The sequence below is a fragment of the Micromonospora sp. NPDC047762 genome (assembly GCF_043204655.1).
Taxonomy (GTDB): domain Bacteria; phylum Actinomycetota; class Actinomycetes; order Mycobacteriales; family Micromonosporaceae; genus Micromonospora.
Map to the genome: position 1 here is coordinate 338,466 of NZ_JBIDCQ010000002.1, position 56,022 is coordinate 394,487.

A 56,022-nucleotide genomic window follows, 5' to 3' on the forward strand; every position below is an offset into this window, starting at 1 on the left:
CGGCTCGACGATCCGGGCCACGTGCTCGCGGACGTCGTCCGGGTAGCCGCCGGCCAACAGCGGGTCGAGGAAGATCCGGTTGTGCAGGCCGTCGACCAGGCGGACCGCTGCGGCGTCGGCCGCGCTCTGCGGGTCTGCCGGGCGTACGTCGGCCGGGTTGACGGTGACGCCCACGCTGCGCGCGCCGGCCGCCCGCAACGCCCGCGCCGCCAGGCCGTGCCCCAACAGCAGATGGTGTACGGCGGTGAAGGCCGCCGCCGGATCCTGCTCGCCGGGAGCGTGCAGGCCGTTGGCGTAACCGAGGTAGGCCGAGCACCACGGCTCGTTGAGCGTGGTCCACACGTCGATCCGGTCGCCGAGGCGGGCGTACACCGCTGTGGCGTAGGTGGCGAAGTGTTCGGCGGTGTCCCGGTTGGTCCAGCCACCCCGGTCGCCCAGGGCCTGCGGCAGGTCCCAGTGGTAGAGGGTGACGATCGGGTCGATTCCCCGGTCCAGCAGCGTGTCGGTGAGTCGGTCGTAGAAGTCCAGTCCACGGGGGTTGGCGGGGCCGGTGCCGTCGGGCTGTATCCGCGGCCAGGCCACCGAGAACCGGTACGCCCGCAGGCCCAGCTCGGCCATCAGCGCCACGTCGTCGGCGTACCGGTGGTAGTGGTCGCAGGCGACGTCGCCGGTGTGACCCTGGTACACCTTGCCCGGCGTACGGCTGAAGGTGTCCCAGATGGACGGACCGCGACCGTCGTCGCGGGCCGCACCCTCGATCTGGTACGCGGCGGTGGCCGTCCCCCAGAGGAAGTGTTCGGGAAACCGGATCTCGTTGCCGGGCCGGTTGGTTGAGTCGCTCCGCTCGTTCACGCCTTGACCGCACCTTCCATGATTCCGCCGATGATCTGCCGGCCGAACAACACGAAGACCAGTAGCAGGGGCAGCGTCGCGATGGCCGTTCCGGTGAACACCTGCGACATGTCCTGGTAATACCCGTCCGACAGTGCGCGTAGGGACAGTTGCACAGTTGGATTCGTCGGGTCGTTCAGTACAGCGTACGGCCAGAGGAAGTCGTTCCAGGTGGTCATGAAGGTGAGCAGACCGAGGACGGCGGCGGCGGGACGCAGGGCGGGCACCACGACGTGCCACCAGATCCGGGCGGTGCCGCAGCCGTCCATCCGGGCGGCCTCGATCAGTTCGTCGCTGATGGCCTGGCCGGCGTACTGCCTCATCATGAACACCCCGAACCCGGTGACCAGCACCGGGACGATGACCGCGGGCAGCCGGTCGTTCCAGTGCAGCTTGCTCATGAGCAGGTATAGCGGGATCACGCCGAGCTGCGTCGGCACCATCATGGTCGCGATGATCACCAGCAGCATGGCGTTACGGCCGCGGAACCTGAGCTTGGCGAAGGCGAACCCGGCCAGGCTGGAGAAGAACACCACGGAGACGGTCACCGTGATCGCCACGATCGCCGAGTTGATCAGGCCGGTCAAAAAGTACGCGTCGGTGTTGTCGAACAGGCGGGCGATGTTCGCGCCCAGGTTGCCGCCGGGGGTGACCGGGGGTGGGAGTTGGCCCATCGCGTCGTTGCTGCGGCTGGCGACGACGAACATCCACCAGATCGGAAACACCGACAGGCCGGCGGCGACGACCAGGGCGAGGTAGGTGAGCGGGCTGGCCCGCCAGAGTCGGCTCATCGCGCCGCTCCCTTCTGCGATCGGTCCCCGCCACCGAGGCGACGCAGGATGAGCACGTTGACCGCCGCGACGATCGCGATGAGCGCGAAGAGCAGCCAGGCCACTGCCGAGCCGTACCCGAAGTTGTAGTGCGGGGCGAAGGCGTTCTCGAACATGTACATGGTCAGCGTCTGCGACTCGCGCAGCGGCCCGCCGCGGATCGGGTTGGTGCCGGAGTTGAACATCCGGGGCTCGGTGAAGAGTTGCAGACCGCCGATGGTGGCGATGATGGTGCAGAAGATGATCGTCGGCTTGAGCAGCGGCACGGTGACCGACCAGAACTGTCGGGCCCGGCTGGCGCCGTCGATCGCCGCCGCCTCGTACAGGTCGCGGGGGATCGCCTGCATCGCGGCCAGCAGGATCAGCGCGTTGTAGCCGGTCCACCGCCAGTCGACCATGGCGGAGATGGCCACCCAGGACGCCAGCCGGTTGGACTTCCACTCGATCGCGTCCAGCCCGACCAGGTCGAGCATCCAGTTGATCATGCCGAACTCGCGGCCGAAGAGCACCCCGAAGACGATCGCCACCGCGGCCGTGGACGTGACGTTGGGGACGAGCACCGCCATCCGCCAACCGGTACGCGCCCGCAGGCCGCGGTTGAGCAGGTTGGCCAGCCAGAGCGCGGCGAGCAGTTGCGGGACGGTCGAGATCACGAAGATCCCCAGCGTGTTGACCAGCGCGTGCCAGAAGTCGGCGTCGGCCAGCAGCCGGGTGTAGTTCTCCGCCCCGACAAAGGGGTGGTCGACTCCGAGCAGGTCCCAGTCGTGCAGCGAGACCCAGAAGGTGTACGCCAGCGGGTACGCCCCGAAGACGCCGAAGATCAGGAAGAACGGGGCGATGTAGAGGTACGGCGAGAAGCGGGTGTCGAACCGGCTGAGCCGACCCGAGGATTGGCGGTGGTTGCCGGTTGCCGGTGCGGCCGGCGGACGGGCGTCGAGCTGGACGGTCATGCCCGAGAACTCCTTTCCGTCGCGCGGGCGGGACCCCGGCTGCCGAGGCCCGCCCGCACGCTCGCTCGGGCTACTTGGCGGCGGCCTTCTTGGCGTTGTTCACCGCGTCCGTCCAGCCCTGGCCGGGGTTACGCTGGCCCAGCTCCACGGTCCGTACGGCGTTCTCCACCTCGGTACGGACGGCCTGGTTCTTCGGGCCCATGTAGACCGGCTTGAGGCTCTTCGCGCCGGTGCCGAAGATCGAGCCGACGGGTGCCCCGGAGAAGTACGCGTTCGTCGACTGGGCGATCGCCGGGTCGTCGAGCGCCTGCGGCGACGACGGCAGCGGGCCCTTGGCCTTGAACGCCCCGATCTGACCCTTGGCGCTGGTCAGGAACTTGGCCAGCGCGATCGCCTCGGCCTGGTGCTTGCTCTGCTTCGGCACGGCGAGGTGCGACCCACCCCAGTTGCCGCCGTTGCCGGGCACCTGGGCGATGTCCCACTTGCCCTGGGCGCTCGGTCCGGAGTTCTGCTCGATGACACCGGTCATCCAGGCGGGGCAGGCGATGGTGGCGAACTTCGACTGCTTGAAGGCGGACACCCACTCCTCGGACCAGGAGCCGTACTTGCCGGAGAGGCCCGAGTCGATGATGTCCATGGTGGTGTCCCAGGCCTGCCGCACGGCCGGGTTGCTGTCGACGACCAGTTTCTCGCTGGTGTCGTAGTAGCTGTAGCCGCTGCTGTTGCCGGCGGTCTGGAGCAGGATGGTGTTGAAGGTGTTGGTGGCCGCGTCGAGGAAGGACGCCCCGGTCTTGGCGGCGACGAACTTCTCGCCGGTGGCGATGTAGTCCTGCCAGGTGGGCCAGAGCTTCGACACCTCGTCCCGCTCGGTGGGCAGGCCGGCCTTTTCGAAGAGGTCCTTGCGGTAGCACATGGCGATGCCGCCGACGTCGGTGCCGAGGCCGATGAGCTGCTTGCCGTCGGCGGTCAGGCCGGCGTTCCACTTCCACTCGAGGAAGTTGCCCTTGAGGTCGGCGGCGCCGTGGTCCAGCAGGTTGACGAAGTTGCCGGGGTTGGCCTTGTACTCGACAAGAAGACCCTCCTCGATGGCCACCACGTCGCCGGCGCCGCGTCCGGCGGCGAGCCACTGGGTCAGCTTCGGCGAGTACTCGTCGAGGTTGGTGCCGGTGCCACGCTCGACGATCTTCACGCCGGGGTTCGCGGCCATGTACTCCTGGTAGAGCTGCTCGTAGCCGAACTGGCCGAAGACGTCGACGGTCAGGGTGACTGATCCGTCGCCCGGCTCGTCGCTGCCGCCGCAGCCAGCGGTGACGAGCAGGGCGGTGGCGGCGGCGAGGGCCACCGCAGCGAGGCGGCGGCGCGGGAAGACAGCCATGGGTTATCGACCTCTCTCAAGGCGGGCGGGTGGTGGCAGATGGCTAAGAGAGCGCTCTCACGACAGGGTGGTGGGTCGCCAGCCCACTGTCAAGAGAGCGCTCTCTCAGCGTTGTGGTCCCGTGATGAACGCTCACCGTCGGTGCGGCGTCCGGCAGACGAGGCAACCCCCGACATCGACGAAGGGCGCCACCCCCAATGGGGTGACGCCCTCGCTCGTGGTGGGTCGCTCAGCCGGTGCGCAGACCGTCCAACAGCCTGCGGTCACCGACGACGTCCAGCGTCTCGAAGCTCACCCGCCCCCAGAGCGCCAGCAACAGATCGCTCGCGGTGCCGCTGACCTGGGCGCGGGCATGATGATCGTCGTGGTCGAAGATGGTCGCGGTGTCGAGCAGCGCCACCCCCTCGCCGCGCAACCGCAGATACCACTCCTGGTCCGCATCGGTCGCGCGGAGCTGCACCACCCCGTGCCAGTCACCCGGCACCTGCCGCCGGCCCGCCGGCAACCAGGTGTCCAGCACCTCACTCACCCCGTCGGCCGCTAGCTTCGCCTCCACCGGGTCGCCGGCGCCGATGGCGAGCTGGGCATCCCAGCGGTGCACAGCCGTCTCGTGCGCCGTCCGTCGCGGCCAGAAACCGGCCTTCTTCGGCTGCGGGGCCCAGTTCCACGCCGGCGCCTCGGGGTCGAGCCCGTCGAAGAGGGTCATCACCCGGTCGTAACCCTGCTGCCACAGCTGAAGCGCGTTCACGCCCGGGTCGACCTCGACCTTCTCCCACCGAGGCGGTTGGCTGGTCTGGCCGGAACCAGCGAACGACGACACCCAGTGGTAGAAGCCGGCCAGGTGCAGTGTGAGGTCGTTGACCGTCCAGCCCGGACAGGACAGCACCGGTGTCTCCGGCGGCGCCTCGGCCACCGCTGCCGCGAAAGCCGGACCCTCCGTCCGGAGCGCCCCGATCCAGAAATCCTTGCTGCCCTGCAGTCTGCTCATCGCCATCCTCCCGGGGGTGCCGGGCGACCAGTGGGTGCCACGGCTACTTGTCAGCCTAAGGTGAAGGGCGTGCCAGACGCCTCCGCCCAGCCGACAACCGACGCCGATCGTGCCATCCCCGGTCCACTCGCCGGCTACACCACCCTGCGAACGGGTGGACCCGCCAAGCGGATCGTGGCCGCCGGCAGCGCCGACGAGCTCGTCCACGCGGTACGCGCCGCGACGGAGCCGGTCCTGATCCTGGCCGGCGGCAGCAACGTGGTGATCGGCGACGCCGGCTTCCCCGGCACCGTCGTGCTGGTGCGCTCCCGTGGCATGCGGGTCATCGCCGAGGACGCCACCTCGGTCACCGTACGAGTCGACGCCGGCGAGCCGTGGGACGACCTCGTCGCCGCCACTGTCGCCAACGGCTGGGCCGGGCTGGAGTGCCTGTCCGGCATCCCCGGCTCGACCGGTGCCACCCCGATCCAGAACGTCGGCGCGTACGGCCAGGAGGTCGCCGAAACCATCACCGGCGTCGAGGTGTACGACCGCGTCGAGGGCACCCGCCAGGTCATCCCCGCAGCCCAGTGCGGCTTCGCCTACCGGGGCAGCATCTTCAAGTACGTGGACCGGTGGGTGGTGCTCTCGGTCGACTTCCGACTCACCAGGTCTCCGCTCTCCGGGCCGGTGCGCTACGCCGAGCTGGCCCGAGCCCTCGGTGTCGAGGTGGGCGAGCAGGTGCCGCTGGCCGACGCCCGGACGGTGGTGCTGCGGCTGCGGGCGGGCAAGGGAATGGTGCTCGACGCCAACGACCCGGACACTCGCTCGGTCGGCTCCTTCTTCACCAACCCGGTGCTCGACCGCGCGACGTACGAACAGCTCCTGGAACGCTCCACCGAGCTGGGCGACCCGCCCGCCTGGCCCGGGGCGGACGGCCTGGTCAAGGTGAGCGCCGCCTGGCTGATCGACAAGGCCGGCTTCACCAAGGGCCATCCCGGCGAGGGTGGAGTGGCCATCTCCAGCAAGCACACCCTGGCGTTGACCAACCGCAGCGGCACCGCCCACACCAGCGACCTGCTCACCCTGGCCCGCACCATCCGCGACCAGGTCCACGCCCGCTTCGGCGTAACCCTGCACCCCGAACCAGTCCTCATCAACTGCACCCTCTAACCCACCCCACCAACCCCGGCGTGCCACGGCCGTACCCCGGCCTCGCCCTGCCCCGCCCCGGCCTCACCGCACCTCACCTCACCCCGCGCGTCTCCCGCCACCCCGGCCCCGCCCCCGGTCGCCCGGGCCCGCCCGCCCGGGCCTCGTTCCGGCCCCGCCCGGTCCCAGCCCGGCCCCGCCCGGTCCCAGCCCGGCCCCGCCCGGTCCCGCCCGGGCCCCATTCCGGCCCGCCCAGCCCCGCCCGCACGGGCCCCGCCCCGCCCAGCCCCGGCGATCTTGCAGTTTCTGCTGGGACATAGGGGCTCTAAGGGAACGAATCGTCGACCGAAAGCGCAAGATCGGCGTGTGGCGTGTGGCGTGTGGGGTGTGGGGTGTGGGTGCCCTGTGCCGCAGCGACAGCCCCGCCCGCCCGACCGCGTCGATCATGGAGTTGTGGTGGGGGACAATTGCCTTCTAGGGGGTTAAAGTGCCCACCACAACTCCATGATCGACAGGTGGAGGGCGGGGGTGGGGCAGGGCGGAGTGAGGCGAGGTGGGGCAGGGCGGAGTGAGGCGAGGCGGGGGCGGTTAGGGGAGGGGCCAGGGGAGGGTTAGTTCGCCTTGGCGCCAGCGGGTGGGGTTGTCGAGGATGGGCCAGCCGGTTTCGCGGAGGCGGGTCACCGCGTGCAGCCAACGTTGGCGGGGGCCGAAGGTGGCGTACGGGGCGGCGGCCTGCCAGGCGTCGTCCAGGGCGCGGATCAGCGCGTGCACCGGCTCACCGGGAACGTTGCGGTGGATCAGCGCCTTGGGTAGCCGCTCGGCCAGGTCGGCAGGGCTGCCCAGCGTGGTGAGCTTCGCGGCCAGGGTCAGCGTCCGCGGGCCGTCGGCGTCGATCAGCAGCCAACTGGCGAGCCGCCCCAGCTCGTCACACGTGCCCTCGACGAGCGCTCCGCCGGGAGCGAGCGCGGCGGTCATCGTCTGCCAGGCTTCGGCGACCTCGCTCTCGTCGTACTGTCGCAGCACGTTGAACGCGCGGACCAGCACCGGCCGGAGCCCGGCCAACTCGAACCCACCCCGGGCGAATGTCAGCCCGGGTGGGTCGGCGGCCGGCGCCGCGGCCGCCACCCGGGCCGCGTCGATCTCCAACCCGACCAGCCGTACGTCCGGGCGGACCCCGGCCGCCAGTCGAGCGCGCAACTCCACAGCGGTCACCGGGGTGGCGCCGTAGCCGAGGTCGACCACCAGGGGGTCGTCCGCCGTCAACAACCGGTCGGCGCAGGTGGCGACGATCCAGTTGTCGACCCGACGGAGCCGGTTCGGGTTCGTCGTGCCGCGCGTCACCACGCCGACCGGCCGGCGCCGCGCCGCAGGGCTCATGTCGACCTCAAGGTCAATCTCCATTCGCGACTGCGGGGCGCGCACACCCGGCTCACCGCTCGCGAACCGGGCTCACCCCTCACGCAGCATTGTTAGATCCGGTGCACCTTGTGCTGGGCGGCCTGGGCCCGAGGCCGGACCACCAGCCGGTCGATGTTGACGTGTTCGGGACGCGTGGCGCACCAGGCGATGCAGTCGGCGACGTCCTCGGCGACCAGCGGCCCCGGCACCCCGGCGTAGACGGCTGCGGCCCGTTCCGCGTCGCCCTCGAAGCGGACCAGCCCGAACTCGTCGGTCTTCACCATGCCCGGGTCGATCTCGATGACCCGTAGCGGCCGGCCGCACAGCTCCAGGCGGAGCGTTCCGGCGATGGCGGTCTGCGCGTGCTTCGCGGCGGTGTAGCCGCCCCCGCCCTCGTACACGGTCAGGCCGGCGGTGGAGGAGACCACCACGATGGTGCCGGAGCCGGAGGCTTCCAGCGCCGGCAGCAGCGCCTGGGTGACCCGCAGGGTGCCGAGGACGTTCACGTCGTACATCCACTGCCAGTCGGCGACCGAGCCGGACTCCACCGGGTCCAGCCCGCGTGCTCCGCCGGCGTTGTTGACCAGCAGGGTGACCGGCCCGGGTGCCTGGGCGGCGGCTTCGGCCAGCCGGGCCACCGACTCGTCCGAGGTGACGTCGCAGGTCACGGCGGTGGCCTGTCCGCCGGCGGCGGTGATGTCGGCGACCAGCTCGGTGAGCCGTTCGGCGCGGCGGGCGGCGGCGAGCACGTGGAAGCCCTCGGCGGCGAGCCGGCGGGCGGTGGCCGCGCCGATCCCGCTGGACGCTCCGGTGACGATGGCGACTGAGGTCATCCCGACATTGTCACAGCGGGCGTACGACCCGCCCCGACCGGGCGTGCGGCAGTCATGGGCGCGTGTTCGGTGATGAGGTCCGTCACGCCGAGGGGCCGCGCCGGGGAATTTCCGGAGCCCGATGGGGAAGATGACGTCCGGCGTACAGGTTGACCGAGAAGCGCCGGTCGTGCGAGACGGCATCAACCGTGAAGAAGGAGCGGATGTGGCGGAAATGCACACCGGTGTCGGGCGTCAGCGAGGTGCCCAACCGTGGCCCCGGCCTCGCCGCATCGCGACCCTGTCGGTACACACCTCCCCCCTGCATCAGCCCGGCACGGGTGATGCAGGGGGGATGAACGTCTACATCCTCGAAGTCGCCCGGCGTCTCGCCGAGGCCAACGTGGAGGTGGAGATCTTCACCCGGGCCACCTCCGGTGACCTCCCCCCGGTGGTCGAGATGGCGCCCGGCGTGCAGGTTCGACACATCACCTCCGGCCCCCTGGAGGGCCTCACCAAGGAGGAGCTGCCCGGCCAGCTCTGCGCCTTCACCGCCGGGGTGCTGCGCGCCGAGGCGTCCCGTCCGCCCGGCCACTACGACCTGATCCACTCCCACTACTGGCTCTCCGGCCAGGTCGGTTGGCTGGCCAAGGAGCGCTGGGGGGTGCCGCTGGTGCACACCGCGCACACCCTCGCGAAGGTCAAGAACGCCCAGCTCGCCGCCGGGGACCGGCCGGAGCCCAAGGCCCGGGTCATCGGCGAGGAACAGGTCGTCGCCGAGGCGGACCGGCTGGTCGCCAACACCCGGGTCGAGGCCAGCGACCTGCTCGACCGGTACGACGCCGACCCGACCCGGGTTTCCGTCGTGCAGCCGGGTGTCGACCTGGCCCGGTTCCGGCCCGCACCGGGTGACAGGTCCGCGGCCGCCCGCCAGGGCCGCCGCCGGCTGGGGCTTCCAGTCGACGGGTACGTGGTTGCCTTCGTCGGTCGGATCCAGCCGCTCAAGGCCCCCGACGTGCTGATCCGCGCGATCGCCGCGCTGCGGGAGCGCGATCCGGCGCTGGCCGATCAGGTGACGGTGGTGATCTGCGGCGGACCCAGCGGCAGTGGGCTGGATCGGCCGACAGCCCTGATCGAGTTGGCCGCCAAGCTCGGCGTCAGCGACGGGGTGCGGTTCCTGCCGCCGCTCACCGGGGACGACCTTCCGGCCCTGTACCGGGCGGCGGACCTGGTCGCGGTGCCGTCGCACAACGAGTCGTTCGGGCTGGTCGCCCTGGAGGCGCAGGCCTGCGGTACGCCGGTGCTGGCCGCCGCCGTCGGAGGACTGGTCACCGCCGTGCGGGACCAGGTCAGTGGCGTACTGATCGATGGTCACGACCCGGTCGACTGGGCAAGTGCGATGGGCAGCCTGCTGCCGAACCGGGCGCTGCGGTCGGTGCTGGCCCGAGGTGCCGAGCAGCACGCCCGGCACTTCTCCTGGGAACGCACGGTCGCCGGGCTGCTCGGGGTCTACGGCGAGGCCATCGCCGGGCACCGAGCCCGGCTGGCGGCCGACCTGGCGGGTGACCCGGCGCTCTCCTGCTCCTGGTGACCCCCGGGGCCCGATTGTCACCCGGTGCGTGAGCCGAGTCGGTCGTAGAGTGGGTCCGGTGAGCCCGAAGAGCGATCTTGCGACCCTGATCGAATCGGTCTGCGCCGAGCGGGACCTGGCCTGGGAGTCGACCGGCCCCGGTTCGTACGCGGTGACGCTGCCGGGCACCCACAAACTCAAGACGATCTGCAACCTGATCGTCGGCGAGCACGCGCTGCGGATCGAGGCGTTCGTGATGCGCCAGCCGGACGAGCGCCGTGAGGAGCTGTGGGCCTGGCTGTTGCAGCGCAACGCCCGGATGTACGGCGTCTCCTTCTCCACCGACGCGGTCGGTGACGTGTACCTGACCGGTCGGGTCAACCCGGCCGGCGTGGACGCCGACGAGTTGGACCGACTGTTCGGCGCGGTGCTCACGTACGCCGACGAGTCGTTCGACACGATGCTGGAGATCGGCTTCGGCAGTTCGATCCGGCGTGAGTACGAGTGGCGGGTGAAGCGGGGCGAGTCGACAGCCAACCTGGCCGCCTTCGCCCACCTCTTCGAGCCCTCCAACGCCGCCCCCGCCCCCGACCCAACCTGACCCCACCCCCGCCAAACCGCACCGCACCGCACCCCGCCCCGCCCCGCCCCGCGCACCCCGCCCCGCCCCGCCCCGCCGCACCGCGCCCCGCCCCACCCAGCCGATCATGGAGTTGTGGTGGGTGACAAAGTCCTCGCATCACACCAAAACGCGCACCACAACTCCATGATCGATGGGGTTCAGCCGCGATCTTGCACTTACTGTCCCGGCGTAGGGGGCATTCCTCGCTTTTCCGCGACCGAAAACGCAAGATCGGCGCGGGCAAGGGCGCTACGGCGAGTTGGCGGTGGTTCGGAGTGCTCCTGACGGGTATGCCGCTCCGCGCGGTGCGGCAAGGGACCCCCGCGCGCCGATGACGGAGTGCCAAGGAGCGGAGCGTCCCATGGCTCAGCGGAACAGCTCAGGTCGCGGCGCGACTGCGACCAGGACGAAGCGACAGGCCGGCAATCAGACGCCGGGTACGCCCGGAGTCTCCGAGTCGGAGATTTCCCGGATGCGGGTGGATGACATCCGTGGCCAGCTGCGCAAACGCGGGGTATCCGGGATCTCCGCTCTGCGCAAGCCGGAGCTGGTGAAACAGTTGGTGCGTTCGATGCGGGCCGGAGCGGGTCGGAGCAGCACGGGCCCGTCGGGCCGGGCTGCCGGCACCAGGGCGTCGGCGGGTCGTGCCGCCGCCACCAGGAAGTCGGCGGCCAGGCCGGCGTCGAGCCGCGCGAAGGCCGCGCCGGCGAACAAGAGCGCGCCCGCGAAGCGGGCCGCCGCTACGAAGGCGACGGCCGGGCGGAAGTCGACGGCGGCGGCGAAGAGGGCACCTGCGAAGAAGGCGACCGCCGCTAAGAGGACCACAGCGGCGACGTCGACGGCCGCCCGCAAGACCACGGCGCCGAGCAGGACCACCGCTGCGAGCAGGACCACGGCTGCGAGCAGGACCACGGCCGCCCGGAAGACCGCCGCGGCGCGGAAGAGCACGGCGGCCCGCAAGACAGCGACGGCGCGTACGGCGCCCGCGCGCAAGGCGCCGGCGAAGAAGGCGCCGGCGCGGCCGGCAGCGAAGCGCGCGACGCCGGCCAGGAGCGCGGCAGCGAAGCGCACCGCACCGGCCAAGAGCGCGGCGGCGAAGCGTACGACAGCGAAGCGCACCGCACCCGCCAAGAGCGCGGCGGCCAAGCGCACGTTGACGCCGTCGGCCGGCGGCGGGACGGCGGCCGGCGGGATCCGGACCGGACGGGGTACGGGGCGGTCGGTCCGCAGTTCGCAGGTGATCTCGTCGATCACGGACCGGCCGGAGCGGCCGGGACGGAGTTTGATCACGGCGAACCACGAGGTGATCCAGCGGTGGGCCCGGGAACGTGGGGCCAAGCCGGCGACCATCGCCGGCACCGAGCGGGATGGCCGTGCGGGTGTGTTGACCTTCAACATTCCCGGGTACCGGGAAAGTAGCCGGATTCGCGAGATCACCTGGGATGAGTGGTTCTACACGTTTGACCTGCGGCGGCTGAACCTGATTTATCAGGAACAGTTGCGGAACGGCCGTCAGAGCAGCTTCTTCCGGACCGAGTCACCCGATCGGGAAGACGGTTGAGGTGTTTGCGGGAATGGCCGACGGGTACCCGGCTGTTGCCAACGGACGAGGCTGGAGCAGCGGATACTCGCCAGTTGTGACCGGCGAGACAGCCGTTCTGGGTTGAATCCAGAATCCGGGCGAACTAGCTTTATTGCACCGCGCCACGTTTGGAAACGTTCGGGGGAGCGGCGGATCGATCAGATCCGCGCACCAGACGAGGCGCGAGGGGACGGGTGGAACAACCGTTGGGGGACGGTTCCCACCTGTTTGGACCGGCGGCGTGAGCGGGCGATGCTTACGGGGGTGAGTGTTGCCCGCCGCCGCCGGCCCCGCCTTCGAGCGCCCACCACGACCTCAGGGACGTGGTGGGCGCTCTGCGTCGGTCATCCGATCGGTACGCGGTCCGCGTCGGTTGTCGGCTTTGGGTCGACAGCCCGGCGCAGCCCGGCGACGTGCCGCTCCCGGGGTGGTCCGGCGAGCAGGTGTCCGAGCGCGGCCAGCAGACCCAGCCCGCCCACGATCAGCCAGTGCCGGTCGCCGAGGTGCTGGAGGCTCACCCCGCCGAGGGTGGGCGCGACGAACGCCGCGGCGGGGAACGTCAGGTAGAAGACCGACTGGTAGCGGGCTCGTAGCTGCGGTGGCGCCAGGTCCGCGTTGATCTGCGCGTTGGGCGGGGCGGCGAGCATAGAGCCGACCGTCCAGACCACTGCGGCACCCAGGTAGATGGCCAGTTCGTCGGCGATGGCGAGCGCCCCGAAACCGAGCGCGAGCAGCGCCGTGGAGGCGGCCAGCACCACGTCCTTGCGGTGCCTGTCGATCAGCCGGGGCACGAACAACTGCCCGACCACGATCAGCGCGCCGCCGAGCGCCACCACCAGCCCGTACGCCGATGGGCCCAGGCCGTCCGCGCGCATGGCCAGCGGCATGATGGTCGACGTCTGCATGGTGAGTACGGCCAGCACGAAGGTGAGCCCGACGAAGACCAGGAAGGTGCGGTCGGTGAGCGCGGTGTGCAGTCCAGGCCGACGGGCCCGGACGGGTTTCGGTGCCGCGCTGGTGGTGGGCGTGGGGCCGGCCGCTGGCCGGGCCAGCCGCAGGGTTTCGGGCACCTTCCAGGCGATCACGGCGGCGGCGGTCAGTGTGGCGCCCGCGTCGACCAGGAAGAGCGCGGTGAAGCTCGCCTCGGCCAGCACCCCGGCGAGCAGCGAGGCGACCGCCATGCCCAGGTTGAACGCCCAGAACTGGAGGTTGAACGCGCGCGAGCGGCGTTCGGCGGGCACCACGTCGACGATCGCCGCCACGAACGCCGGGCTGGGCATCGAGTGGACCACGCCGATCAGCGCGGAGAGTACGGCGATCAGCAGCAGGGGCCGGGTGAAGGCCAGCGCCACCATCAGGCCGACAGTGGCCAGGTGCGCGGCGAGCAGGGTCGCCCGGCGGCCCCACCGGTCGGCGAGCACCCCGCCGAGCAGCACGCCGGCCGCCCCGCCGGCCCCGTACGCGCCGACCACGGTGCCGGCCAGCGCCTCGCTCGCGCCGCGTACGTCGGTGAGGTAGAGCGAGAGGAAGAGCATGGCGAACGCGCCGGCCCGGTTGATCAGCAGGCCGGCCCAGAGGTACCAGAAGGTGGCGGGTAGTCCGCCTGCGGTGTCGTGCCACCAGCGCCGCAGGGCGTGCACCCGACCTCCCGACAGTTCAGGTTGTTAACTATTTCCCCTGCACAGTAGGAAATCCGGCACCGCCGCGCCACTCGTCACGCCTCGGCGGGCTGTGCCGCGCGGGAGACGGTCGTCGGTGCCAGTGCCTCGCCGGAGTGGCGTAGCGCTGCCGCACGCCGTTCCCGGGCCGGCCCGGACACCAGGTGGGCCACCGCGGTCAGCAGGCCGAGCGCGGCGCAGCCGTACCAGAGGGTGTCGTTTCCGGCGTGCTCGCGCACCAGGCCGCCGAGGATCGGCGCGCTGGCCCCGGCGATCTGCCACGAGAGGGAGAACACACCCTGGTAGCGCCCGCGCAGCTCGGCCGGGGACAACTCGGCGATCAGCGTGGAGTTGGAGGGCGAGTTCAGCATCTCGCCGACCGTCCAGATCAGCACTGTCAGCCCGTAGAACCAGGGGGTGCCGGCGAACGCGGTCAGTCCGAACCCCACCCCCATCACCACTGACGCCAGCGCGAGCACGTGTGAGCGGCTCCTACCCCGGATCAGTCGGGGCACGAAGAGCTGGCCGACCACGATGAGGATGCCGTTGAGCGCGATCACCGAGCCGTAGGTGGCGGGGCTCAGTCCGTCGTCGCCCATCGCGATCGGCAGCATCGAGATGTGCTGGAGGAACACCAGCGCGGCGAACAGGTTGAGTGCCACGAAGCCGAGGTAGACCCGGTCGGTGAGGATGGTGCGCAGGGCGCCGCGCGGAGCCGCCGCGGCCGTGACGGCGGTGGCGGGGCCGGCCTGTCGGGTCTCCGGCACCTTGCTGAAGATGATCAACGCGGTGATCAGCATGGTGGCGGCGTCGACCACGAACAGCAGCAGGTAGTCGGCCTGGGCGGCGAGGCCGGCGAGGACGGCGGCGCAGGCGAAACCGAGGTTGATCGCCCAGTAGTTGAGCGAGAAGGCACGCAGCCGATCCTTCGCCGGCACCACGTCGATCATCATCGCCCCGAACGCGGGCCGGGCCGCCTCGGCGAACATGCCGAGCAGCAGCGCGCCCAGCGCCACCGCCCAGAGATCCCGGGCCAGCCCGAGCCCGAGCATCATGGCCGCCGCGCCCACGTGGGCGGTGAGCAGCGTCGGCCGGCGGCCCCACCGGTCGGCGAGGGTGCCGCCGGCGGTGGTGCCGAACGCCCCGCCGACACCCCAGAGGCCGATCACCAGGCCGGCCTGCGAGGCCGAGAAGCCACGTTCCTGGGTCAGGTAGATGGCGAGGAAGACGAGGACGAACGAGCCGAGTCGGTTGATCAGGGTGCCCGACCACAGGTACCAGAAAGTGGTCGGTAGGCCGCCGGTGGTTTCCCGGAACCAACTCCGCATCGTCCGCATATGGCGCCCCGCTTGCAAGTAATGACCGATCTGACTGGCGTGCCTTACAACCCTAGTGGCGGCCGGATTCGCTGGTCATCAGCTTTTTCACGTGGTGGTCGTCACGACGGCTGCCCGCGTGTCCGCCGGGCGGTTGAGGCAGGATGATCCGCATGACTGCGAGCGAAGGGCCCACCGTCGGGACGCTGGTCCTGCTGCGACACGGTGAGAGCGACTGGAATGCCAAGAACCTCTTCACCGGCTGGGTGGACGTCGACCTGACCGCGAAGGGCGAGGGCGAGGCGCGGCGCGGCGGCGAGCTGCTGCGCGAGCACAGCCTGCTGCCGGACGTCGTGCACACCAGCCTGATGCGCCGGGCGATTCGCACCGCCGAGCTGGCGCTCAACGCCGCCGACCGGCACTGGATCGCCGTGCGCCGGTCGTGGCGGCTCAACGAGCGGCACTACGGCGCCCTGCAGGGCAAGGACAAGAAGCAGACCCTCGACGAGTACGGCGAGGAGCAGTTCATGCTCTGGCGCCGGTCGTACGACACGCCACCGCCGCCCATCGACGACAACGACGAGTGGTCGCAGGTGGGTGACCCGCGCTACGCGCTGCTGCCGACCGAGCTGATGCCGCGCACCGAGTGCCTCAAGGACGTGGTCGACCGGATGCTGCCCTACTGGTACGACTCGATCGTGCCGGACATCCTGGCCGGCCGGACGGTGCTGGTGGCCGCGCACGGCAACTCGCTGCGCGCCCTGGTCAAGCACCTCGACCAGATCTCCGACGAGGCGATCGCCAAGCTGAACATCCCGACGGGCATCCCGCTGCGCTACGACCTCGACCCGCAGCTGCGTCCGCTCACCCTGGGCGGCACCTACCTCGACCCGACCGCCGCGAAGGCAGCCGCCGCGGCGGTGGCCAACCAGGGGCGCTGAGCCACCAGAAGCTGAGCCACCCAAAAAGGGGGCCCCTCGTCATCGCGGACAGCGATGGTGAGGGGCCCTCTGCCTGCCGGTCAGTTGCCGCTGGGGGCGCTCTCCCCGGTGATCAGGTAGATCACGTGCTCGCCGGCGTTCACCGCGTGGTCGGCGAAACGCTCGTAGAAGCGGCCCAGCAGGGTGGCGTCGATCGCCGTCTCCACCCCGTACGGCCAGTCGTCGCCGAGCAGCACGGCGAACAGGTTCTTGTGCAGCTCGTCCATGGCGTCGTCGTCGCGGTCCAGCTCGCCGGCGAGGTCGGCGTCGGGCTTCGCCAGCACCGAACCGATCTTGACGGCCATCCGGTCGGCGATCTCGGACATCTCGGTGAAAACCGTTCGCAACTCGGCCGGGACGGCGGGAGAGGGGTGCCGGCGCAGTGCGGTCTTCGCCACGTGCTCGGCGAGGTCGCCCATCCGCTCCAGATCAGCGGCCACGTGCAGCGCGGTGATCATCGCCCGGAGGTCGGAGGCGACCGGCGCCTGTCGGGCGAGCAGGTCACAGACCCGCTCCTCGACGTGCCGGTAGAGGTCGTCGATCTCGGCGTCCCGCTCGATGACCGTCTCGGCGGCCTGCCGGTCGGCGGTGAGCAGGGCCCGGGTGGCCTGGCGCATGGCGGCGCGGACGCCCTCCGCCATGTCCACCAGCAGTTGGCTGACGATCTGGAGGTCGGCCCGGAACTCGTCGCGCATCATCACGTCCTGTGGTCGGTCGCCGCCGACGGGTGCCGGCGCAGGGGGTTGAGCAGGTGCGACGCCAACGGTAGGGCGCGTGGACGGATCCCGGATGAACCACGGTGAACGACGCCAGACGTGGGGGTGAACACTTCCGTAAGTGAGGGTAGTTCGTCCCGTTCTGTGTGGTAGCCAGGTTAACAATGACCCTACGATCGCCGGGTGGAGTGGGCGGTGGCGGTCGTGGTGGCCGTGGCGTTGGTGGCCGGGATGGCCGCCGGCTTGCTGCTGCCCCGGTTCCTGCCGAGGCGGGACGGTCGCTCCACGTCGACGGGGAGCGTCAGCTTCCGCTGGAACAGGGGGAGGCCCGCGATAGTCGACGAGCAGCAGGCCGGGCTCGGTCGTCGGACGATCGACTCCCTCCGGGCCGGTGTCGTGGTTCTGGACAACGACGATGTCCCCGTTCTGATCAACCCGGCCGCCCGCGCGATGGGGCTGCTGCGTACCGGCAGCACACCCGGCTCCATCGCCGCGCACCCGCTGATCCGTACCCTCGCCGGGCAGGTGCGACGCACCGGCGTGCGACGCGAGATCGAGCTGGACCTGCCCCGAGGTCGCGACAGCGCGGGGGAGAACCCGCTCGGCGTGCACCTGCGGGCAATGGGTCTCGGCAACGGGTTCATCGCGGTCGAGGCGGTCGACGTGACCGAGTCGCACCGGCTGACCCGGGTACGACGCGACTTCGTGGCGAACGTGAGCCACGAACTGAAGACCCCGATCGGTGCTCTGCAACTGCTCGCCGAGGCGTTGCTGGACGCGACCGAGCCGGCCGACGCCGCGGCGCCCGACCTCTCCGAGGACCTGGTGGCCGCCCGTCGGTTCGCCGAACGGATCCAGCACGAGTCGACCCGGCTGGGTCGGCTGGTACAGGAGTTGCTGGAACTGACCCGGTTGCAGGGGGCTGAGCCGCAGCCGCCACCGGAACCGGTCGCGCTGGACTGGGTGATCGCCGAGGTGGTCGACCGGACCCGCACCACGGCCTCCGCCCGGGGTGTCGCGGTGACCGTGGACGGGCAACGTGGCCTGACCGCGTACGGCAGCGACAGCCAACTCGCCACTGCGGTGGCGAACCTGGTGGAGAACGCCATCAACTACTCGGGCGAGGACACCACGGTGCGGGTGACCCTGCGGGGCGACGACGAGCACGTCGAGGTCGCCGTCGCCGACCAGGGCATCGGTATCGCCCCCACCGACGTGGACCGGATCTTCGAGCGGTTCTACCGGGCCGACCAGGCCCGCTCGCGTGCCACCGGCGGCACGGGGCTCGGCCTGGCGATCGTGAAACACATTGCGAGCAACCATGGCGGACGGGTCGAGGTGTCGAGCACTCTTGGTGGTGGATCGACGTTCACCCTCCGGCTGCCCGCCAGTCCACCGGATGACCTCCTGGCGACACTGCCGCCGGTTGGGATCGAGTCCGGTCCGACTGGTCTACGGCAGGTCTGACAGCAGATGGAAAGGAAATCCCCGTTGAGCCGCGTTCTCGTGGTCGAGGACGAGGAGTCGTTCTCCGACGCCTTGTCGTACATGCTCCGTAAGGAGGGCTTTGAGGTTTCGGTCGCCGCGACCGGCACCGACGCCCTCACCGAGTTCGACCGGACCGGCGCCGACATCGTGCTGCTCGACCTGATGTTGCCCGAGATGTCGGGGACCGAGGTCTGCCGGCAACTGCGGCAGCGCTCCGCCGTGCCGATCATCATGGTCACCGCTCGGGACAGCGAGATCGACAAGGTGGTCGGGCTGGAGATCGGCGCCGACGACTACGTCACGAAGCCGTACTCGCCGCGGGAACTTGTCGCCCGGATCCGGGCGGTGCTGCGCCGGCAGAGCCCGGAGGTGGCCGAGGCGGGTGCGCCGACGCTCGCCGCCGGCCCGGTGCGGATGGACATCGAACGGCACGTGGTGACAGTCGACGGCGGGGCCGTGCAGCTGCCGCTGAAGGAATTCGAGTTGCTGGAGCTGCTGCTGCGCAACGCGGGCCGGGTGCTCACCCGGGGCCAGCTCATCGACCGGGTCTGGGGCGCCGACTACGTCGGTGACACCAAGACGCTCGACGTGCACGTCAAGCGGCTGCGCTCCAAGATCGAACCGGAGCCGTCCGCGCCGCGCTTCATCGTCACGGTGCGGGGTCTGGGCTACAAGTTCGAGCCGTGATCGGCGTACGCGAAGGGGGTCTGCGCTCGACGCAGGCCCCCTTCGGGCTGTTTCCGCTCGCTCAGCGGACGACCTTGATGTTGAAGTTGGCGGTGTCGAGTCGACCGTAGAGCCGCAACCAAAGCGGCAGCAGCATCTCGGTGCCCCGCGCGGTGGAGAGGTCGCCGAGGTCGATCACGTCGGTGTGGCCGAAGCTGACGAGCAGTCCGGTGACGATCCGCTTGGCCTCCGTGTCGTCGCCGGAGACGAAGACACTGTGCGCACCTTCGGCGAGCTGATGCGGGTGCACCATCAGCTCGGCGGTCACCGTGTTGAGGGATTTGACCACCCTGGTCTGTGGAAACTCGCGCTGGATGCGTTCGGCGAGGGAGTCGGTGTTGAGCACCGACAGGGTGGGTGGAAAACCCGCACCGAAGTCGAGCGGGTTGGCGATGTCGAGCAGAACCTTGCCGGCCAGGTTCGGTGCGCCGGCCGCGGCCAGTGCCGGGAGCGAGCCGTTGCCGTTTGTGGCGTTCACGACCAGCTCGGCGCCGCTTGCGGCTTCGGCGAGGGTCGCCAGGCCGACCTCGGGATGCTGCGCCGCCCAGTGGGCGTGGTCGCCGGCCCGGACGGCCGCGACGTCGCGGGTGCCGATGGTCACCTGGTGACCCAGCTCCGCCGTGCGGGCGGCGATGGCTCGACCGACCGAGCCGGTGCCGAGAACTGCGATGCGCATGTCGATCGATCCTCCGTCGGGACATCGAATCGGCTCATGCCGATCGCAAGGAGGCTAACAGACAGGTCTGTCTATCGCAGCCCTCTGTCGAGTCGCAGAGGTGTCGGCGTGCAGCCCTCACTGGACGCCCGGAGGGGCGGCAGTGCGGGTGGCAGTCCTTTGGAGCTGATGTCACAGACGAGTCATCCGCCGTCGCCGGCCGGTGTCTTCCGCTGATGTCACAAGCGATTCAGCTCCAAAGCGCCCGGACCCACGTCCCGCCCCTCGTCTGCGAGGCCATCGCGAGGCCGTCGCGAGGCCGTCGTGCCATAGTCGCGCGGCCCTCGCGGGGGCGCCGAAGCCGAGGGCACTGCCTCCGTAGACGAAGCCGTCTATAGGATCAGGGCTGTCATCAGCAGAACGAGGGAGCACCGATGCCCGCGCCCCGCACTCCGGCCGGCTCGGCCAGGGACCGGATCCTGGACACCGCGTTCCGGCTCTTCTACGCGCACGGGCCGCGCGGCGTGGGGGTGGACACGGTGATCGCCGAGTCGGGCGTGGCCAAGGCGACGCTCTACAAGCACTTCCCGCGCAAGGACGACCTCGTGCTGGCGTACCTCGATCGGGTCGACCAGGCGTGGTTCGGCGCGTTGCGGTCCGCGGCCCGGGATGCCGGCGACGAACCACGCGACCAGCTGGTTGGGATGTTCGACGCGCTGACCGGCGCCTGTCGCCGGGAGGGCTACCACGGCTGCGCGTTCATCAACACCGCAGCCGAGTCGTCCGCCGCTGGGCCGGTGCACGCCCGGACGGTCGAGCACAAGACCGTGGTCCGTGCCTGGGTGACCGAGCTGGCCCGCCGGGCCGGCGCGGCCGACCCGGAACTGCTCGCCCAGCAGCTCACCCTGCTGCTGGACGGCGGGCTCGTCGCCGGTGTGCTGGACGGCGACCCCCTGATCGCCGACGCGGCCCAGCGCAGCGCTCGCACGCTTGTCGACGCCGCCCTGCGCTGAGCGACGACCGCCGGGGCAGCGGGAATGCTGCCAAGATCCGCTAGAGTTGGTCGGCCGGATGCGGGGCGACCATGCCCTGCTTCGTCCTGGTCGCGCACAGCTCGGCCAGCCGCTCGTAGGCGGCAGCGCCGATCAGCGCGGTCAACTCCGGGGCGTACGACAGGTACATCGGCTCGGTGCCGACGTGCGCGTCCGTCGAGGAGGTGCACCACCAGTCCAGGTCGTGCCCGCCGGCTCCCCAGCCCCGCCGGTCGAACTCGGACAGGGTGGAGACCAGCACCTTGCTGTCGTCCGGTCGCTTCACCCAGTCCTGATCGCGGCGGATCGGCAGTTGCCAGCAGACGTCCGGCTTGTATTCCAACGGGTGCACCCCGTCGCGCAGCGCCTGGGCGTGCAGGGCGCAACCGCCACCGCCGGCGAAGTCGGCGTCGTTGAGGAACACGCACGGAGCGTCGGGGCTCTGGGTGGCGGTGCGGCGGGCCGGGTTCTTGCCGTCGATGGTGTCCTCGTCGGTCCAGTTCTTGAACCCGCGCCGGAAGTGCTGCCAGGTCGACGGGGTGAGCCGCCGGACGGCGTTGCGAACCCGCTTCTCGTCGTCCGAGTCGGTGAAGAACGCGCCGTGCGAGCAACACCCGTCGGCGGCCCGGCCGGCGATGATGCCGTGGCAGCCCTTGCCGAAGATGCAGGTCCAGCGGGAGAGCAGCCAGGTCAGGTCGGCCCGGATCAGGTGCGTCTCGTCGGCCGGGTCGGTGAACTCGATCCATTCCCGAGGGAAGTCCAGCGGCACCTCGCGGCTGCGCGGGTCACCCGGGTCGTCCACCAGCACACGGAGCTCCATCGTCACTCGGCCCAGCGTACGCGCGGTGACGTCCGCAGGCCGGTGAGCCGCGCAAACGTGTTGCGCCTACTGTCTTCACCATGCGACTGGGTGTCCTCGACGTCGGATCCAACACGGTGCATCTCCTTGTGGTGGACGCGCACCACGGCGCACACCCGTGGCCCGCGCACTCCGAGAAGGTGGTGCTCCGGCTGGCCGAGCAGATCGGTCCCGACGGCGCGCTGACCGAGGCGGGCGCCGACGGCCTGGTCAAGGCTGTGGGCATGGCCAAGGCGGCGGCTGCCGGGCTGGACGCCGACGACCTGATCGCTTTCGCCACGTCCGCGGTGCGCGACGCCACGAACGCGGCCGAGGTGCTGGCCCGGGTCCGGGACGAGACCGGCGTACGCCTGGCGGTGCTCTCCGGGGCGGACGAGGCGCGGTCGACGTTCCTGGCAGTCCGGCGGTGGTTCGGCTGGTCGGCCGGCCGGCTGCTGGTGCTCGACATCGGCGGCGGCTCGTTGGAGATCGCCGCCGGCATCGACGAGGACCCGGACGTCGCGGTCTCCCTGCCGCTCGGTGCCGGCCGGCTGACCCGCGAGCGGCTGCGGGTCGACCCGGCGAGCGCGGCCCCGCCGTCGGCGGAGGCCGTCGAGAAGCTCCGGGAGTACGTGGACAGCCGGCTGGACAAGGTCGTCGACCAGGTCACCCAGGTCGGCTGGGACCGGACGGTGGCCACCTCGAAGACGTTCCGCACGCTGGCTCGACTCGCCGGGGCCGCCCCGTCCGGTGCCGGGCTGTGGGCGCGACGCAGCCTCACCCGGGCCGGTCTGCGGCAGGTGATCGGTTTCATCCGGCACATCCCACCGGCGCAGTTGATGGAGTTGGAGGGGGTGAGCACGGGTCGGGCCCACCAGTTGCTGGCCGGTGCCATGGTCGCCGAGGCGGCGATGCGCCGCCTGGATCTGGACTCGCTGGACATCTGCCCGTGGGCGCTGCGGGAGGGCGTCATCCTCCGTCGACTCGATCAACTGGAGCCGATCTGATCCGGCGGCCGTTTTCGGTCGGTTTGCCGGCGCTCGTCACGATGCCCCCGGCGCTGCCGGGCTACGCTGACTGATGTGACTTCCCGCGTTCCCGTGCTCCTGTCCAGCTCGTCGGTCTTTCCCGAGCCGACCGCGGCGGCGTTCCAACTGGCCGCTGCGCTCGGCTACGACGGCGTCGAGGTGATGGTCTGGACCGACGTGGTCAGCCAGGACGCGGGTGCGCTGCGCGGCCTCTCCGCGCACTACTACGTGCCGGTGCTCTCGGTGCACGCGCCCTGCCTGCTGGTCACCCAGCGGGTGTGGAGCCCGGACCCGTGGGAGCGCCTGCGCAAGGCCGCCGAGCTGGCCGAGACGCTGGGCGCGCCGACCGTCGTGGTGCACCCACCGTTCACCTGGCAGCGCGACTACGCGCGCAACTTCGCGGAGGGTCTGGCCACCGTCGCGGACCGGTTCACCGGGCTGCGCTTCGCTGTGGAGAACATGTACCCGGTGCGGATGGCGGGCCGGCAGTTCGTCCCGTACGTGCCCGGTTGGGACCCGACCGACGCCGGCTACCCGTCGTACACCCTGGATCTGTCGCACTGCGCGGCCTCGCACAGCGACCCCCTGGAGATGGCCGACCGGATGGGCGCCGGGCTGGCGCACGTGCACCTCGGTGACGGCACCGGCGAGGGCCGCGACGAGCACCTGGTGCCCGGGCGTGGCACCCAGCCCTGCGGGGAGCTGCTCTCCTCGCTGGCGGGCCGGGGCTTCACCGGGGCGGTGGCGGTGGAGGTCGCCACCCGGGGCGCGAAGAGCCGCGCGGTGCGCGAGGCGGACCTGCGCGCCGCGCTGGAGTTCGCCCGCCAGCACCTGACCGCGCCGTCACCTGTCGACGCCTGACCCGCCCGCCCACGACCGGGCGGTGTCGGTCAGCTGACCGGTGAGAGGGAGTCGGTGGCGGAGGTCTGCTGCGGAGCGACAGTCACCTGCTCGCCGACCGCCGCCCGCTTACGGGCCCGGTGCGCGGCGACGTGTGAGCGGGTGGCGCAGCGCTCCGAGCAGAACCGCCGGCAGCAGTTGGACGACGTGTCCAGGTAGACGTTGCCGCACCGCTCGTCGGCGCAGACCCCGAACCGGGCGCTGCCGTACTCGCAGAGCCAGACCGACAGCCCCCAGGCCGCGCCGGCCAGGTATTCGGCGCTGACCGAGGCGCCCCGGCTGGTCACGTGCATGTGCCAGTCGCTGGAGTCGTGCCCGGAGATGCGCGGCTGCACCGGGAACGCCTCGAGCAGCGCGTTCAGCTCGGTGACCGCCTGTGCGTCGCGCCCCGAGGTGCCGTACTCGAAGACGTCGCGCAACCGTTTCTGTGCCCGGCGGAAGATGGCAACGTCCCGGTCGGCGACCTCGTCGCGCATCCAGCCGTGGTCGTCGGTGAAGAGGGCCCGCAGGTCGTCGAGGTCGTCCAGGCGGGCGTTGACCAGGTCAACGCCGGTCCGGGCGTACGCGTCGAAGTTCACACCCCCAACGGTAGACGACTCAGCGGGTGCGCGGCGCGTCGATGTAGTGCGGCAGGAACCGCGCGTAGCCGTCAGTGATCAGACTGGCGCTCTCCCGCACGCCCACGCCTGCCGACTCGCCGTCGACGATCCAGCTGCCCAGCACCATCCGGTTGCCGGCGAACTGCGGCAATGCCCGGAACTCCTGGTAACACCAGCCCTCGTCGCCGTAGATCCCCGGGTTGGTGATCTCCTCATCGGCGGTGACGATGCGTACCGAACCGCCTTCGCGGCCGAGCAGCGGCTTGGCGACGTACTCCGGCATGCCGCGCGGCGAGTCGAGGTACGCCGGGAGCAGGTACTCGTGGCCGGGGTACAGCTCCCAGAGGACAGCGAGCAGCGCCTTGTTGGAGAGCAGCAGTTTCCAGGCCGGCTCGATCCAGGTGGTCGGGGTGCCCGGGGCCAGGGCCGCCGGCCCGTACGGCTCGGCCAGCATCCACTCCCACGGGTAGAGCTTGAAGCAGGTGGTCACCGGCCGGTCGTCGGCGTCGACGAAGCGTCGGCCGTCCCAGCCGATCTCCTGGATGGGTTGGAGCTCGACGCTCAGACCGGCCTGCCGGGCGGTCTCGGCGAGGTAGCCGGCGGTCATGTGGTCCTCGCCGGACTCCTCCTCGTTCGACCAGAGCACGTGCACCAGGGGGTCGTGCAACCCTGCCCCGATCTTGGCCCAGGCGGCGACCAGTCGCTCGTGCAGGCTGTTCCACTGGTCCAGCTCCGGCCGGGTCTGCTCCAGCCAGTACCACTGAATGATGCTCGCCTCGACAAGCGCGGTGGGGGTGTCCGCGTTGTACTCCAACATCTTCGGAGGCCAGGTGCCGTCGTACGCGAGGTCGAAGCGCCCGTACAGGGTCGGTGGCGCCTCCCGCAGCGACCGGGCCACCGCCTCGGCCGCCCACTCCGGGATGCCGAACTCGGCGTACCGGCGCTGCGTCACCACGTGCTCGGCGGCGGCCACCGACATCCGGTGCAGCTCCTCGGTGGCCTCCTCCAACCGCAGCACCTCGTCCAGGTCGAACGCGTACGCGGCGGTCTCGTCCCAGTACGACATGATCCCGCCGTCGGGCAGCTCGGTGTCGACGTAGACCAGACCCTGCGACCGGATGGTGGCGTCCCAGTCGGGGCGCGGCGTGACCGTCTCGCGGCGCACGTCAGCCGCCGCAGGCGGCGAGGTGGGTGCCGAATCCACCGCGTTCGGGCAGGGCGGCGGTGGTCGGCTCCGGGGCGGAGCGACCGGCGGCCGGGTCGCTGACCCGCATCGCCAGCGCGACGGTGCCGCCACCGCCGACCGGCCCGAGGGCGCAGTCGTCGTCATCGTCGTCGTCCGAGGTCATGTTGCAGCCGGAGAGAGCGAGCGCGAGAGCGGTGAGCGCGCCGAGCTGCACGGAGGCCGAGCGGAGTCGGCGGCGGGGGCGTTGTTCCACGGCATCGTTGTAGCCGATCGACGCCACCGCCGCCGCCCCGCCCCCGGGCCGAGGTGGCCCGGCCGCCCCTCGGCGGGGCCCCTCGCAGGGGCGTTACGCTCGGCTCATGCTCCGTTCCGTCATCCTCGCCGCCTCCCGGTCATCCCAGGTCGAGCGGCTCGTCGCGACTGCCCCGTACACCCGGGACGTCGTCCGCCGGTTCGTCGCCGGCGCCGCCACCGACGACGCGTTGCGCGCGACCCGCGGGCTCGTCGACGACGGCCTCGCGGTCACCCTCGACCACCTCGGTGAGGACACCGTCCGCCCCGAGCAGGCCACCGCCACCCGGGACGAATACCTGAAACTGCTGAAGATGCTCGGCGCCGCTGGGCTCACCCCGGCCGCCGAGGTGAGCGTGAAGCTCTCCGCCCTCGGCCAGATGTTCGACGAGCAGTTGGCATATGACAACGCACGGGCGATCTGCGCGGCGGCCGACGCGGCGGGCACCACTGTCACCCTGGACATGGAGGACCACACCACCACCGACTCGACGTTGGAGGTGCTGAGCCGGCTGCGCAAGGACTTCCCGTCGACCGGCGCGGTGCTCCAGGCGTACCTGCGGCGGACCGAGTCGGACTGCCGGGAGCTCTCCTCGGCCGGGTCGCGGGTGCGGCTGTGCAAGGGCGCCTACAAGGAGCCGGAGTCGGTGGCGTACCAGTCGGCCCGTGAGGTGGACAAGTCGTACGTGCGCTGCATGAACATCCTGATGTCCGGCGACGGTTACCCGATGCTGGCCACCCACGACCCGCGGATGATCGCCATCGGTGAGGACCGGGCCCGGTGGTTCGACCGGGGTCCCGAGCGCTTCGAGTTCCAGATGCTCTACGGCATCCGCCCCGAGGAGCAGGCCCGGTTGGCCGGCGAGGGCTACACGGTGCGCACCTACGTCCCGTACGGCGACGAGTGGTACGGCTACCTGATGCGCCGGCTCGCCGAGCGCCCCGCCAACCTGGTTTTCTTCGGCCGTGCCCTGATCTCCAAGAAGTAGATCCCCCGGTTCGGCCGACGGGCCGGCGGTGACCCCTCGGGTCACTGCCGGCCCGTTTCGGGTGTCCTGCTTGCCAAGCTTGGCTAAGTAGCTTAGCTTTAAGGCTATGACAGCTAGCCAGGTGCGGCGGGACGGTGGACACATCGCGTACGAGGCGCGGGGCGAGGGGCCGTTGGTGGTCCTCGCGCACGGCATGGGCGAGAACAGGGCGAGCTTCCGGCACCTTGTGCCGCTGCTGGTGGCCGCCGGTCACCGGGTCGCCTCGGTCGACGTCCGGGGGCACGGCGAGTCCAGCGCCGGCTGGCCCACGTACGCCCCGGCGGAGGTCGGCGCGGACCTGCTGGCCGTGGTCCGCGACCTCGACGCCGGTCCGGCCGTGCTGGTCGGCAGCTCGTCCGCCGCGGCGGCGGTGGTCTTCGCCGCCACCGACGCACCCGAACTGGTCACCGGCATCGTGCAGATCGGCGTGTTCGTCGGTCAGCCGAAGCTCAACCCGCTGCTGCGGATGGCGATGTGGTCGGTGCTGCACAGCCCTCGACTGTTTGGGATGTTCCACAACACCCTCTTCCCGGTGCACCGGCCCGTCGACGACGCGGCGTACCGCCGCTCGATGGTGGCCAACCTGCGCGAGCCCGGTCGGATGGCCGCGACGCGCGGCGTGATCGCACCGGCCGAGCCGCACTGGACCGCCCGTGCCCCGCAGGTGCGGCAACCGGTGCTGGTGCTGATGGGCTCCAAGGACCCGGACTTCCCCGACCCGGGAGCCGAGGCGCGGGCCGCCCGGCGGCTCTTCGGCACCGCCGAAGCTCGGATGATCGAGGAGTCCGGCCACTACCCGCACGCCGACCGGCCGCAACGCACCGCCGAGGAGCTGCTCGGCTTCCTGGCGGTGTGTGCCGGTGCCTAGGGTCGGCCTCAACCAGCAGACCGTCGTACGGGAGGCGGCCCGGCTGGCCGACGAGGTCGGCTTCCAGCAGCTCACCCTCGCCGCGCTCGCCAGCCGGCTCGGGGTGGCGCTGCCCAGCCTCTACAAGCACGTACGGGGGGCGGACGCGTTGACCCAGAAACTGGCCGCCCTGGCGACCGCCGAACTGGCCACCGAGATGACCACCGCCGCCGTCGGCCGCTCCGGTGGGGACGCGCTCCGGGCCATGGCGGACGCCTACCGTGGCTACGCCCTCCGGCACCCCGGCCGCTACCCGACCACCCAGCGGGTGCCGGACCCGGCCGACCCGGAACACGTCGAGGCCGGCGAACGCGCCGTCGGTGCCGTCTTCGCGGTGCTGCGCGGGTACGGGCTCACCGGGGACGACGCGGTGGACGCGACCCGCGCGCTGCGCAGCGCCCTGCACGGCTTCGTGACCCTGGAGGCCGCGGGGGGCTTCGGTCTGCCCCGTGACGTCGACCGCTCGTACCACCAGTTGGTCGCGAGCATGGACATCTCGTTCCGCTCCTGGCCGCGCACCGGCGGGTGAACGAGCCACCGGGCCGATCGGCCCGGGGCGGCCTCGCCGCGTCCAGGTAGTGGTCGTACCCTTCGGCGGGTGACTGACGAGGTGCAGCAGCCAGCACCGCGGCGGCTCTGGCCGCTGTGGACGGTGCTCGTGGTGGTCGTCCTGCTGCTGGGCTGCGGCCTGCCGGCGGCGCTCGTCGTCGGAGTGATCCGGGAGACAGGCTCGCGCGCCACTGTCAGCCGGGTCGGCGCCTCGGCGGCCGACGACCCGGCCACCGCCGTGGCCCGGGGGCTGTCCGACCGGATCACCGCCCAGCTCCACCGGCAGTCAGCGGCGCTCCTGGGCGGCGACCGCGCCGGGTTCCTCGCTGTCGCCGATCCCGCCGCCCACAACGACCTGCGCCGACGCTTCGCCGCACTGCGCGAGCTCAAGGTGACCGGCTGGCGGGCCGAGCCGAGTGGCCTGCCCGTGCCGATCATCGGCAAGCCCGGCGAGTGGCGGCTGCTGGTGCGCTTCCAGTACTGCTTCGTCACGCCGAACTGCCGGCCCAGCCCGGTGCTGATCGGCACCCGGTGGCGGGAGAACGGCGACCAGCCCCGGATGGTCGCCATGGAGGAATCCAAGTCGGTGGAGACCGGCACCCGACCGTGGGAGATCAGCGACCTGGCGGTCGCCATCGGCGCGCGGACCATCGTCGCCACCACCCCGGCCCTGCGCGGCAAGCTGCCCGGCCTGCTCGCGCAGGCCGAGGCGGCGGCGAAGGTCGCCGACGGGTACGCGGTGACCAGCTCACCGCCGGACCGGTACCGGATCTTCTACGCCGGGCGCACCGAGTGGCAACGCTGGTACGGCGGGGAACGTCCGGAATGGACCGGCGGTTACGCGGTGACGGTGGGCGGCGGCCACCACGAAGTGGTGCTCAACGCCGAAGGGCTCACCAACAGCGGCACCGACGACCTGCTGCGGCACGAGCTGACCCACGCGGCGTCGCTGCCGGAGCGCGGCTACCCGGGCAAGCTCACCTGGTGGTTGGTCGAGGGCCTGGCCGAGTTCGCCGGTGCCGGCGGCCAGGCGGTCGACCGGTACGAGGGGATCGCCGACGTGCGCAAGATGGTCCGGGGCGGCTGGGACGGCAAGTTGGAGGGCGTCAACCCCGCCGACGACGCCTCCGCCGAACGGGTCGCCGCCAGCTACGGCATCGGCTACCTGGCCGTTCGGCACCTCGTCGACAGGTACGGGCCGCTGCGGCTGCTCACCTTCTTCAAGACAGTGGTGCACGACGGCAGGACCATCGACGCGGCCTCCGAGAAGGCGTTCGGTGAGCAGTGGTCGACGCTGCACGACGAGTGCGTGGCGTACGTCCGCGCCACCGCCGCCTGACGCAGCTGGCAGGCGGTGCGCCGTACCATCGATGGGTGCGCCGTTCCCAGTCGTCACGGCCCGCCAGCACCATGCGGCCCCGCCTGCTCATCGCCCTGACCGCCGTCGTCGTCCTCACCGCCACCACCGCCGCCTCCTGCGGCGACGAAGGCCCCGATCTCGCGCTGGCATCGGCCACCCGGAACCCGGTCACCGAGGTGATCGACGCACCCGCCACGGTCACCGCCCGCGCCGCCGCCACCCTCACCGCTCCCGCCGACGGCACCCTGTCCAGCCTGCGCGTCCAACCCGGACAACGGGTCAAGCGCGGTCAGGTGCTGGCGGTGGTCGACTCGCCGAGCGCGCAACAGCGCCTCCGTCAGGCCAAGGAGGCGCTGGCCGCCGCGAAGCGCGCCGGCCGAGGCGTCGGCGCGGGCAGCCTGACCAGCAGCCGGCGTGGCACCGACAAGGCCGCCGACGAGGCGTTCGACGCGGCCCGCGAGGCGGCCGAGAAGATCGCCGACCCGCAACTGCGCGACGCGCTGCTCACCCAGGTGACGTCCGCGCAACGCCAGTACGTTGCCGCCGCGCGCAGCGCCGACCAGGCGGTCCGCTCCGTGCAGCGGGGGATCAACGGGTTGAGTTCCGCCGTCGGCGCGCTCTCCGCGGCGCAACGGCTCCAGGCCCAGCAGGCGTACGACCTGGCGAAGGCGACGGTCGACGCGCTGACCCTGCGCGCCCCGATCGCCGGGGTGGTGCAGCCCGGCGGCACCCGGGCCGGCGGTGGCGCGAATGCTGGTCTGGCCGGGCTGTTGGAGCAGGCCGGTGGCGCGCAGGCGGCCGGTCTCGACCCGTCCGTGCTGGCCCCCAGCCAGGGTGGGCCGCCTCCCGGCGTGGACGACGCCGTCGCGGTCGGTGGTCAGGTCACCGCCGGCACCCCCGTGCTGACCGTTGTCGACACCGGGCAGTTGGGTCTGCTCGCCGAGGTGGACGAGACCGACGTGCTGCTGGTCAAGGCCGGCGTGCCGGCCACCGTCGAGTTGGACGCCGTCACCGGCGCCAGCTACGACGCGGTCGTCCGATCGGTCGACGTGCTGCCCACCAACTCGGCGCAGGGCGGCGTCACCTACCGGGTCCGCCTGGCGCTGGGCGCCGGAAAGCTGGCCGAGGACGAGCCCGCTCCGACGCCCCGCCCCGGCATGAACGCGATCGTGCACCTGCGGGTACGCGAGGCTGTCGACGCGGTGACAGTCCCCGCGTCGGCGGTGTTCTCGGCCGACGGCCGGGACGCGGTCTGGGTGGTCCGTGACGGCAAGGCTGGCCGGGCGTCGGTGACCGTGGGCGTCCAGGGGTCCGACCTGGTGCAGATCCTCAACGGCGTGCAGCCCGGCGACCGGATCGTGGTGCGTGGCGCCGATCAGGTCCGCGACGGCCAGGAAGTCCGGTGAGCGAACCCGCCGTCGCGGATCCGCGCGGCGATCCGCCGGCAGGGGAGCGCGTTCCGGCCATCGAGGCGGTGGACGTGTCCCGGACGTACCAGCTCGACGGGGTGTCGGTGGAGGCGCTGCGCGGGGTGTCGCTCACCGTGCAGCCGGGGGACTACGTGGCGCTGGTCGGCCCGTCCGGCTCGGGCAAGTCCACCCTCATGCACCTCCTCGGCGGGCTGGACCGGCCCACCGGTGGCCGCCTGGTGATCGGCGGACGCGACGTCAACGCCCTCGCGCCACCGGAGATGGCGACCCTGCGCAACGAGACCATCGGCTTCGTCTTCCAGGCGTTCCACCTGTTGCCGCGTACCTCGGCGGTGGAGAACGTGGCGTTGCCTCTGGTCTACCGGGGAGTCCCGGCCCGGCAGCGGCGGGAGCGGGCGGCGGCGATGCTGGGCCGGGTCGGCCTCGGGCACCGGCTGGACCACCGGCCCAACCAGATGTCCGGCGGCGAGCAGCAGCGGGTGGCGATCGCCCGCGCGCTGGTCACCGAGCCGACGGTGCTGCTGGCCGACGAACCCACGGGCAACCTGGACAGTGCCACCGGCGCCGCCGTGCTGGGGCTGTTGGAACAACTGAACGCGGAGTCGGGGGTGGCACTGGTGATGGTCACCCACGATCAGGAGGTGGCGGCCCGCGCTCATCGTCGGATCACCATGCGCGACGGGGTGGTCGTGGCGGACAGCGGCGACCCGCGCTCCGCTCATGATCGACCGCCGTCCGTTGATCACGGTCGACCTGCGACACTGGTCCCCGCTCCCAGCGCGGAGCCCCGGTCCGCGTCCGGAAGCGGTCCGGGGCACCCGTCCGGTGGCTCCGGTGGCGCCGCCGGAGCCACCGGGCGCCTTCCGCGCGAGGTCGAGCGGCCCGAGGCCGACCCGGGCGAGGCGCGTGAGAGCGCTGCGGGCTCGCGCGGGGTCGAGCGGCCCGGAGGTACGGCGTGAGAGTCGCCGAGGCGTGGCGGGTGGCGCTGGACGCCCTGCGGGCCAACCGGCTGCGGAGCGCGCTGACGATGCTCGGGGTGATCATCGGGGTGGCCTCGGTGGTGCTGCTGGTGGCGATCGGCACCGGCACCAAGCAGAAGGTCGAGCAACAGGTCGAGGGCCTCGGCTCCAACCTGCTGCTGGTCGTCCCCGGCCGCATCGAGGTGGGCAACGCGCCAGTCGTCTCGCCGCTGACCCTCAAGGACGTGGACGCCGTCACCCGGGTGGTCGGCGACCCCGATCGGGTGGCGGTCACCGTCGCCTCGGGGGCGACCGCGCGGGCCGGCGCCCGTTCCGACTTCACCACGGTGCAGGGCGTCCTGGAGACGACCCCGGCGGTGTTCACCCGCTCGCTGGCGCGGGGACGTTACCTGACCGGCACCGACGTGGACACCAGCCGCCGGGTGGCGGTGCTCGGTGACTCGGTCGCCCGTGCGCTCTTCCCCGACCGGGACCCGCTCGGCCAGCAGGTGGCGCTGGCCGGGGTGCGGTTCCGGGTGATCGGTGTCTTCGCGCCCCTCGGGCAGAGCCTCGGCGTCGACCGGGACGACGAGGTGCACGTGCCGGTGACCGCCGCGCAACGACTCTGGGGCACCCAGCGGGTCGACGGCATCGCGGTGAAGGCGCCGGACCGGGAGCGGATCGACGAGCTGGGCGAACGGATCGTCGCCGAGTTGAACCGCCGCCACCCGGACACCGAGTTCAGTGCCGTCACCCAGCAGCAGATCCTCGGCGTGCTCGGCGACATCCTCGGTGTCCTCACCGGCGTGCTGGCGGCCATCGCCGGCATCTCGCTGCTCGTCGGCGGCGTCGGCGTCTCCAACATCATGCTGGTCAGCGTCCGGGAGCGGACCCGGGAGATCGGGCTGCGCAAGGCCGTCGGGGCGCGTCCCCGCGACATCGGCGTGCAGTTCCTGCTGGAGGCGGTGCTGCTCACCACGATCGGCGGGTTGACCGGGATGGCGCTGGGCGTGGGCACCGCCCTGCTTGTCGACGCGCTGTCGCCGATCCCGGCGGCGATCACCTGGTGGTCGTTGGCGCTCGCCTTCGGGGTTTCGGCGGTGGTGGGCATCGTCTTCGGGGTGGTTCCCGCGCAGCGCGCCGGCCGTCTCGACCCGGTGGTCGCGCTGCGCACCGAATGAGCGGCAAAGGAACAACCGGACGACGGACGCGGACGGGCGGATACCGGGAGCACGGATCGGGTGAACCGGCCACCTGAGCATGATCAGTTGCAGGAAGGGATCGCGCCGGTCACAACCGCCCCGCTACCGTACTGGTAACACGCGCGTCGTCGGCCCGGCCCGGAGCATCCGTCGGGTTGGCACGCGCCGGGCATGGGATGGGTCGGTGAGCCATGGCCGGGTCACAGTCCGACGGACGGCTGTCGGAGGTCAAGTTCCTGACCGTTGCGGAGGTGGCGACGGTCATGCGGGTGTCAAAGATGACCGTCTATCGGCTGGTGCACAGCGGTGAGCTCACCGCCGTCCGGGTCGGTCGGTCATTCCGGGTGCCCGAGCATGCGGTGCACGAATATCTCCGGGGTGCCTTTCAGGAGACCGCCTGAGCCACCGCCTCACCCTCCGATCGTCGGTTGACCGGCGTCGGTGGGCGTGAGGAGTGAGCTCGCGCGCCCCGCGGTCGTGCGCCAGAGGCGGCCGCGGCGGGGGCGCGTTGGTCCGGCTGACGCCCTGCGGCTACCCTGGAACCCGACCGAGACCCCACCGGTGCGCCCCGCCGCCCAGACTGGTCCGGTCCGTTGTCCGCAAGCGGTCGCCGTCGCCACCTGCGTGGTGTCATCCGGTCCGCCCCGCACGTTGTATCGAAAGGCTGTCGTATGGGCTCGGTGGTCAAGAAGCGCCGTAAGCGCATGGCTAAGAAGAAGCACCGCAAGCTGCTGCGCAAGACCCGCGTCCAGCGTCGCCGTCTCGGCAAGTGACCGCCGCCGGGCTCAGGCCCGGCGTTCGGCGTCACTTGCCAAACTGTCGACCTCCGGAGGCTCAGGTGATCAGGCCGTGGTCGTCCCGGCTCGGTCCATCCTGCCGGCGTAGGTGCGTCAGATGACCCCCGGTGGCACCTCAGGTGCTCCGGGGGTCGTCGTCGTCACCGGAGTGGGTCGTTACCTGGGAGCCCACGTGGCGGCCCGTCTGGCCGCCGACCCGCGCATCGAACGGGTCATCGGGGTCGACGCACCGGACTCCGGCATCGAGTTCACCGACCTGCTGGACCGGGTCGAACGGATCCGCGTCGACAACGGTTCCCTCGGTGGCCTCCTCGCCGACCTGGACGTCGACGCGGTGGTGCACCTCGCGCTCGTCACCTCACCCGACCCGCAGCACGGCGGCCGGTCCGGGATGAAGGACCAGAACGTCATCGGCAGCATGCAGATGCTCGCCGCCTGCCAGCGGGCACCCCGACTGCGCAAGCTCGTGGTCCGCTCGTCGACCGCCGCCTACGGGGTGTCGTTCCGGGACCCGGCGGTCTTCACCGAGGAGACCGAACCCCGCGAGGTGCCGCGCGGCGGTTTCGGCCGCGACATCCTCGACCTTGAGGGGTACGTGCGCGGCTTCCGCCGCCGTCGGTCCGACGTCACCGCCACGGTGCTGCGCTTCGCCCCGTTCATCGGCTCGACCGCAGACACCACGCTGACCCGCTATTTCTCGCAGCCGTTCGTGCCGACCGTCTTCGGCCGTGACCCCCGCCTGCAGTTCCTGCACTTCGACGACGCGTTGGAGGTGCTGCACCGGTCGATCGTGGAGGACCATCCCGGCACCTACAACGTCGCCGGCCCCGGCGTGCTGTCGCTGTCCCAGGCCATCCGGCGCGCCGGCCGGGTCGCCGTGCCGGTGCTGGAGCCGGGTCTCTCCGGGGCTGCCGCGCTGGCCCGCACCATGGGCTTCGGCCGCTACGGCCTGGACCAGGTCGACCTCTTCGTGCACGGCCGGGTGGTCGACACCAGCCGGCTCGAGCAGGAGTACGGCTTCACGCCCCGGTCGACAGCCGAGGCGTTCGAGGACTTCATCCGGGCCCACCACGGTGGCGTGGTGGTCACCCGGGATCAGTTGGCCGCCGCCGAGCAACTCGTCCTGGACGGCATCCGGCAGGTGCGCTCAGCGGTCCGGGAGCGGTCATCGTGAGCGCGAGGAGCGAGCCGGTTCTGCGAGCCCCGCAGTCGCGAACCGAGGCGGCATCATGAGCGGCTTCGAGGAGGGGCGCGACCCGCAGTCGGTCGGGCGTTTCGACGTACCCGAGCGGGTGCCCGCTCCGGACGCGGAGCCGGCGCGGCGCAACGGACATCGACCGGCTGGGCAGGCCGCGCCGACCCCGGCCGCACCGCCGGCCTCGACCGCACCCCCGACCCCGAGTACGCCGCCGACCCCGGCTCCGGCCGCACCCCCGGCCCCGGCCGACGGGGTCGACGGTGGGTTGTCCGGCGGCACCGAGTCGGCGGTGTCGGACCGGCCCGGGGACCACTGGGACCGCAAGGTCGCGAACGGGTTGGCGTTCCTGCGCCGGCGGCTCTCCGGTGACTACGAGGTCGACGAGTTCGGGTTCGACTCGGAGTTGACCGACGCGGTCTTCCACCCGCTGCTGCGGCTGCTCTACCGCGACTGGTTCCGCACCGAGGTCAGCGGGGTGGAGCACGTCCCGGTGGATGGGCCCGCGCTGGTGGTCGGCAACCACTCCGGGACTGTGGCACTGGACGCCCTGATCCTGTCGGCGGCGCTGCACGACAAGCATCCCGCCCATCGCTACCTGCGGCTGCTCGGCGCCGACCTGGTCTTCCGGATGCCGGTGGTCTCCGAGTTGGCCCGCAAGACCGGCGGCACCGTGGCCTGCAACCCGGACGCCGAGCGGCTGCTCAGCGGCGGCGATCTGGTCGGTGTGTTCCCCGAGGGCTTCAAGGGCATTGGCAAGCTCTACGCCGACCGGTACAAGCTGCAACGCTTCGGGCGGGGCGGGTTCGTCTCGGCGGCGCTGCGTACCGGCACCCCGATCGTGCCCGTCGCCATCGTCGGCGGCGAGGAGATCTACCCGATGCTCGCCGACATCAAGCCCCTGGCGCGGCTGCTGAAGCTGCCCTATTTCCCGGTCACGCCGACGTTCCCGCTGCTCGGTCCGCTGGGCATGGTGCCGCTACCCAGCAAGTGGCTGATCGAGTTCTGCCCGCCGATCCCCACCGCCCACCTGACCGACTCGGCGGACGACCCGCTGGTGGTCTTCAACCTCGCCGACCAGGTGCGGGAGACCATCCAGCAGACCCTGCACACGCTGCTGGAGCGACGCCCCGACCCGTTCGGCCCCTGAACCAGCCAGCGCGACGTGTCGCGTGAGGTCACCCGGCTCGGCGGCGGCGCTGGAGGGCCAGGCCGGCGGTGACCGCGCCCGCGACCAGCCCGGCGGCCGCCGTCGACGGTACGGCGATCTTGACAGCCCGGCGACCGCTGCGGAAGTCCCGCACCTCCCAGCCGTGCTGGCGGGCCTGCCGCAGCAGGGTGCCGTCCGGGTTGACGGCCACCGCCCGGCCCACCGCGCGGAGCAGCGGCAGGTCATTCGCCGAATCGCTGTAGGCCGCGCAGCGGGACAGGTCGAGCCCTTCCAAGGCGGCGAGCTGGGTGACCGCCTCAGCCTTGGCCGGCCCGTGCATCAGGTCACCCACCAACCGTCCGGTGTACGCCCCGTCCAGCACCTCGGCCACAGTGCCGATGGCACCGGTCAGGCCGAGCCGGGCGGCGATCACCCGGCCGATCTCGACGGGGGCGGCGCTGACCAGCCAGACCCGCTGACCGCCGTCCAGGTGACGCTGCGCGAGCTGGTGGGTGCCGGCCCAGATCCGGGGGGCCATCATCTCGTCGAAGATCTCCTCGGCGAGGTGTTCGACCTCGTTGACCCGCCAGCCCTGCACGAAGGCCAGCGCCGCTTCCTTGGCCAGTGACATGTCACCGGCGTGCTCCCGGGCCAGCAGCCGGAAGCGGAGCTGCTGCCAGGCGAATCGGGCCAGGTCGGCGGTGGTCACGTAGTTTCGGGAGGCGAGCCCACGGGCGAACCAGTAGATCGACGCGCCCTGCATCATCGTGTTGTCCACGTCGAAGAACGCCGCAGCGCTCGGATCGGGTGCGCTGACCGGGGCCAGGTCGGTCTCCGCCCAGGCCGCGGTGTGCCCCTCGGCGTCGGTGCTGACCGTCACCTTACGGCTGCGCGCCACGCGAATCCCTTCCTCACCGGTACGACGGATGCTCCCCCGCGAGCGTATCCGCCGTAGACGGGCGACCGGCCGGGCACACAGCGAACTGTGGCGCGGCCGGTCGGACGTGCGGTATGGGGACGCGGGTCAGCGGGCCCCGGGGCAGGTGTTCGGGTTCGGCCCGAGGGCGTCGCTGGCGGTCGGTGCCGGCAGGCCGCAGGCGATCGCCGCGCGCAGGTCGTCCGAGCGTTCCCGGATGCTGTCCAGCAACACCAGCGACCGCTGGGTCCGTTCCCGGTCGACCCGGGTGCTCCCGTCGAGCAGACCGCGTACGGCCCGGCGCTGGCTCGACACGAAGGTGTTGAGAGTGTCCAGGCTGCCCGGCTCGGCCCGCTGCACGGCGGCGGAGGTCAGCAGGCGAACGCCCTGCCGGCTGTCGGCGTCCATGTCGTCGAGGACCGCGCTGTAGCCGATCCGGTCGCCGCGCAGCTTGGCGGCTTCGCCGACTCTGGTCCGGGCGAAGTCCAGGAAGAGCTGGCCTCTGCTGATGTCGGAGCTGGCCAGGGCGAGCTGTGCCCGTTCGGTGGAGCGCTTCATGCCGTACAGCGCGTCACCGGGCACCGCGTTCTCGCTGGCGGCGGAGATTCCGGAGACGGCGATGGCACCGGCGGCGATGCCGACCAGGATCGCGCCCCGGGCTCGGGCCCGCCGTGCGGTGACCGCCGGCAGCAGCCGCCCGCGGGTGGTGGTGGCGGCCGGTTCGCTGACCGCCGCCGGTGTGCTGCCCAGCCCTTCCCGCTCGGCGGTTGCGAGCAGCATCGCCCGCAGGCCGGTACGGAAGTCCTGGTCCACCTCGACAGCCGGGGGGTCGACGCTGAGCCGCTGACCCACTGCGACGAGCGGCGCCAGTTGGCCGTCCACCCGGGATCGCACGTGGTGTCGTCGAGCGCCGTTGGCCTCGTCGAGAAGCTGCGCGAAGCGCTCCGCGCGCCGGCGGGAGAAGAGGGTGTTGTCCACCGCAGGCACCTCCTCTCGCTGGTCACGGCCGGTCGGCCGCCGTCGTTGCCAGCGACCGGGCGGCAGTGTGACACCACGGAGGTGAGGTGCCGCCGGCATGCCGGTCGGACCTCGGTGACCCGGGCCTGCCGGGACATCCACCGGTCGCACCCGGAGAAACGCGGCGGACCGGGCACGGGTTACGGGCCTGGCGGGGCGGAAATTACAGAAAGTGATGGTCATCACCGGGCGGGACCGACTTTGAGCTGCGCGGACGTTGATCGACGTCCGTCGGTCCCGCCGTAACAAACTACGGCTGGAAGCCGTCGGGCAGCAGCCGGGCCAGGGCGCGGACGGCGCGGTACTGGAGAGCCTTGATGGCTCCCTCGTTCTTGCCCATCGCGCGGGCCGTCTCGGCGACCGAGAAGCCCTGGAGGAAGCGGAGCACGATGCACTCCTGCTGCTCCGGGTTGAGCTGCTTCACAGCGGTGAGGAGCGCGACGTTGGTGATGTGCTCCACCACCGCCGCCTCCGGGCTGCCCTCCGGGCCCCGGTCCTCCCGGTCGGCGTCGAGCACGTCGCCGGTGGTGACCTCCAGCCGGTACCGGCCCGACTTGAAGTGGTCCGCGACGAGGTTACGGGCGATCGTCACCAGCCAGGCGCCGAGGTCGCGGCCCTGCCAGGTGAAGCTGCCGATCCGCTTGAGCGCGCGCAGGAAGGTGTCCGAGGTGAGGTCCTCGGCGAGTTGCCGGTTGCCGACCCGGAAGTAGACGAACCGGAAGACGGTGTCCACGTAGCGGTCGTAGATCAGACCGAACGCCTCGGACTCGCCGGCCTGGGCCCGCTCGATCAGCGTCCAGACCTCGGTCGCCGGGTCGGACGGGTCCGGGCGGCTCGGGAAACCGGTCGGGGTGGTCGCGGTGGTGGCCGGCACTGCCGGGATCACCGCTGTCTCGCCCGCCGCCGGGTCGGTGGTGACCGCCGGTGTGTCGCTTACCCGACGACCCTGCACAGGCATCGTGGGTCGCTGCGGTACGGCGACCCGGCCGCCGGCCGGCTTCGCGTTTCCACCGGGCACCGCGGGTCGCGGCGGTGGCTCGTTGTGGTGTGGCCGGCTGCGGATCCGCTGCGCCGCGCCGTCACCTCGCACGACGCCGCCGTGCTGTTCGTCAGACGGGGCACGGGCCGCGGGCCGCTCGTTGACGTGGGAGCGGGCGGGTTGACCGGTCAGGCCGACCGGACGTTCCGCGTATCCGAAGGTGGTCATCGCGTCGCCCCCGTCCCGTCGGTCGCCGGGCGGGCCGGTCTGGGTCTCGTCGGGGCGGACCGGCCGGGTGACCGGTCGGGCAGGACGGTCACGGGGATTGCCGACGCGCGGCAATTCCCGTGGAGGTGCTGGTCCAATGCGCTCACAGGCACGGGGGCCTCCTCGGGCTGAGGGGTGTCGACTCACGGCAAATGGGGTGAGCCGACCCGAGTGATGATAGGGCCAACGTCACCCGCGCGTGGCAAGTCCGTTACACAAGGCGGAAGTATTTCCCGCTCCGTCGCACCGGTGGCGGACCGGTTGTCCGTCGTGTGCGATTGACTTTCCGTCGGCTCGGTGTTCCAGGATGGATCCCCAGGTCGGAGGCTTTCCGCCCGTTCGGCTGACCCACCGCGCCGGCCAGCCGGACGGGGGCGGCCGAACTGCCCTTGGTCAGCGTCGCACGTCCCATCGACAGGACCTGATCTGATCGCCCGTGGCACACCGGACAGTCCCGTACATGGGACTGTCGCTGTGTCGTCCTCCGGGCGTGGCGCCCTACCGTCGGGCGTGGCCCGCCGGGGCCCGCTGTGCCAGACTCGATCACCGTGCAGGACGCCTCGGAAAGCCCCGCGCCGAACCTCGCCGACCGGGTCCGCCGGGCGGCTCTCGACAGCGCCGACCGGCCCGCGCTGCACTGGCGTGACCACACAGTGAGCTGGTCCGAACTGGACACCGCGGTGGACGCCGCCGCCCGCGGCCTGTCCGCCGCCGCGCCACCCACCGACCCCGGCGGTACGCCGCCGCGCGTCGCCATCGCGCTGCCCAACACACCGGACTTCGTGATCGCCTGGCTCGGCGCCCTCCGCGCCGGACTGGTCACCGTTCCGGTCAACCCCGGCCTCACCGCCCCGGAGCTACGGCACGTGCTCGCCGACTCCGGCGCGTCGGTGCTCATCGCCACCGACCACGTTCGAGGCCTGGTCGCCGACGTGGCCGCCGAGCTGCCCGCGCTCGCCTCGGTGCACGACACGCCACCGACCGCCGACTCGCCCGGACCGGCACCCCGCCCGCGACGCGGCGGCACCGACCTGGCTGTCCTGCTCTACACCTCCGGCACCGAGGGGCGACCCAAGGGGGCGATGCTCTCGCACCAGGCACTGCTCGCCAACCACGAACAGGTCGCCGGGATCGAGCCGGCGGTGGTCGGGCCGGCCGACACCGTTCTCCTGGCGTTGCCGCTGTTCCACGCGTACGGGCTCAACTCGGGGCTCGGCGCGGTAGTGCACCACGGCGCGACGGGTGTGCTGCTCGACGAGCCAGGCCCGACGGCGGGGCTGGACGAGGTCGCGCGGCACCGGGTCAACGTGCTGGTCGGCGTACCGTCGATGTTCCTGACCTGGGCCGGCGCGGCCACGGCCCGCGCGGCTACCGCGTCGGTGCGGGTGGCGGTCTGCGGCGCGGCACCGCTCGAACCCGCTGTCGCGGCGCGCTTCACCGAGGTCACCGGGCATCAGGTCCACATCGGGTACGGCCTCACCGAGACCGCGCCGGTGCTCACCTCCACCCTGGTCGGCGGCGTGGCCAAGCCGGGTTCGATCGGCCGGCCGCTGCCCGGGGTGCGGCTACGCCTGGTCGGCGCCGACGGGACGGACCTGTGGCGGGACGGGCTGGCCGTCCCCGACGACGACCCCGACGAGCTGGACATCTCCGACCTGGCTCCGGGCACCGACCCGGGGCAGATCGTGGTGTCCGGCCCGAACCTCTTCACCGGCTACTGGCCCGACGGTCGGGGCGGCCCGGACGCCGACGGTTGGTGGGGCACCGGTGACATCGCGTACGCCGACGAGGACGGTGACCTCTTCCTGGTCGACCGGCTCGGCGAGTTGATCCTGGTCAACGGGTTCAACGTCTACCCGCACGAGGTCGAGCTGGTGCTCGCCGGGCACCCCGGGGTGGTCGAGTCGGCGGTACTGGGTGTGCCACACCCGCGGACCGGCGAGACTGTGCGGGCGTACGTGGTGCCGGCGCAGGGCCGACCGGTGACCAGCGAGGAACTGCTCGCCCACTGCGCACGGAACCTGGCCCGGTTCAAGTGCCCGACCGGTGTCGAGTTCGTCGACGCCCTGCCGCACTCGGCGATCGGCAAGGTACGCAAGACCCAACTCCGGTCGGCGCCGCCGACCGACCGCACGGAGGTAACCGATGGCCAGTGACGCCCGACTCGCCCTGATCACCCGACCCGGCTGCCACCTGTGCGACGACGCCAAGGCGGCGCTCGACCGGGTGGTCGCGGTCACCGGCGACAAGTGGGTCGAGTGGGACGTCACCGGCGACGAGGGGCTGGAGCGGGAGTACGGGGACCGGCTACCGGTGGTCATGCTCGACGGCAAGGAGCACGGCTACTGGCGGGTCGAGGAGGACCGGCTGCTGCGGGACCTGACCACGCCGCAGCTCTGAGGAGTGCCTATGGTGCTCTGATGACCCCCGCGCACCCGCACCCGCACCTCGTCTGGGACTGGAACGGCACCCTGCTCAACGACCTCAGCCTGGTGGTGTCCGCCACCAACGTCGTGTTCGCGAGCCTGGGTGGGCCGACTGTCACATTGGACGAGCACCGGGTGCGGTTCCGCAGGCCGATCGCCGAGTACTACGCCGACGTGCTCGGGCAGGCAGTGGACGACGACGAGTTCGGTCGGCTGGACAAGATCTTCCACGACGCGTACCGCACCGGGTTGACCACCTGCAAGCTGGCCGCCGACGCACGCGCCGCGATGGCGGCCTGGCCGGGCACCCAGAGCCTGCTCTCCATGTGGTTCCACGAGGAACTGATCCCGACCGTGCACACGTACGGTCTGACCAGCCACTTCACCCGCGTCGACGGGCTGCGGGCCACGGTCGGCGGCGGCTACAAGGCCGAGTCGCTCCAGCTGCACCTGGCCGAACTGGGCGTGGACGGCGCCTCGGTGGTGCTGATCGGCGACTCCATCGACGACGCCGACGCGGCGCTCGCGGTCGGCGGCCGTGCCGTGCTCTACACCGGCGGGTTCACCGACCCGGGCCGGCTGCGCGCCTCCGGTCACCCGGTCGCTGACACCCTCACCGACGCGGTGGCCCTGGCCCGGGAGGTCAGTTCCGCAGGTAGGTGAGGACGGCCAGCACCCGCCGGTGCTGTTCGGTGTCCGGTGGCAGGGTGAGCTTGGTGAAGATGTTGCGCACGTGCTTCTCCACCGCGCCGTCGCTGACCACCAGGGCGCGCGCGATCGCGGTGTTCGAACGCCCCTCGGCCATCAGGGCGAGCACCTCGCGCTCGCGGGGGGTCAGCTCCCGCAGCGGGTCGTCGCGGCGGCGTCGGGCGAAGAGCTGACCAACCACCTCCGGGTCGAGCACCGTGCCGCCGGCCGCCACCCGGCGCAGCGCGTCCAGGAACTCGTCGATCGCGGCCACCCGGTCCTTGAGCAGGTAGCCGATCCCGCCGCCGGCGCCGCCGGTGGTCGCGAGCAGATCATCGGCGTACGAGACCTCGACGTACTGGGAGAGCACCAGGATCGGCGTACGCGGCACCAGCCGGCGGGCCTCCACCGCAGCCCGCAGCCCTTCGTCGGTGTGCGACGGGGGCATCCGGACGTCGACGATCGACACGTCGGGCCGGTGCTCGACCACCGCCTCGACCAGGGCGTCACCGTCCCCGACGGCGGCCACCACCTGGTGCCCACTCTCGGTCAGCAGCCGGACCAGCCCCTCCCGGAGCAGGACGGCGTCGTCGGCGATCACGATGCGCATGGCTGTGTTGTCTACCACGTCGCTCACCATCGCGGCGGCCTCCGGCGGCTCACAGCATCTTCTTGGTTCGCGACTGCGGGGCTCGCAAACCCCGGCTCGCTCCTCGCGCTCACAGCGGCAGCTCAGCGCGGATCTCGGTGGGGCCGCCGGTCGGGCTGACCACCATCAGTTCGCCACCCGCGGCCCGGACCCGGTCGGCGATGCCGGCCAACCCGTGCCCCTTCGCCAGGTGCGCGCCGCCCTGCCCGTCATCGCCCACCCGCACCTGCAGGTGGGTGCCCCGCCGGGTCACCGTCACAGTGGCCTCGGTGGCCCGGCTGTGCTTGGCGACGTTCGTCAGCGCCTCGGACACCACGAAGTACGCGGTGTTCTCCACCGCCGGGTCGAGCCGCCCGGCCGGGGTGCCGAGCTGCGGGTCCACCTGGAGCTCGATCGGGATCAGCCCGCGGCCGGCGATCGCGGCCAGGGCGCTGGGCAGGCCCCGGTCGACCAGGATCGGCGGGGCGATGCCCCGGGACAACGCCCGCAGCTCGGCAAGCGTGTCCCGGGTCTGGCTGACCGCCTCGTCGATGGTCTGGCCGGCCGCGTCCGGGTCCGAGGCGAGCTGCATCCGGGCTCGGCTGAGGTCCATCGCCAGCCGGACCAGGCGCTGCTGGGGGCCGTCGTGGATGTCACGCTCCAAGCGGCGCAGAGCGGAGGCCTCGGCGGACACGGCGGCCCGCTTCTGCTCCTCCAGCACTGTGATCCGGTCGCGCATCTCGGCCACCCCGGTCAGCATGGCCTTGGCGAAACTCGCCTGGAGCAGTGCGCAGCCCCGCACCACGATCGGCAGGGTGATCAGGAAGAACACCCCGAGCGCGGTGTTCAGCCCGATCCGGGCGGTGGTCGAGTCGCCCAGGCCGAGGAGCTGCGCCAGATCCTGGTCACCCTCACCGGACGGGTGGGGCAGAGCCCAGTCGTAGGCCCAGTAGAGCGAGCCGGCGATCGCCGCGGCCCACCACGACAACGTGACCACGAAGGTGCCCACCGCCGTGATCAACCGCAGGATGCCGTGCGCCAGGTCGAGCCAGGACTGGGCGTCCCGGATCGGCACGAAGATCCGGCGCCAGGCGTTCGCGCCCGCCTCGGGCAGCCGGTAGTTCGGCCGGATCCGGGGCTGCCGGAGCACCGCGGCCATCCGCAGCCGCTCGATGTCGGCCAGGCCACGGGCGGCGTACAGGGTGCCGCTGAGGATCGGCAGGCCGATCACCGTGACGACCAGGCCGACGCTCACCGACAGGCCGACGACGAGGACGATGAAGCTGGCCAGCCCCAGGGGCAGGCCGAGCAGCACGTACCCGGAGTCGACGAAGAGCTGGCGGGGGATGCTGGGTGCCAGCGTCGGTCGGTCGCTGGTGGCGGCAACGGCGGTCATGCCCAAAGGCTAGGCATGTGGCCTCGCCGACCCCATCCCGAAACCCCGCCTCTCCGCCGTAGTGCTACCCCCACCCCACCCGTCCCACCCCCACCCCACCCACCCCCCACCCCCACCCCACCCCACCCCGCCCCACCCCACCCCCACCCCGCCGCACGGCGTCGATCTTGCAGTTTGTGTTGGTGAATTGCCCTTGAATGGGCGAGAAGCGAGAGCAGTAAGTGCAAGATCGCGGGGCGTGGCGGTGGGGCCGGCGCGGGATTGGTCAGAGAAGTCGGGATTGAGCAATAATCGCCCGGGCGGTGAGCGGACCAGGCCGTTCAATCGATCTTGTGGAATGGAGGGGCTGGTGAGGTCGCGCCACGCAGCGACAAGATCGCGATTTGTGCACGTCTTCACAAGCGCCTACGCTGTGACTCCGACGCGCCCTGCTAGCACAGCCGGCAATCTCGGTCGCCAGCGGGAGTCCACAAACGGCCGACCAGCGGAGTTGGCCGAGGATCGCACCGCACGGAGTCTCATGAGTCAGCACCGTCACCCAGGCGCGCCCGGCCGCGCCGGTGCCGTACCGGCGCTCCCGGATCTGCCCGAGGCGACCGTCGCTCGGCTCCCGGAGTACCTGCGCGCGCTGCACAACCTCGCCGACACCGGGCACGAGACGGTCTCCAGCGAGGGTCTCTCCGCCGCCGCCGGGGTCAACTCCGCCAAGCTCCGCAAAGACCTTTCCCACCTCGGCTCGTACGGCACCCGGGGCGTCGGCTACGACGTCGCGCTGCTGATCGAGCAGATCGAGTATGTGCTCGGGCTCACCCAACGTCGGGCGGTCGCCCTGGTCGGCGTGGGTAATCTCGGTCACGCTCTGGCCGGCTACGACGGCTTCGCCAGCCGGGGCTTCCGGATCGCCGCACTGCTCGACGCCGATCGCTCACGGGTCGGTGAGGAGATCAACGGCCTGGTGGTCAGGCATGTTGACGACCTGCCGACGGTCGCCGCGGAGGAATCCCTCGCGATCGGCGTGATCGCCACCCCGGCCGCCGCCGCCCAGCAGGTCGCCGACCAACTGGTCGCCGTCGGCGTGACGAGCATCCTCAACTTCGCGCCGTGCGTACTCTCGGTTCCGGAGGGGGTCGACGTGCGCAAGGTCGACCTCGCCATCGAGCTGCAGATTCTGTCCTTCCACGAGCACCGCAAGGCGTCGCTGACCGCGCTGCCCGCCACCGGCGGGTCCGCTCTCACGGCCCTGCCGGGCGGGTTCGCGGCCACCGATACCCAGGAGGCGATAGGCACGTGAAACTGCTCGTCGTCGGCGCGTCCTACCGGACCGCCCCGGTCGCCACGCTGGAGCAGCTGGCCGTGCCCCCCGCCGACCTGACCCGCACACTGGACCGCCTGGTAGCCCAGCCGTACGTGGCCGAGGCGGTGATCGTCTCCACCTGCAACCGGGTGGAGGTCTACGCCGCCGTGTCCGGATTCCACGGTGGGCTCGGCGACGTCTGCGCCGTGCTGGCCGAACAGGCCGGCAGCTCGCCGACGGCGCTCGCCAGCCACCTGTACGTGCACTACGACACAGCGGCCGTGGACCACGTCTTCCGGGTCGCCACCGGTCTGGACTCGATGGTGGTGGGCGAGGCGCAGATCCTCGGCCAGCTGCGTGACGCGTACCACTGGGCCACCGGCGCCGACTCGGCCGGCCGGCTGCTGCACGAGCTGATGCAGCAGGCGCTGCGGGTCGGCAAGCGGGCCCACGCCGAGACCGGCATCGACCGGGCCGGCCAGAGCGTCGTCACCGCCGCCCTGGAGCTGGCCGCCGGGCACCTCGACGGCGACCTCGTCGGCCACCCGGCCCTGGTGGTCGGCGCCGGTGCGATGGGTTCGCTCGGGGTGGCCACGCTGTCCCGGCTGGGCGCCGGGCCGCTCACGGTCAGCAACCGGGGCGCCGACCGGGCCGTCCGGCTCGCCGAGTCGTACGGGGCGAGTGCCGCGCCGATGACCGAGCTGGCCGACACCCTCTCCACAGTGGACATCGTAGTGGCCGCCACCGCGTCCACCGAACCGGTCCTCACCCGGTCGGTGGTCACCGCGGCGCTGGCCGAACGCGACAGGTCCCGGGGCTCGCTGGTCCTGCTCGACCTTGCCGTTCCGCGCGACGTCGAGGAGGGCGTTGCCGAGCTGCCCGGCGTCGAGGTGATCGACATCGACCGGATGGCGGCGCTGCTCGCCGACGGCCCGGCGGCTGCCGACGCCGCAGCCGTCGAACGCATCGTCCTCGGCGAGGTGGAGGGCTTCCTCACCTGGCTGCGCGGCGCCGACGTGGCACCCACGGTGGCCGCGCTGCGCGGCCGGGCCGACGACGTTGTCACCGCCGAGCTGCGCCGACTGGCCCAGCGTCGCCCCGACCTCGGCGACGACCTGCGGGCCGAGGTGGCCCGCACGGTGCACCGGGTGGTGCAGCGGCTGCTGCACCAGCCCACCGTCAAGGTTCGCCAGTTGGCCGCGGAGCCCGGCGGCGACCAGTACGCGGCACTGCTGCGCGAGCTGTTCGACCTCGAGGTGCCGCAGACCTCGCCGGTGGACACCGTCCCGGACGTGCTGACCCCCGACCTCGGCATGGCGCTCCCCGGCACCGACCCGTTGTCCGGAGCCGACGCCGCCGAGCCCACCCCACCCAGCGGAGGTGCGCGATGACCGCCCCACTGCGCCTCGGCACCCGGGGCAGCGCCCTGGCGATGGCCCAGTCCGGCCAGGTCGCCGAGGCGTTGACCGTCGCCACCGGTCGCCCCGTCGAACTGGTCGAGGTGGTCACCGCGGGCGACCGCTCCAACGCGCCGGTGCACCGGCTGGGCGTCGGTGTGTTCGTATCCGCACTGCGCGACGCGCTGACCGCCGGGACGATCGACTTGGCGGTGCACTCGTACAAGGACCTGCCCACGGCCGCCGCCGGTGGGCTGCACATCGCGGCGGTGCCGGCCCGGCAGGACCCGCGCGACGCGTTGGTGGCCCGCGAAGGCCGAACGCTCGCCGAATTGCCGCCCGGGGCCACTGTGGGCACCGGCGCGCTGCGTCGGATCGCCCAGTTGCACGCCCTCGGCCTGCAACTGGAGGTCACCCCGATCCGCGGCAACGTCGACACCCGCCTGGGGCGGGTGCTCGGCCCCGAAGCCGATCTCGACGCCGTCGTCCTGGCACGGGCCGGTCTGGCCCGACTTGGCCGACTCGACGTGATCACCGAGTCGCTGGACCCGATGCTCATGCTGCCCGCTCCCGCTCAGGGCGCGTTGGCCGTGGAGTGCCGGGTCGACGACCGGGACCTGGTCGAGCTGCTCGCCGTGCTCGACCACGCACCGTCGCGTTCCGCGGTCACCGCGGAACGCGCGTTTCTGGCAACCCTGGAGGCCGGGTGCAGCGCACCCGTCGCCGCCTATGCCGAACTCGCCGAAGGCGAGACCGGCGATGAGATCTACCTGCGCGGGGCGGTGATCAGCCCGGACGGCACTCGTGACCTCCGGCTGTCCCGCACCGGAACGCCCGCCGACGCGGCGGAGATCGGTAAGGCACTCGCCGCCGAACTCCTCGACCTCGGCGCCGACTCGATCCTCGGCCACGAAGGACACACCGGCCCGGGGACCCAGCAATTTGGGAGCACAGAATGACCCGCACCCGTAAGCCCGTCGGCCGTATCGCGTTCGTCGGGGCTGGCCCCGGTGACCCGGGCCTGCTGACCCGTCGGGCCCACGACGCCCTGGTCGACGCCGACCAGGTGATCTACGACCGGGGAGTCCCGGAGTCGTTGCTCGCCGTCGTGCGCGCCGAGGCCTCCGCTGATGCCGAGTTCACCCCGGCCGAGGGCGCGCCGGGGGACGTGGCGAAGGTGCTCATCTCCGCGGCCCGCTCCGGGCTGAACGCGGTGCACCTGGTCGCCGGCGACCCGTTCGGGCACGACTCGGTGGTCAAGGAGGTGCAGGCGGTGGCCCGCACCGCCGCCCACTTCGAGGTGGTGCCCGGTGTTGGCCAGGCCGAGGGCGTGGCCACCTACGCCGGGGTCCCGCTGCCGGGTGTGCGTACGGCCGCCGACGTCGAGGACGTCAGCGTGCTGGACTTCGAGGCGTTGGCCACGGCCGTCGGCCGGGGTTCGCTCGCGCTCGCCGTGGACGCCGGTGACCTCGCTGCCGTCCGGGACGGGCTGCTCGCCGCCGGGGTCGACGGCACCACCGGCGTCGGGGTGACCGGCGACGGCACCGGCGAGACCCAGTACACGACCACGTCGACAGTGGACAGCTTCGTGGCCGCCGCGCTCGGCTTCACCGGCCGGGTGGTGCTCACCGTCGGTGTCGGCGTGGGGCAGCGCGACAAGCTGAGCTGGTGGGAGAACCGCCCGCTGTACGGCTGGAAGGTGCTCGTACCCCGGACCAAGGAGCAGGCCGGCGCGATGAGCGCCCGGCTGCGCGCGTACGGGGCCATCCCGTGCGAGGTGCCGACCATCGCGGTCGAGCCGCCGCGTACCCCGGCGCAGATGGAGCGGGCGGTCAAGGGCCTGGTCGACGGCCGGTACGCCTGGGTGATCTTCACGTCGGTGAACGCGGTCCGCGCGGTCTGGGAGAAGTTCGCCGAGCACGGCCTCGACGCCCGGCACTTCGGCGGCGTCAAGATCGCCTGCATCGGTGAGGCCACCGCGGACTCGGTCCGCGCGTTCGGCATCCAGCCGGAGCTGATCCCCGCCGGGGAGCAGTCCTCGGAGGGCCTGCTGGCCGAGTTCTCGCCGCACGACGAGATCCTCGACCCGGTGGGCCGGGTGCTGCTGCCGCGCGCCGACATCGCCACCGAGACGCTCGCCGCCGGGCTCACCGAGCGCGGCTGGGAGGTCGACGACGTGACCGCGTACCGGACGGTGCGGGCCGCTCCGCCGCCCGCCGAGATCCGCGACGCGATCAAGTCGGGCGGGTTCGACGCGGTGCTCTTCACCTCGTCCTCCACCGTGCGCAACCTGGTCGGCATCGCCGGGAAGCCGCACGCCCGGACCGTTGTTGCCGTCATTGGGCCCAAGACGGCGGAGACCGCGACGGAGTTCGGCCTGCGCGTCGACGTCCAGCCGCCGCACGCCTCGGTGCCCGACCTGGTGGAGGCGCTCGCCGCCTACGCCGTCGAACTGCGGGAGAAGCTGGCCGCCATGCCGGCCAAGCAGCGCCGTGGCTCGAAGGTGCAGGGCCCGACCGCTCTGCGCTTCCGGTAGTCGTTCGAGGAGGGCCTGCCATGTCGTACCCCGAGATCCGGCCCCGCCGGCTGCGCCGCAACCCGGCGGTCCGCCGGCTGGTGTCAGAGACCCGGGTCGACCCGGCCGAGCTGGTCGTGCCGATGTTCGTCAAGGAGGGGCTGACCGAGCCCCGCGCCATCGGGTCGCTCCCGGGGGTGCTCCAGCACTCCCGGGACTCGCTCCGCAAGGCGGCGGCCGAGGCGGTCCAGGCCGGTGTCGGCGGGATCATGCTCTTCGGCGTGCCGGAGCAGCGGGACCCGACCGGCTCCGGCGGCATCGACCCGAACGGCATCCTCAACGTCGCCATCCGCGACGTGGTGGCCGAGGTGGGCGACGCCACAGTGGTGATGAGTGACCTGTGCCTCGACGAGTTCACCTCGCACGGGCACTGTGGGCTGCTCACCCCCGACGGTGAGGTCGACAACGACTCGACCCTGGCCGCCTACGCCGACATGGCGGTGGCCCAGGCCGCCGCCGGGGTCGGCATGGTCGGGCCGTCCGGGATGATGGACGGCCAGGTCGGCGTGGTACGCCGAGCCCTCGACGCCGCCGGGCACCAGGACGTCTCCGTGCTGGCGTACGCGGTGAAGTACGCCTCCGCCTTCTACGGCCCGTTCCGGGAGGCGGTGGAGTCGGCGCTGGAGGGCGACCGGCGCACCTACCAGCAGGACCCGGCCAATCTGCGTGAGTCGCTGCGCGAGGTCGCGTTGGACGTGGCCGAGGGCGCCGACCTGGTGATGGTCAAGCCGGCGCTGCCCTACCTCGACGTGGTGTCGGCGGTGCGGGCTGCGGTGGACGTCCCGGTCGCCGCCTACCAGGTCTCCGGCGAGTACGCGATGGTCGAGGCGGCCGCCGCGAACGGCTGGATCGACCGCGAGCGGGTCATGCTGGAGACACTCACCTCGATCAAGCGGGCCGGTGCGCAGGTCATCCTCACCTACTGGGCCGTCGAGGCTGCTGGCCTGCTCCGCCAGCGCTACTGAGCGGTTCGTCCGCGGCCATCCTCTCCCGCCGTGCGCCGATCGTGGCGCGCCCGGTTCGGGCTCCTGACCGCGGCGGATACCGGCTCCTGACTGCGGCGCATCCCACTGTGCGGATCGCTGGCTCCGATGTCTCCACGACTGCCTTTGCTCTGCACCCGCGGATGCGCCGGCTGTCTTGCTGGCGCGCTTCAGAGTGGCCGGCGGGGTGGCGCATATCAGGGTGCAGAGCAAAGGGGATAGGTCAGGGATTGCCTCCCCGCTCCGTCGCGCGGACGACGTGCTGCTCAAAGCCCACGACTTCGTCGCCCGAGCGGAAGCCACCCTCGCCACGATGACGGTTGTCCCGTTGTCCACAGGTCCTTCCGTTGTCCACAGGCCAGCCGAACGGGACTGCGAGAAACGGGGCGAGCCGGGACGGTGGAGGCATGGACGACCTACCGAGCGAGCCCTCCGACACCCTATGGCCGATCGTTGGCGTCGTCCGGGCGGTCCGTCGCCACGCCGACCTCAGCCAACGTGAGCTGGCCCGACGGGCAGGGGTGCACCACGCCACCATCGGTCGCATCGAGGGCGGTCGGACTGTTCCGAGCATCGAGCTGCTCTGCCGGATCATCGACGTCGCCGGGTGTCGGCTGGCCGTCGTCGACGACCTCGGCCGGGTGCTCCTGCCGATGCGGGACTGGGAAGACACGCGTGACGGTGCGGGGCGCCGCTACCCGACGCACCTGGACACCATTCTCGACCCGAAGCCGGGGGAGTGGTGGGCGGACATCTACGGGCTGGCCCGCCCGCCCGAGACGTTCTACCGCAACCGGGAGGTCCGTGACGCGATGCGTCGGCGTAGCCAATGGGAGGTGCGGGTAGCCAAGCACCGCGGCGATCCACCACCGCCACAGCTCTGGCGGTACGACTGACCGCGGGACGGACGACGGCCCGCCGCCCCCGGGCGGGGTTCGGCGGGCCGTCGGCGACCACTCCAGAATCAGTCGTCGTTGGTGATCGTTCCGGTCGCGAGTGGATCAGCCAGCCGCAGGCCGGGCACGCCGGCCACCAGCAACGTCAATTTCTCGTCCGCCTCCCGCTTGCGGTCACCGCGCACCGAGACCGGGAACGCCACCGACGTCTGCCCAGCGGCCAGCACCTTGCAGCCGGCGTACGGGTCGAAGTCCGAGCCCACCTGCGCCGTGACGCCGACGGTCGCGGCGCAGAGCAGCACCGACTGGGACAGCGGCCGAGACACGGTGGCGGTGAAGGTGAGCTGCCGGGTGCCCTGGTTGCCCTCGGCCACCGCCGAGTCGGCCACTGTCAACGACGCCCGGGACCGGAACCGCGCCACCTGCGGGTCGTGGTCACTGGAACCTCGCGACCCGTCACCGGCGAACTCCGCCGGCCAGTCGGCGTTGATGTGCGCCGCCCGCACCTGCACCAGGTCGCTGTGGAGCGCGTCGTTGACGAACAGGTGGTCGAGAGTCTGCGCCTGCCCCTCGAAACTGTACGAGTAGGCCGAGGCCGGCGCTTCCGCGACGAGGTCGTCCCACAGGTTGCGCAGGCCCGCCTCGTAGAGCGGGGCGAGCTGGTCCGACGGCGTGGGCTGCTCACCGGTCGCGATGGGATCGTCCGGGCGGGGGAAGACGTTCAGGTCCCCGCCGTAGACCACCCGGGCGGCCGGGTCGGCCGCCTCGATCGCGGTGACGATCGCCGCACCGTAACGCGCCTGCTCACGCCGCTGCCCGACCCGGCTGTCCGGGCCGGAGGAGTAGTGGTTGCTGAGCGCGTACAGGGTGAACCGCTCGGCCGAGCCGGGCGCCGCGGCCACGCTGAACTTGCCCAGCTGCGGAGCACGGGTGAAGACGTTGCTTCCGTCCCGACCGGTCGAGGTGTCCACGTCCGCCGGCAGCACCGCGTTGAGGGCCTTCGGGTTCTGCACGTCGGCGTTGGTCGGCAGCCCCGCAGCCCGGTACTGAACGGTCGGTGTCGCCCCCAGCAGGGGGTCCGCCGCCGTCGCGGCCGCCAGCGACACCCGGTCCGTGCGGTACAGGAAGGCCGCGGTGATACCGCGAGCGTCCGCGCCGGTCCGGTCATAGGCAGCGGCGTACGCGGGCCCACCGGCCGCCGCCACCGCGAGTGCCAACTCCTGGATGCTGTCCGGGGCACCATCGGCGTTGTTGGTGTCGCCGCAGCTCAGCGCCGTCCCGGAGATCGTGCAGATGTCCTGGTCCTCGGCCTCCTGCACCAGGATCAGGTCCGGTGCGTGCAGGTCCTTGACGATCTGATCGGCGAGGGCGGCCAGTTGCTCGCGGTATTCCGCCTCGCTGGCCGGGACGTAGTCGAACGGCGGGGAGACACCCACGCAGCCGGCGTTACCGGCGAAGTCGCAGCCGTCGAACGGGTCGTCGCGGTAGTCGTACAGGTTCTCCACGTTGTAGGTGGCCACGGCCACCTCCTGCGACCGGTCGGCCGGCTTGGGCGGGTTGTTCCTCGACGGGTCGGCCCCGGCGGCGAACTCCGCCCGCTCGACCTGGACGCCGTACTTCTCGAACGAGTAGTAGACCCCGCCCACCGCGTCCGCCCGCAACGTGTCGAAGGTGTGCGCCGGCGGGAGCAGCGCGGCGCTGTCCCCGGCGGTGGCCTTCACGCCCATGCTGCCCAGCAGCGTCCGCTGGCCGTTGCCGTCGTCGAATCGGCGGGTCGGGTCGTTGTCCAGCGGGTGCGAGTCACGGAAGACCCGCCGGGAGTACGGGTCGGCGCGGTCCAGCAGCGGGTCGTCGCGGTCGACCACCCACAGCTCCGCGTCGGCGGTGGAGGAGAAGACGTCCCGGCCGCTCACCGCGCCGCTGCCCGCGCGTACCCGCATCCGGGAGCCCTCGTGCCGCTCCCAGAAGCGCTGCGCGTCGGTCAGCACAGCCGGCGGCACCGCGTCGGCCACCGCGACCGCGGTGTCCACGACCAGCCCACCGCCGATGAGGCGGACCAGCGACGCGCCGGAGAGCTGGGTGAAGTTGTAGTACTCCGACACCCGGGCCCGCAGCACGACCTCGTCGCCGACCGTCGGCACGTACCCGCCGATCAGCGAGGAGAACGTACCCATGAACACGAAGATGCCGTCGGAGCTGGTCGGATCGCCGTCGGTGTCACCAACGCGGCTCTGCAGGAAGAAGCCGTGCTGCTCCGCTCCGGCCGAGGTGCGGGCCAGGGTCAACTGGGTGATCACGCCGCGTACGTCGTACAGGGCGCTGCTCGTGCCGTTGCCGCTCGCCGGTGCGAGCGGTGACCGGTCGCTCGGACCGGACTCGGTGTCGGTGGTCGGACCCTGCACCTCTCCGACGGTCAGCTCCCGGGTCACCTGCACCGCCAGCGCGCAGCTCGCGGTGCCACCGCCCGCGTCGGTCGTGGTCACTGTGACGGTGTACGCCCCGGCGGCGAGGTCGGCGCTCACACCGACCGTGGCGCGGGCGGTGCCGCCCACCCCGTCGGCGGGGGTGAACGCGGTACGGGTGATCGAGCCGGAGGTCGGGCTCGGGCTGACCGCGGTCACCGCCAGGTCGACGATCGTGTCGTCGGGGTCGGCGGCGGTCACCTCGCGGCTCGCGGCCGTGCCGGCGGCGGTGACCAGCGGCCCGCCGCAGGTCAGCGTGGCGGGCACGTCGACCGGGCCGCCGCCGTCCACGGTGTGCGCGCCCAGCCCGTCGAAGGTGTCGACGGGGAAGCCGGCCCACTGTGCGGCGGGGTCGAACGCGTCCGACGGGTCGGTGTCACCGGCGGCCACGCTCGCCAGCCGGCGCAGGGTGTTGTCAGCGGTGCTGGTGACACCGGCGCCCCACTCGGTGCCCGGGTCGACGCCCACCTGGCCGATCGAGTCGAGCACTGTGGTGCCCCGGCGCAGCACTATCGCGTCGTCACCGTTGAAGAGGCTCGCCCCGGTGGTCTGGTCAGCCTGGGCGAGGATGGCGGCCCCGGCCGAGGCGCTGGCGAACACGAACGCGTCACCGGCCGCCACACTGCCGGTCAGGGCGATCGTGGTGGCCGTGGTGGAGCCGTTGAAGTAGAGCTGCAACTGGTAGCCACCGGCCGCCAGGTCGACGGCGGCGCCCGTGCCGTTGAACAGCTCGATCGCCTTGTTGTTCGACGAACCCTCGACGTACTCCGAGATGAACAGGTCGGTGGGCGCGGCGCTGGCCGCGGTGGGTGCGACGCCGAGCGCCGTGACTGTCACGGCGGCGGTGGCGGTCGCGAGCGCGGCGATTGAGCGGCGCGGGCGCATAGGGCCTCCACGATGGGTGGATGGGGTCAACGCACGTTAAGGTGCGCGACTGTCCACCGTCCATCCCCTAATGGACAGTTTCGTGAATTTCTCAGCGCGGTGGATCGAGGCGGTGCACCAGCTCAGCGACGTCGACGCTGTATTCGCACCAGTCCCGGTCGGGGCGGTAGCCCAGCTCAGCGTTGACCTTCAACATCGCCTCGTTGGCCTGCGCGTTCCAGGTCTGCACCTCGATCAGCTCCGGCTCGGCGGAGCGCAACTCCAGCAGCATCCGCGCCTTGATCGCCCGATCGATGCCATAGCCCCGGTGGTCCTGCGCGACGATCGTGTCGTACTGGTCGGCGCGGGTCGGGTGCTGCGCCGGCACCACCACCTCGGTCAGGCCGGCCACCTCGCCGCTCTGCTCGTGCCGGGCGAGCACGATGTACGGCTTCATGCCCCGTCGGTGCAGCGTGTCGAGGCTGTCCCGCAGTCGCTCCGGGTCGTAGGAGCTGGGGCGCAGCTCACCGTCGTCGACGTCGCGCACCTCGGCCTTGGCCCGCGCGTACGCCTCGATCAGGTCGTCCGGCGGCCCGCCCGGGAAGAACTCCAGCTGGTAGCCCGCCCCGATGCCGGTGGCCATCTCGGCCAGCTCGGCCCAGTCCACCGCCGTCAGGTCGAGCACGCTGCGCGTCTCCACGTACTCCCGGGTGAAGCCGAGCGCCTCGTAGAACCCGACCGCCGGCGTGTCGCCGACAACCTCGACCCCGATCGACTGGAAGCCTTCCTGGTAGACCCGGCGCGCGGCACGCAGCACCAGGTCACGGCCGAGGCCGGTGCGTCGGGCGGACGGGTGCACCAGCACCTCGAGCACGCCGATGTCACCCAGAAGGAGTACGTGCACCTGGCCGATCACAGCGCCCGTGTCGCCCGGATCCGTCGGCTCGGCCTGGGCGATCCAGGAGATCCGCCGCTCGCCGGGCATCACCTCGGCGAGGTACTCCCGCAGCGAGGCCTCCCGCCAGGGCGGATCCTGCGGCAGGTCGGCCGCCAGGACCGCGTTCAGCGTGGCCAACAGCGACGCGATCTCGGCGGAC

At 71.8% G+C, this 56,022-nt stretch carries 53 protein-coding genes and 1 pseudogene (2 of these 54 running past the window's edge); 30 read left to right on the forward strand and 24 right to left on the reverse strand.

Translation table 11 applies throughout. The features are described 5' to 3' along the window. From ACGF3C_RS07090 to ACGF3C_RS07110, 5 genes are all read right to left on the reverse strand, one after another. On the reverse strand, positions 1–852 hold the 5' portion of the coding sequence (locus ACGF3C_RS07090; protein ID WP_393219645.1) for a GH1 family beta-glucosidase. Its footprint begins 561 nt before the window's first position; only the first 852 of its 1,413 coding nucleotides appear in the window; its start codon is at positions 850–852; its stop codon lies off the left edge, out of view. Further along, positions 849–1,682, reverse strand: coding sequence for a carbohydrate ABC transporter permease (locus ACGF3C_RS07095; protein ID WP_393219648.1), 834 nt, complete (start codon positions 1,680–1,682; stop codon positions 849–851). Before ACGF3C_RS07095 ends, ACGF3C_RS07090 begins: the two co-directional genes overlap by 4 nt. Further along, complete coding sequence (locus ACGF3C_RS07100; RefSeq protein WP_393219651.1) at positions 1,679–2,671, reverse strand: carbohydrate ABC transporter permease; 993 nt, start codon at positions 2,669–2,671, stop codon at positions 1,679–1,681. The genes ACGF3C_RS07095 and ACGF3C_RS07100 overlap by 4 nt, the downstream gene beginning before the upstream one ends. A 70-nt stretch (positions 2,672–2,741) precedes the next feature. Further along, positions 2,742–4,046 (reverse strand): ABC transporter substrate-binding protein, encoded by a 1,305-nt coding sequence (locus ACGF3C_RS07105; protein ID WP_393219654.1) that lies wholly within the window; start codon positions 4,044–4,046, stop codon positions 2,742–2,744. Positions 4,047–4,275: 229 nt separating this feature from the next. Continuing rightward, positions 4,276–5,034, reverse strand: coding sequence for a maleylpyruvate isomerase family mycothiol-dependent enzyme (locus ACGF3C_RS07110; RefSeq protein WP_357225683.1), 759 nt, complete (start codon positions 5,032–5,034; stop codon positions 4,276–4,278). A 114-nt stretch (positions 5,035–5,148) separates the two neighbouring features. Here ACGF3C_RS07110 and ACGF3C_RS07115 point away from each other — a divergent pair, with 114 nt between their 5' ends. After that, positions 5,149–6,186 carry a UDP-N-acetylmuramate dehydrogenase gene (locus ACGF3C_RS07115; protein WP_357225689.1) on the forward strand — a complete coding sequence of 346 codons (1,038 nt, stop codon included), beginning with the start codon at positions 5,149–5,151 and terminating at the stop codon, positions 6,184–6,186. A 567-nt stretch (positions 6,187–6,753) separates the two neighbouring features. On the opposite strand, the gene ACGF3C_RS07120 is transcribed toward ACGF3C_RS07115, so the two are convergent. The 3 genes from ACGF3C_RS07120 to ACGF3C_RS07130 form a co-directional block, all read right to left on the reverse strand. Continuing rightward, on the reverse strand, positions 6,754–7,542 hold the full coding sequence (locus tag ACGF3C_RS07120) for a class I SAM-dependent methyltransferase (RefSeq protein WP_393220740.1): 789 nt from the start codon (positions 7,540–7,542) through the stop codon (positions 6,754–6,756). 92 nt (positions 7,543–7,634) lie between these two features. After that, a complete protein-coding gene (locus ACGF3C_RS07125) occupies positions 7,635–8,396 on the reverse strand; it encodes an SDR family oxidoreductase (RefSeq protein ID WP_355005783.1) in 762 nt (253 codons plus the stop codon). 82 nt (positions 8,397–8,478) lie between these two features. Continuing rightward, complete coding sequence (locus ACGF3C_RS07130; RefSeq protein ID WP_357229075.1) at positions 8,479–8,646, reverse strand: hypothetical protein; 168 nt, start codon at positions 8,644–8,646, stop codon at positions 8,479–8,481. Here ACGF3C_RS07130 and mshA point away from each other — a divergent pair. Together mshA and ACGF3C_RS07140 are read left to right on the forward strand one after the other, a co-directional pair. Further along, complete coding sequence (gene mshA, locus ACGF3C_RS07135; protein ID WP_393219659.1) at positions 8,602–9,966, forward strand: D-inositol-3-phosphate glycosyltransferase; 1,365 nt, start codon at positions 8,602–8,604, stop codon at positions 9,964–9,966. The genes ACGF3C_RS07130 and mshA overlap by 45 nt on opposite strands. A 58-nt stretch (positions 9,967–10,024) precedes the next feature. Continuing rightward, positions 10,025–10,546, forward strand: a complete 522-nt coding sequence (locus ACGF3C_RS07140; protein WP_357229066.1) for a YbjN domain-containing protein — start codon at positions 10,025–10,027, stop codon at positions 10,544–10,546. A 447-nt stretch (positions 10,547–10,993) separates the two neighbouring features. Here ACGF3C_RS07140 and ACGF3C_RS07145 read toward each other — a convergent pair whose 3' ends face one another. Beyond that, entirely contained in the window at positions 10,994–11,713 is a 720-nt protein-coding gene (locus tag ACGF3C_RS07145; protein ID WP_393219663.1) for a hypothetical protein, read from the reverse strand. 13 nt (positions 11,714–11,726) lie between these two features. On the opposite strand from ACGF3C_RS07145, the pseudogene ACGF3C_RS07150 reads away from it, so the two are divergent. Continuing rightward, a pseudogene (locus ACGF3C_RS07150) lies at positions 11,727–12,128 on the forward strand (hypothetical protein); the annotation flags it as partial. A 365-nt stretch (positions 12,129–12,493) separates the two neighbouring features. Here the strand turns inward: ACGF3C_RS07150 and ACGF3C_RS07155 are convergent. Next, on the reverse strand, positions 12,494–13,789 hold the full coding sequence (locus ACGF3C_RS07155) for an MFS transporter (protein ID WP_357229058.1): 1,296 nt from the start codon (positions 13,787–13,789) through the stop codon (positions 12,494–12,496). 74 nt (positions 13,790–13,863) lie between these two features. Further along, positions 13,864–15,144, reverse strand: a complete 1,281-nt coding sequence (locus ACGF3C_RS07160) for an MFS transporter (RefSeq protein ID WP_357229055.1) — start codon at positions 15,142–15,144, stop codon at positions 13,864–13,866. Between the two features lie 152 nt (positions 15,145–15,296). Between ACGF3C_RS07160 and ACGF3C_RS07165 the strand changes: the two genes are divergently transcribed. Further along, positions 15,297–16,064: a phosphoglyceromutase gene (locus tag ACGF3C_RS07165; RefSeq protein WP_357229052.1), complete on the forward strand. Its 768-nt coding sequence runs from the start codon at positions 15,297–15,299 to the stop codon at positions 16,062–16,064. 80 nt (positions 16,065–16,144) lie between these two features. Here ACGF3C_RS07165 and phoU read toward each other — a convergent pair whose 3' ends face one another. Further along, positions 16,145–16,798, reverse strand: a complete 654-nt coding sequence (gene phoU, locus ACGF3C_RS07170) for a phosphate signaling complex protein PhoU (protein WP_238666950.1) — start codon at positions 16,796–16,798, stop codon at positions 16,145–16,147. Between the two features lie 204 nt (positions 16,799–17,002). Between phoU and ACGF3C_RS07175 the strand changes: the two genes are divergently transcribed. Together ACGF3C_RS07175 and ACGF3C_RS07180 are read left to right on the forward strand one after the other, a co-directional pair. Next, positions 17,003–18,286, forward strand: a complete 1,284-nt coding sequence (locus tag ACGF3C_RS07175; RefSeq protein WP_357229050.1) for an ATP-binding protein — start codon at positions 17,003–17,005, stop codon at positions 18,284–18,286. A gap of 24 nt (positions 18,287–18,310) precedes the next feature. Further along, positions 18,311–18,994 (forward strand): response regulator transcription factor, encoded by a 684-nt coding sequence (locus ACGF3C_RS07180; protein ID WP_030329696.1) that lies wholly within the window; start codon positions 18,311–18,313, stop codon positions 18,992–18,994. Positions 18,995–19,055: 61 nt separating this feature from the next. Here ACGF3C_RS07180 and ACGF3C_RS07185 read toward each other — a convergent pair whose 3' ends face one another. Further along, positions 19,056–19,709, reverse strand: a complete 654-nt coding sequence (locus ACGF3C_RS07185) for an NAD(P)-binding domain-containing protein (protein WP_357235536.1) — start codon at positions 19,707–19,709, stop codon at positions 19,056–19,058. 413 nt (positions 19,710–20,122) lie between these two features. On the opposite strand from ACGF3C_RS07185, the gene ACGF3C_RS07190 reads away from it, so the two are divergent. After that, positions 20,123–20,701: a TetR/AcrR family transcriptional regulator gene (locus tag ACGF3C_RS07190; RefSeq protein ID WP_357197649.1), complete on the forward strand. Its 579-nt coding sequence runs from the start codon at positions 20,123–20,125 to the stop codon at positions 20,699–20,701. A 40-nt stretch (positions 20,702–20,741) separates the two neighbouring features. On the opposite strand, the gene ACGF3C_RS07195 is transcribed toward ACGF3C_RS07190, so the two are convergent. Next, positions 20,742–21,539 (reverse strand): hypothetical protein, encoded by a 798-nt coding sequence (locus tag ACGF3C_RS07195; protein ID WP_357230343.1) that lies wholly within the window; start codon positions 21,537–21,539, stop codon positions 20,742–20,744. An 80-nt stretch (positions 21,540–21,619) separates the two neighbouring features. Here ACGF3C_RS07195 and ACGF3C_RS07200 point away from each other — a divergent pair, with 80 nt between their 5' ends. Beyond that, positions 21,620–22,564: a hypothetical protein gene (locus ACGF3C_RS07200; protein WP_357230327.1), complete on the forward strand. Its 945-nt coding sequence runs from the start codon at positions 21,620–21,622 to the stop codon at positions 22,562–22,564. A gap of 75 nt (positions 22,565–22,639) precedes the next feature. Further along, positions 22,640–23,446: a sugar phosphate isomerase/epimerase gene (locus ACGF3C_RS07205; RefSeq protein ID WP_357230329.1), complete on the forward strand. Its 807-nt coding sequence runs from the start codon at positions 22,640–22,642 to the stop codon at positions 23,444–23,446. A gap of 29 nt (positions 23,447–23,475) precedes the next feature. Here the strand turns inward: ACGF3C_RS07205 and ACGF3C_RS07210 are convergent, their stop codons facing one another. From ACGF3C_RS07210 to ACGF3C_RS07220, 3 genes are read right to left on the reverse strand one after another with little or no spacing between them, the layout of a single operon-like run. Beyond that, positions 23,476–24,063 carry a CGNR zinc finger domain-containing protein gene (locus ACGF3C_RS07210; protein WP_357230331.1) on the reverse strand — a complete coding sequence of 196 codons (588 nt, stop codon included), beginning with the start codon at positions 24,061–24,063 and terminating at the stop codon, positions 23,476–23,478. A gap of 19 nt (positions 24,064–24,082) precedes the next feature. Then, complete coding sequence (locus tag ACGF3C_RS07215) at positions 24,083–25,249, reverse strand: glutathionylspermidine synthase family protein (RefSeq protein WP_357230333.1); 1,167 nt, start codon at positions 25,247–25,249, stop codon at positions 24,083–24,085. Position 25,250: 1 nt separating this feature from the next. Beyond that, positions 25,251–25,523: a hypothetical protein gene (locus tag ACGF3C_RS07220; RefSeq protein WP_357230335.1), complete on the reverse strand. Its 273-nt coding sequence runs from the start codon at positions 25,521–25,523 to the stop codon at positions 25,251–25,253. A gap of 106 nt (positions 25,524–25,629) precedes the next feature. On the opposite strand from ACGF3C_RS07220, the gene ACGF3C_RS07225 reads away from it, so the two are divergent. From ACGF3C_RS07225 to ACGF3C_RS07275, 11 genes are all read left to right on the forward strand, one after another. Further along, positions 25,630–26,550: a proline dehydrogenase family protein gene (locus tag ACGF3C_RS07225; RefSeq protein ID WP_091402747.1), complete on the forward strand. Its 921-nt coding sequence runs from the start codon at positions 25,630–25,632 to the stop codon at positions 26,548–26,550. 106 nt (positions 26,551–26,656) lie between these two features. Continuing rightward, on the forward strand, positions 26,657–27,457 hold the full coding sequence (locus tag ACGF3C_RS07230; RefSeq protein ID WP_357230337.1) for an alpha/beta hydrolase: 801 nt from the start codon (positions 26,657–26,659) through the stop codon (positions 27,455–27,457). Beyond that, positions 27,450–28,025, forward strand: a complete 576-nt coding sequence (locus ACGF3C_RS07235) for a WHG domain-containing protein (RefSeq protein WP_357230339.1) — start codon at positions 27,450–27,452, stop codon at positions 28,023–28,025. Before ACGF3C_RS07230 ends, ACGF3C_RS07235 begins: the two co-directional genes overlap by 8 nt. A gap of 69 nt (positions 28,026–28,094) precedes the next feature. Continuing rightward, positions 28,095–29,384 carry a hypothetical protein gene (locus tag ACGF3C_RS07240; protein WP_357230341.1) on the forward strand — a complete coding sequence of 430 codons (1,290 nt, stop codon included), beginning with the start codon at positions 28,095–28,097 and terminating at the stop codon, positions 29,382–29,384. A 71-nt stretch (positions 29,385–29,455) separates the two neighbouring features. After that, positions 29,456–30,811, forward strand: coding sequence for an efflux RND transporter periplasmic adaptor subunit (locus ACGF3C_RS07245; RefSeq protein ID WP_393220744.1), 1,356 nt, complete (start codon positions 29,456–29,458; stop codon positions 30,809–30,811). Beyond that, positions 30,808–31,794 (forward strand): ABC transporter ATP-binding protein, encoded by a 987-nt coding sequence (locus ACGF3C_RS07250; RefSeq protein WP_393219676.1) that lies wholly within the window; start codon positions 30,808–30,810, stop codon positions 31,792–31,794. Before ACGF3C_RS07245 ends, ACGF3C_RS07250 begins: the two co-directional genes overlap by 4 nt. Beyond that, on the forward strand, positions 31,791–32,975 hold the full coding sequence (locus ACGF3C_RS07255) for an ABC transporter permease (RefSeq protein WP_091402733.1): 1,185 nt from the start codon (positions 31,791–31,793) through the stop codon (positions 32,973–32,975). The genes ACGF3C_RS07250 and ACGF3C_RS07255 overlap by 4 nt, the downstream gene beginning before the upstream one ends. Before the next feature lie 212 nt (positions 32,976–33,187). Beyond that, complete coding sequence (locus tag ACGF3C_RS07260) at positions 33,188–33,397, forward strand: helix-turn-helix domain-containing protein (RefSeq protein WP_007465625.1); 210 nt, start codon at positions 33,188–33,190, stop codon at positions 33,395–33,397. A 270-nt stretch (positions 33,398–33,667) separates the two neighbouring features. Further along, positions 33,668–33,769: a 30S ribosomal protein bS22 gene (locus ACGF3C_RS07265; protein WP_007465623.1), complete on the forward strand. Its 102-nt coding sequence runs from the start codon at positions 33,668–33,670 to the stop codon at positions 33,767–33,769. 121 nt (positions 33,770–33,890) lie between these two features. Next, positions 33,891–34,967: an NAD-dependent epimerase/dehydratase family protein gene (locus ACGF3C_RS07270; RefSeq protein WP_357231750.1), complete on the forward strand. Its 1,077-nt coding sequence runs from the start codon at positions 33,891–33,893 to the stop codon at positions 34,965–34,967. Between the two features lie 289 nt (positions 34,968–35,256). Then, a complete protein-coding gene (locus ACGF3C_RS07275) occupies positions 35,257–36,138 on the forward strand; it encodes a lysophospholipid acyltransferase family protein (protein ID WP_357197687.1) in 882 nt (293 codons plus the stop codon). 28 nt (positions 36,139–36,166) lie between these two features. On the opposite strand, the gene ACGF3C_RS07280 is transcribed toward ACGF3C_RS07275, so the two are convergent. The 3 genes from ACGF3C_RS07280 to ACGF3C_RS07290 all read right to left on the reverse strand — a co-directional run bounded on the left by ACGF3C_RS07280 (position 36,167) and on the right by ACGF3C_RS07290 (position 39,278). Then, entirely contained in the window at positions 36,167–37,036 is an 870-nt protein-coding gene (locus ACGF3C_RS07280) for an HAD family hydrolase (RefSeq protein WP_393219680.1), read from the reverse strand. Positions 37,037–37,162: 126 nt separating this feature from the next. Then, positions 37,163–38,032 (reverse strand): DUF5667 domain-containing protein, encoded by an 870-nt coding sequence (locus ACGF3C_RS07285; RefSeq protein ID WP_355005758.1) that lies wholly within the window; start codon positions 38,030–38,032, stop codon positions 37,163–37,165. Between the two features lie 289 nt (positions 38,033–38,321). Then, positions 38,322–39,278 carry an ECF subfamily RNA polymerase sigma factor, BldN family gene (locus tag ACGF3C_RS07290; protein WP_238666934.1) on the reverse strand — a complete coding sequence of 319 codons (957 nt, stop codon included), beginning with the start codon at positions 39,276–39,278 and terminating at the stop codon, positions 38,322–38,324. Positions 39,279–39,865: 587 nt separating this feature from the next. On the opposite strand from ACGF3C_RS07290, the gene ACGF3C_RS07295 reads away from it, so the two are divergent. Genes ACGF3C_RS07295 through ACGF3C_RS07305 form a run of 3 tightly spaced genes read left to right on the forward strand, consistent with a single transcriptional unit; the run spans position 39,866 to position 42,406 of the window. Then, positions 39,866–41,473, forward strand: a complete 1,608-nt coding sequence (locus ACGF3C_RS07295; RefSeq protein ID WP_357231390.1) for an AMP-binding protein — start codon at positions 39,866–39,868, stop codon at positions 41,471–41,473. Then, complete coding sequence (locus ACGF3C_RS07300) at positions 41,463–41,717, forward strand: glutaredoxin family protein (protein WP_030490173.1); 255 nt, start codon at positions 41,463–41,465, stop codon at positions 41,715–41,717. Before ACGF3C_RS07295 ends, ACGF3C_RS07300 begins: the two co-directional genes overlap by 11 nt. A 20-nt stretch (positions 41,718–41,737) precedes the next feature. Beyond that, complete coding sequence (locus tag ACGF3C_RS07305) at positions 41,738–42,406, forward strand: HAD hydrolase-like protein (protein ID WP_357231393.1); 669 nt, start codon at positions 41,738–41,740, stop codon at positions 42,404–42,406. On the opposite strand, the gene ACGF3C_RS07310 is transcribed toward ACGF3C_RS07305, so the two are convergent. Next, positions 42,387–43,040 (reverse strand): response regulator transcription factor, encoded by a 654-nt coding sequence (locus ACGF3C_RS07310; protein WP_074314799.1) that lies wholly within the window; start codon positions 43,038–43,040, stop codon positions 42,387–42,389. The genes ACGF3C_RS07305 and ACGF3C_RS07310 overlap by 20 nt on opposite strands. A 109-nt stretch (positions 43,041–43,149) precedes the next feature. Next, positions 43,150–44,454 (reverse strand): sensor histidine kinase, encoded by a 1,305-nt coding sequence (locus ACGF3C_RS07315; RefSeq protein WP_357231396.1) that lies wholly within the window; start codon positions 44,452–44,454, stop codon positions 43,150–43,152. Between the two features lie 520 nt (positions 44,455–44,974). Between ACGF3C_RS07315 and ACGF3C_RS07320 the strand changes: the two genes are divergently transcribed. The 6 genes from ACGF3C_RS07320 to ACGF3C_RS07345 all read left to right on the forward strand — a co-directional run bounded on the left by ACGF3C_RS07320 (position 44,975) and on the right by ACGF3C_RS07345 (position 51,599). After that, positions 44,975–45,745 (forward strand): redox-sensing transcriptional repressor Rex, encoded by a 771-nt coding sequence (locus tag ACGF3C_RS07320; RefSeq protein WP_357229207.1) that lies wholly within the window; start codon positions 44,975–44,977, stop codon positions 45,743–45,745. Beyond that, positions 45,742–47,139 carry a glutamyl-tRNA reductase gene (locus ACGF3C_RS07325; protein ID WP_393219687.1) on the forward strand — a complete coding sequence of 466 codons (1,398 nt, stop codon included), beginning with the start codon at positions 45,742–45,744 and terminating at the stop codon, positions 47,137–47,139. Before ACGF3C_RS07320 ends, ACGF3C_RS07325 begins: the two co-directional genes overlap by 4 nt. Then, entirely contained in the window at positions 47,136–48,104 is a 969-nt protein-coding gene (hemC, locus tag ACGF3C_RS07330; protein WP_357229210.1) for a hydroxymethylbilane synthase, read from the forward strand. Before ACGF3C_RS07325 ends, hemC begins: the two co-directional genes overlap by 4 nt. After that, on the forward strand, positions 48,101–49,681 hold the full coding sequence (locus tag ACGF3C_RS07335; RefSeq protein ID WP_355005750.1) for a uroporphyrinogen-III synthase: 1,581 nt from the start codon (positions 48,101–48,103) through the stop codon (positions 49,679–49,681). The genes hemC and ACGF3C_RS07335 overlap by 4 nt, the downstream gene beginning before the upstream one ends. Before the next feature lie 20 nt (positions 49,682–49,701). Then, positions 49,702–50,685: a porphobilinogen synthase gene (hemB, locus tag ACGF3C_RS07340; protein WP_355005749.1), complete on the forward strand. Its 984-nt coding sequence runs from the start codon at positions 49,702–49,704 to the stop codon at positions 50,683–50,685. Positions 50,686–51,110: 425 nt separating this feature from the next. Beyond that, positions 51,111–51,599 (forward strand): helix-turn-helix transcriptional regulator, encoded by a 489-nt coding sequence (locus ACGF3C_RS07345; protein WP_357229216.1) that lies wholly within the window; start codon positions 51,111–51,113, stop codon positions 51,597–51,599. A gap of 68 nt (positions 51,600–51,667) precedes the next feature. On the opposite strand, the gene ACGF3C_RS07350 is transcribed toward ACGF3C_RS07345, so the two are convergent. Together ACGF3C_RS07350 and ACGF3C_RS07355 are read right to left on the reverse strand one after the other, a co-directional pair. Next, the gene (locus tag ACGF3C_RS07350; RefSeq protein ID WP_393219693.1) at positions 51,668–54,946 is read right to left on the reverse strand and encodes a lamin tail domain-containing protein; all 3,279 of its coding nucleotides are present in this window, start codon (positions 54,944–54,946) and stop codon (positions 51,668–51,670) included. A 91-nt stretch (positions 54,947–55,037) separates the two neighbouring features. Further along, positions 55,038–56,022, reverse strand: partial view of a GNAT family N-acetyltransferase gene (locus ACGF3C_RS07355; protein WP_393220749.1) — the 3' portion only. 32 nt of this gene lie beyond the right edge of the window; 985 of the gene's 1,017 nt are visible here — the last part of the coding sequence; the start codon falls outside the window, past its right edge; the stop codon is at positions 55,038–55,040.

Bases quoted from the DNA above. Each gene is read 5' to 3' on its own strand.
- ACGF3C_RS07095 (WP_393219648.1), bottom strand. From the start codon at position 1,682: ATGAGCCGACTCTGGCGGGCCAGCCCGCTCACCTACCTCGCCCTGGTC.
- ACGF3C_RS07100 (WP_393219651.1), bottom strand. From the start codon at position 2,671: ATGACCGTCCAGCTCGACGCCCGTCCGCCGGCCGCACCGGCAACCGGC.
- ACGF3C_RS07105 (WP_393219654.1), bottom strand. From the start codon at position 4,046: ATGGCTGTCTTCCCGCGCCGCCGCCTCGCTGCGGTGGCCCTCGCCGCC.
- ACGF3C_RS07110 (WP_357225683.1), bottom strand. From the start codon at position 5,034: ATGAGCAGACTGCAGGGCAGCAAGGATTTCTGGATCGGGGCGCTCCGG.
- ACGF3C_RS07120 (WP_393220740.1), bottom strand. From the start codon at position 7,542: ATGAGCCCTGCGGCGCGGCGCCGGCCGGTCGGCGTGGTGACGCGCGGC.
- ACGF3C_RS07125 (WP_355005783.1), bottom strand. From the start codon at position 8,396: ATGACCTCAGTCGCCATCGTCACCGGAGCGTCCAGCGGGATCGGCGCG.
- ACGF3C_RS07160 (WP_357229055.1), bottom strand. From the start codon at position 15,144: ATGCGGACGATGCGGAGTTGGTTCCGGGAAACCACCGGCGGCCTACCG.
- ACGF3C_RS07165 (WP_357229052.1), top strand. From the start codon at position 15,297: ATGACTGCGAGCGAAGGGCCCACCGTCGGGACGCTGGTCCTGCTGCGA.
- phoU (WP_238666950.1), bottom strand. From the start codon at position 16,798: ATGCGCGACGAGTTCCGGGCCGACCTCCAGATCGTCAGCCAACTGCTG.
- ACGF3C_RS07185 (WP_357235536.1), bottom strand. From the start codon at position 19,709: ATGCGCATCGCAGTTCTCGGCACCGGCTCGGTCGGTCGAGCCATCGCC.
- ACGF3C_RS07190 (WP_357197649.1), top strand. From the start codon at position 20,123: ATGCCCGCGCCCCGCACTCCGGCCGGCTCGGCCAGGGACCGGATCCTG.
- ACGF3C_RS07195 (WP_357230343.1), bottom strand. From the start codon at position 21,539: ATGGAGCTCCGTGTGCTGGTGGACGACCCGGGTGACCCGCGCAGCCGC.
- ACGF3C_RS07200 (WP_357230327.1), top strand. From the start codon at position 21,620: ATGCGACTGGGTGTCCTCGACGTCGGATCCAACACGGTGCATCTCCTT.
- ACGF3C_RS07225 (WP_091402747.1), top strand. From the start codon at position 25,630: ATGCTCCGTTCCGTCATCCTCGCCGCCTCCCGGTCATCCCAGGTCGAG.
- ACGF3C_RS07230 (WP_357230337.1), top strand. From the start codon at position 26,657: ATGACAGCTAGCCAGGTGCGGCGGGACGGTGGACACATCGCGTACGAG.
- ACGF3C_RS07245 (WP_393220744.1), top strand. From the start codon at position 29,456: ATGCGGCCCCGCCTGCTCATCGCCCTGACCGCCGTCGTCGTCCTCACC.
- ACGF3C_RS07260 (WP_007465625.1), top strand. From the start codon at position 33,188: ATGGCCGGGTCACAGTCCGACGGACGGCTGTCGGAGGTCAAGTTCCTG.
- ACGF3C_RS07265 (WP_007465623.1), top strand. From the start codon at position 33,668: ATGGGCTCGGTGGTCAAGAAGCGCCGTAAGCGCATGGCTAAGAAGAAG.
- ACGF3C_RS07270 (WP_357231750.1), top strand. From the start codon at position 33,891: ATGACCCCCGGTGGCACCTCAGGTGCTCCGGGGGTCGTCGTCGTCACC.
- ACGF3C_RS07290 (WP_238666934.1), bottom strand. From the start codon at position 39,278: ATGACCACCTTCGGATACGCGGAACGTCCGGTCGGCCTGACCGGTCAA.
- ACGF3C_RS07300 (WP_030490173.1), top strand. From the start codon at position 41,463: ATGGCCAGTGACGCCCGACTCGCCCTGATCACCCGACCCGGCTGCCAC.
- ACGF3C_RS07305 (WP_357231393.1), top strand. From the start codon at position 41,738: ATGACCCCCGCGCACCCGCACCCGCACCTCGTCTGGGACTGGAACGGC.
- ACGF3C_RS07310 (WP_074314799.1), bottom strand. From the start codon at position 43,040: ATGCGCATCGTGATCGCCGACGACGCCGTCCTGCTCCGGGAGGGGCTG.
- ACGF3C_RS07315 (WP_357231396.1), bottom strand. From the start codon at position 44,454: ATGACCGCCGTTGCCGCCACCAGCGACCGACCGACGCTGGCACCCAGC.
- ACGF3C_RS07320 (WP_357229207.1), top strand. From the start codon at position 44,975: ATGAGTCAGCACCGTCACCCAGGCGCGCCCGGCCGCGCCGGTGCCGTA.
- hemC (WP_357229210.1), top strand. From the start codon at position 47,136: ATGACCGCCCCACTGCGCCTCGGCACCCGGGGCAGCGCCCTGGCGATG.
- ACGF3C_RS07335 (WP_355005750.1), top strand. From the start codon at position 48,101: ATGACCCGCACCCGTAAGCCCGTCGGCCGTATCGCGTTCGTCGGGGCT.
- hemB (WP_355005749.1), top strand. From the start codon at position 49,702: ATGTCGTACCCCGAGATCCGGCCCCGCCGGCTGCGCCGCAACCCGGCG.
- ACGF3C_RS07345 (WP_357229216.1), top strand. From the start codon at position 51,111: ATGGACGACCTACCGAGCGAGCCCTCCGACACCCTATGGCCGATCGTT.
- ACGF3C_RS07350 (WP_393219693.1), bottom strand. From the start codon at position 54,946: ATGCGCCCGCGCCGCTCAATCGCCGCGCTCGCGACCGCCACCGCCGCC.